The following is a 55,026-nucleotide window of genomic DNA, read 5'->3' as shown; positions in this document are numbered from 1 at the left end:
GAATCGGTGTTCGGCCGTCACGGCATTTCGAAGATCGTTGCGCTGGGCGAGACGCTGGACCCGAACCGCCATCAGGCGATGATGGAAATGCCGGTGGCGGACAAGGAGCCCGGCACCGTGGTGCAGGAAATCCAGACGGGCTACATGATCAAGGACCGCCTGCTGCGTCCGGCGCTGGTCGCCGTGGCGAAGAAGCCGGAGTAACGTACCTCCCCTCCCTGCTCGCAGGGAGGGGAGCACAGCTACCGGCAGATGCCATCCGCGTCTCTTTGCTGCTTGTCGCCTCGGCGATACGTCGCCGGGTGACCTTTCCCCAAAATCTTCCTATCTGGGGACCATGTCGTCCCGCTTTGACTCCGTTCCCAACCGGCGAGCCCTGATCGACCGCCGGGCCGTTGCCGAGCGGCTTGCCGCACTCGATGCACCCGATGCGGCGCGGCTGCGCGCCGCGGCGACGGCCGAACTGAAGGCGGCGCTGGATGCCGGGCAGGCGGAAATCGCACGGCGGCTGGCCGCAAATCCGTCGCGGGGGTTGGAAGCGGCGGCAGCGGGCGCGTTCCTGATCGATCAGACGCTGCGGTTGCTCTGGGACTTCACGGTCGAGCGATTGCATCCCAACCCCAATCCCACGGCCGCCGAGCGGATGACGCTGATTGCGGTCGGCGGCTATGGGCGCGGCGAAATGGCGCCGCAGTCGGACATCGACATCGGCTTTCTCACGCCGTGGAAGGTCACCGGCTGGAGCGAGCAGGTGATCGAATCGATGCTCTATTCGCTGTGGGACATGCGGCTGAAGGTAGGGCATTCGTCGCGCTCGCTCGACGAGATGGTGCGCCAGGCGAAATCGGACGGGACGATCTGCACGGCGCTGCTCGAGGCGCGCTATGTCTGGGGCGATACCGACTTGTATGAAGAGGCAGCCCGCCGCTTCAAGGCCGAGGTACAGCAGGATTCGGCGCGCGGTTTCATCTCCGCCAAGCTCGACGAACGCAACGCGCGGCACAAGAAGATGGGCGACAGCCGCTATGTCGTCGAACCCAATGTGAAGGAAGGCAAGGGCGGCCTGCGCGACCTGCACACGCTCTTCTGGATCGGCAAGTTCGCCTATAATGTCGGCGAGCCGGCCGAGCTGGTCGGGGCAGGGTTGCTGACGCCGGCCGAATATCGCCAGTTCCGCCGCGCCGAGAATTTCCTGTGGGCGGTGCGTTGCCACCTGCACCTGATCGCGAAACGGCCCGAGGACCGGCTGACCTTCGACGTCCAGCGCGAAATTGCCGAGCGGATGCGCTTCGCCGACCGGCCGGGCATGTCGAAGGTCGAGCGCTTCATGCGCTATTATTTCCTGCAGGCGAAGGTGGTGGGTGACCTGACCGGCGTCTTCCTCGCCCATCTCGACGAGAAGTTCGCGGCGCGGGGGCGGCGGTTCGGGTTTCCGGCGCTTTGGCGCGGCCGGCGCAAGCTGAAGGGTTTCGTGCTCGATCGCGGCCGCCTGGCGCTGCCGCGCGACGATTTCTTTCAGGACGATCCTGTACGCCTGATCGAGCTGTTCCAGCTCGCCGACCAGCATGAGCTGGAAATCCACCCGCTGGCGATGCGTGCCGCCGCACGCGACGCCAAGCTGGTGGACGAGGTGCGCAGCGATCCGCGCGCCAATGCGCTGTTTCTCGACGTGCTGACCTCGCGCCGCGACCCGGAAACGGTGCTGCGCTGGATGAACGAGGCGGGGGTGTTCGGCCGCTTCGTGCCGGACTTTGGCCGCGTCGTCGCGCAGATGCAGTTCGACATGTACCACCATTATACGGTGGACGAACATTCGATCCGCGCGATCGGGCTGCTGAGCCAGATCGAGAAGGGCGAGCTGAAGGACGATCATCCGCTGGCGAGCGGCATATTGGAACAGGTCGCATCGCGCCGGGCGCTCTATGTCGCGGTGCTGCTGCACGACATCGCCAAGGGCCGGGGCGGCGACCATTCGGTGCTGGGCGCCGAGGTGGCCGAGCGGCTCTGCCCACGTCTGGGCCTGACGCCGGGCGAGACGGAGATGGTCGCCTGGCTGGTGCGCTGGCACCTGCTGATGTCGGCGACCGCCTTCAAGCGCGACCTGGCCGATTTCAAGACGATCCTCGACTTTACCGATCAGGTGCAGAGCGCCGAGCGGCTGCGGATGCTGCTGGTGCTGACCATCGTAGACATTCGCGCGGTCGGACCGGGCGTGTGGAACGGCTGGAAACGCCAGCTGCTCGCCAATCTCTATGAGGCGGCCGAGGAAGTGCTGCGGCTTGGCCACAAGCAGAAGGGGCGGGCGGAACGGATCGCGGTCAAGCAGGAGGAACTGGCCAATATCCTTGGCTGGGGTGCGCCGCGCATGGCCTCGCTCAAGCGGCGGCTGACCGAAAGCTACTGGATCGCCGAGCCGATCGACGTGCTGGAGCGCAACGCCCGGATGATCGATGCCGCGCGTGACGCCAGGCTGCATGTCGAGGCGCAGGTCTATCCCGATCGCGGGGCGACGCTGGTGACGGTCTATGCCGCCGACCATCCCGGCCTGTTCTATCGCATCGCCGGGGCGATCCACGTTGCCGGGGGCAACATCATCGACGCACGGATTCACACCACGCGCGATGGCATGGCGCTCGACAACTTCCTGGTCCAGGATCCGTTCGGCCAGCCGTTCGACGAGGAAGCGCGGCTGAACCGGCTGAAGACGGGGATTGCCGATGCACTGGCGAACCGCGCGCGGCTCTCGGAACGGCTGAAGACCAAGGCACCGGTGCGACCGCGGGCCGATGCCTTCTCGGTCGAGGCCAATGTGTTCATCGACAACAAGGCGTCGAACCGCTTCACGGTCATCGAGGTGAACGCGCGCGATCGCCCTGCACTACTCTACAGTCTGGCGCACGCGCTGTTCCAGTCGAAGGTGACGATCCATTCCGCGCATGTCGCGACCTATGGCGAGCGCGCCGTCGATACCTTCTATCTTACGGATTTGATTGGCGATAAGATAAACTCTGCGTCGCGGTTGAAGACGATCGAGCGGCGGCTGCTGGAAGCCGCGACGGGGGAAGACATCGCACAGGCCGCCTGACCAAGGGGGATTGCCATGCCGGTTGTCGGATTGGGTGGGTATTTCTTTCGCGCGAAGGATCCCGAGGCTCTGACGGCCTGGTACCGCGAGGTGCTGGGCGTGGGCGGTGGCTGCGGGGTCGATGCGTCAGGCGAATCCAGCCCCTGGTTCTGGCACCCTCAGCCGGGCGGCATCGTCTTCCAGCCGTTCAAGGCGGACACCGACTATTTCGCGCGCGACAAGGCGGTGATGCTGAACCTGCGGGTCAGCGACCTCGACGGGTTGCTGGACCAGCTTCGTGCTGCCGGCATCGCGATCGAGACGCGCGCGGAGTGGGACTCGCCGGAAACCGGGCGTTTCGCTCGCATCCACGATCCCGAAGGCAATCCCATCGAATTGTGGGAGCCGGCACCCTGAGCGGCTGCTGAGGCCACCCCTCCTCGCTGTGGATGTGCCCTATTGCGGATGTTTCGAGCGGCGCGGGTTTTTGCGTGCGACTCGCCGCTGCCCTCTTGTCAGTCCTGCCATGAATGCTATGATGCATAGCAATAACGTACAGGACAGGAGAGGGTCATGTCCGCAAGTGAAGTGCCGCTGATCATCGGCGGCGTAGCGCAACCGGCCGCGCGGACCTTTGAGCGCCGCAACCCGGTGACAGGAGAGGTCGCGACCCGCGCCGCGGCCGCCAGTGTCGAAGATGCGCAGGCGGCCGTCGCCGCCGCGCAGGCCGCCTTCCCCGGCTGGGCCGCCCAAGGCCCCAATGCCCGCCGCGCGCTGCTGACCAAGGCGGCCGCTGCGATGGAAGCGCGCGCCGGCGATTTCGTCGAAGCGATGATGGCGGAGATCGGCGCGACCGAGGGCTGGGCGCGCTTCAACCTGATGCTCGCCGCGTCGATGATCCGCGAGGCTGCCGGTCTCACCACCCAGATCAGCGGCGAAGTGATCCCGTCCGACAAGCCGGGTTGCATCGCGATGGCGGTGCGCGAGCCGGCGGGCGTGGTGCTCTCCATGGCGCCGTGGAATGCGCCGATCATCCTCGCGACCCGCGCCATTGCGGTACCGCTCGCCTGCGGCAACACCGTCGTGCTCAAGGCCAGCGAGCAATGCCCGCGCACCCACGCACTGATCGTCGAGGCGTTCGTCGAGGCCGGCTTCGGTGGCGGCATCGTCAACCTGATCACCAATGCGCCGGAAGATGCCGGCGAAGTCGTCGGCGCGATGATCGACGCGCCAGCGGTGCGCCGGGTGAACTTCACCGGTTCGACCGGGGTGGGCCGGATCATCGCGGTGCGGTGCGCCCAGAACCTGAAGCCGGTGGTGCTGGAGCTCGGCGGCAAGGCGCCGCTGATCGTGCTCGAGGATGCCGATCTGGACGAGGCGGTGAAGGCCGCCGCATTCGGCGCCTTCATGAATCAGGGCCAGATCTGCATGTCGACCGAGCGGATCATCGTCGTCGATGCGGTGGCCGATGCGTTTGTCGAGAAGTTCCGCGCGAAGGTGGCGACCATGGCGGTCGGCGATCCCCGCGAGGGCAAGACCCCGCTTGGCGCGGTGGTCGACACCAAGACCGTGGCGCATGTGCAAAGCCTGATCGACGATGCCGTCGCGCAAGGCGCGGTGCTGGTGAATGGCGGCGCGGCGAACGGCGTGCTGATGCCCGCCCATGTCGTCGACAAGGTTACGCCGGCGATGAAGCTGTTCCGCGACGAAAGCTTCGGCCCGGTGGTCGGCGTGATCCGCGCGCGCGACGAAGCGCACGCGATCGAACTTGCCAACGACACCGAATATGGCCTGTCCGCCTCGGTCTTCACCCGCGATGCTGCGCGCGGTCTGCGCGTGGCGCGGCAGATCCAGTCGGGCATCTGCCACGTCAACGGCCCGACGGTGCATGACGAAGCGCAGATGCCGTTCGGTGGCGTCAAGGCGTCGGGCTATGGCAAGTTCGGCGGCAAGGCGGGTATCGAGAGCTTCACCGAACTGCGCTGGATCACGCTGGAAACCCAGCCCGGCCACTATCCCATCTGATCTGAACACCCGGGCCGCGCCGGGGGTGCGGCTCCCCAAGGAGTTATTGCAATGATCGATCCGATCCAAGAAGCTACCGTTGCCTATGACGTCATCGACGGCATCGCCTGGGTGCGCTTCAACCGCCCCGACAAGCGCAACTGCATGTCGCCGCGGCTCAACCGCCGGATGGTGGAAGTGCTCGACGCGCTCGAATATCGCGACGATGTCGGCGTGCTGGTGCTGAGCGGCGAGGGCACCGCCTGGTCGGCCGGCATGGACCTGCAGGAATATTTCCGCGAGAACGAGGCCAAGGGCCTGGGCGCCACCCGCAAGGCGCAGCGCGAGGCCTATACCTGGTGGCGTCGCCTGCGCTGGTATCACAAGCCGACCATCGCGATGGTCAATGGCTGGTGCTTCGGCGGCGGCTATGGCCCGTTGTTCGCCTGCGACCTCGCCTTTGCCGCGGAAGAGGCGCAGTTCGGCCTTTCCGAGATCAACTGGGGCATCCTGCCCGGCGGCGGCGCCTCCAAGGTGATCGCCGAGCTGACCGGCTTCCGCAACGCGATGTACCACGCGATGATGGGCGAGAATGTCAGCGGCAAGAAGGCCGCCGAATGGGGCCTGGTCAACGAGGCGGTGCCGCTCGACGACCTGAAGGCGCGCGTCGAGGAAGTGGCCAAGGTGCTGCTCAAGAAGAACCCGGTGGCGCTCAAGGCGACCAAGGATGCGATCCGCCGCGTGCGCGAAATGACCTATGACAATGCCGAGGATTATCTGATCCGCGCGCAGGAAGCGGCCAACAGCTACGACAATGAAGGCCGCAAGGAAGGCATCAAGCAGTTCATCGACGACAAGACGTACAAGCCGGGCCTCGGCGCGTACGACAAGTCCAAGCAGAACGCCTGAGCCAGAGGGAGCGGCACCGATGACCGTCGATACGCTCGCCCCGCCGGCGACCGGCCTTGCGCTCGATCGGCTGCTGCGGCCGAAATCGGTCGTGATCGTCGGTGCCTCGGACAAGCCCGGGGCGCTCGGCGCCTCGGTGCTCGCCAATCTGGAGCGCAACGGCTTTGCCGGCGACATCCACCTGATCAACCCGAAGCGCGAAACGATCGGCGGCCGGCCCTGTCTGCCGTCGGTAGAGGCGCTGCCGGAGGGCGTGGATGCCGCAGTACTCGCCATTCCGCGCGCCGGGGTGGTGGACACGATCCGCGCACTCGCCGCGCGCAAGGTGGGCGCGGCGATCGTCTTTTCGGCGGGTTTCGCGGAAGGCGGCGAGCAGGGCCTGGCGGACCAGCGCGAGATCGCCCGCATCGCCGCCGAGGCGGGGATGGTGATCGAAGGCCCGAACTGCCTGGGCCTCGTCAATTATGTCGAACGGGTGCCGCTCACTTTCGTCGAGACGACGGTGCCGGAGCGTGGGGCGGGCGCGGGTGTAGGCATCGTCTCGCAGAGCGGGGCGATGGCAGCCGTGCTGGCGACGATGCTGCTCAGCCGTGCGTTGCCGGTGACGCTGTCGGTTTCAACCGGCAACGAGGCAGCGAGCGGCGTCGAGGATTATGTCGATTATTGCGTGGACGATCCGAACACGCAGGTGATCGCGATGATCGTCGAGCAGTTCCGCAAGCCCCAGCGCTTCCTGGACGCGGCGCGCAAGGCGCGGGCGGCGGGCAAGCTGGTCGTGCTGCTCCACCCCGGCAAGAGCAGCGCCGCGCGCGAATCGGCTGCGACACACACCGGCGCGATGGCCGGCGATTATCAGTTGATGCGGGTGATGGTGGAGCGTGCCGGCGTGGTGTTCGCCGAAACGCTGGAGGAACTGGGCGACATCACCGAAATCGCCGCCCGCTGCCCGGCGCTGCCCGGCGGCGGCACCGCGGTGCTGGGCGAATCGGGCGCGTTCAAGGCGCTGACGCTCGATCTGTGCGAGGAACTGGGCGTCGCGCTGCCGGCGCTCGACGACGCCAACGCAACCGCCTTGCGCGCGGCGATGCCGGACTTTGTCGGCGTCAGTAATCCGCTCGACATCACCGCGCAGGGGCTGGTCGAGCCCGACATGTATTACCGGCTGCTCAAGGCGCTGGGTGCGGACGATCGCTTCGGCTGCGTCGTTGCCGGCATCATCCTCACCGATCCGGCCACCGTCGCGATCAAGCTGCCGCCGATCCTGCGTGCGGTGGAGGACGCGCCGATCACCAAGTCGCTGATCTTCACCGGGCTGGACGAAGGCGCGCCGCTGGGGGCCGAAAACATCGCCCGGCTGCGCGCGGCGGGTGTGCCGTGCTTCGCCTCCACCGAGCGCGTGTTCCGCGCCATTGCACGGCTATCGCGCCATGCCGCGCGGGACTTCACCAGTGCTGACGCTGCGCCGCTCGCCTGTGCGGGCTTGCCGCTCGGCGGGGTTGTGCCCGAATATCGCGCCAAGGCAGTGCTCGGTCCGCTTGGCCTGCCGTTTCCCAAGGGCGGCTTTGCCCGCACGGTGGACGAGGCGGTGCAGGTTGCCGCGACGATCGGCTATCCGGTGGTGCTCAAGGCGCAGTCGGCCGAACTCAGCCACAAGAGCGATGCCGGCGGCGTGGTGCTGAACCTGGCCGATGAAGCGGCGGTGCGCGCGGGTTGGGACAAGATGCACGCTGACGTCGCCGCCTATCGCCCCGGCCTGACGCTCGACGGCGTGCTGGTGGAGGCCATGGGCAAGCGCGGCGTCGAGCTGATCGTCGGTGCCAAGCGCGATCCGGAATGGGGGCCGGTGATTCTCGCCGGATTTGGCGGTGTCACGGCCGAAATCCTGCAGGATGTGCGGCTGCTGCCGTGCGACCTTACCATCGACGCAATCGAGCGCGAGCTGCACCTGCTGAAGAGCGCGGCGATCCTGCGCGGCTGGCGCGGCGCGCCCGCGCTGGACGTGCCGGCCGTGGCGGAACTCATCGCCAGGCTGGCGCGGGTGCTGCTTGCCGAACCGTCGATCCGTGAGGTGGACCTGAACCCGGTGGTCGTCCATCCTCGTGGCGAGGGCGTGGTGGCGCTGGATGCATTGATGCTGACGGCGCCTGCGGGCGCCTGACACGAGGCGCACGAAGCGCCCGAGGGAGAGGTTGGATGAATGAATCGGCGGCCGTGCTGAAACGGCTGGACGCGGCGCCGCTCAGCCGCGTCCAGATACTGGCGATCCTGTTGTGCGTGCTGCTCAACGCGCTCGACGGGTTCGACGTGCTGGCGATCAGCTTCGCTTCGCCCGGCATCGCCGCCGAATGGCATATCGACCGCGCGGCGCTGGGGCTGGTGCTGTCGATGGAGCTGATCGGCATGGCGCTGGGCTCGGTTGCGCTGGGGGCGCTCGCCGATCGGATCGGCCGGCGCCCGGCGATCCTGCTGTGCCTCGTCATCATGGCGACGGGGATGTTGGCAGCGGTGACGGCACACGACGTGGTGATGCTGTCTGCCTTTCGCCTGTTCACCGGCCTCGGCATCGGCGGGATGCTCGCCTGCACCAACGCGATGGTGGCCGAACTCGCCAATGCCCGCACGCGCAGCCTGGCGGTGGGCGTGATGGCGTCGGGCTATCCGGTGGGCGCGATTCTCGGCGGGTCGATCGCGTCGGCGCTGCTGGTGTCGGGCGACTGGCGCCATGTGTTTCTGTTCGGCGCGATAGCGACCGGGGTGTGCCTGCCGCTCACCTGGACCTTGCTGCCCGAATCGATCCGCTATCTGGTGCAGCGCCAGCCACGGGACGCACTGGCCCGCGCCAACCGCATTCTCGCCCGCATGGGGCAGGCGCCTGTGCCTGCCCTGCCCGATCGGGCGGAGGGTGTGCCGTCGCTGCCGCTTGCAGCGCTGTTCGCGCCGGGGCTGATGCGCACCACGCTGCTGCTGACGCTCGCCTATTTCTGCCACATCATGACCTTCTACTTCATCCTGAAATGGATTCCGAAGCTGGTGGTCGACATGGGCTATCCCGCTTCGCAGGCGGGTGGCGTGCTGGTCTGGGCCAATGTCGGCGGGCTGTGCGGGGCGTTGCTGCTGAGCGCGCTGAGCTGGCGGGTGCCGTTGCGGCCGCTGCTGGTGGCGGCACTGTCGGCGGCGACGGTCGCGGTAACGCTGTTCGGGCAGGGCCAGCATGGTCTGGCTAGCCTGGCGCTGGTCGCCGCCATCGCCGGATCGTGCACCAATGCCGGCGTAGTCGGCATGTATTCGCTGATCGCGCAGAGCTTCCCAACCGCCACGCGCGGCGCCGGCACCGGCTTTGTGATCGGAGTCGGGCGCGGCGGCGCTGCGCTGGGGCCGATCGTCGCCGGCCTGTTGTTCCAGATGAACCTGGGGCTGCCGGTGGTGGCATTCGTGATGGCGCTGGGCTCGGCGGTGGCGGCGGTGGCGCTGCTCGGATTGCGGATGCCGGCGCGCCCGCGCTAATCGGCGGCATGATCAGGATCGAGCCCGCGTCGGCGGAAGATTGTGCTGCGGTGGTCGCGCTATGGCAGGCAGCGGGGCTGACCCGGCCGTGGAACGACCCCGAGGCAGATTTCCTCCGCGCGGTTGCAGGCGAGCAGTCGGTGGTGCTGTTGTGCCGCGATGGCGACACCCTGCTGGGCAGCGCGATGGTGGGCGATGACGGCCATCGCGGCTGGGTCTATTATCTGGCGGTGGCGGATGCGGCGCGCGGGCAGGGCCATGGTCGCGCGCTGATGGCGGCCGCCGAGACCTGGCTGCGCGCACGGGGCTGTCCCAAGCTGCAACTGATGGTCCGCGAAGGCAATGATGCGGCGACCGGTTTCTATCGCGCGCTGGGGCTGGAGCCGCAGCCGGTTGTGACGCTCGGCCATTTCCTGCACTAGGGCAGGCATGACGACAGCACTCTACGGCATCAAGAATTGCGACACGATGAAGAAGGCGCGCGCCTGGCTGGATGCCAATGCGATCGCCTATGTCTTCCACGACTATAAGGTCGAAGGTGTCGACCCCGCGCGGCTGGCGCAATGGATCGAGGCCGAGGGTTGGGAAGTGTTGCTCAATCGTGCGGGCACCACATTTCGCAAGCTTCCCGATGCCGAAAAAGCAGGACTGGATTCGGCAAAAGCCACAGCGTTGATGATTGCCCAGCCGTCGATGATCAAGCGGCCCGTGCTCGAATATCCGGGCGGCATTCTCGTCGGATTCGCGCCGGAACGCTATGCGCGCGCGTTACTCTGATTGCCGATAAACGCCGGATTTGTGGCCAGACCTACGTTTTTATCCTAAATTAACGTCATTGAACCCAGAAATTATTGGGGTTGCATGGCGTCTTATATTCGACAGAGGCCTGCCGGCTGGTTCCGGAGCGTGGCGAGCTTGCTTCTGCTGTGGAGCCTGATCGGCTGCGTCGCATTCTACCAGCACGTCACGTTCGATCCGCACACGGCGATGTCGGCATCGGCATGGGAGCGGCAGTTTCATCAGGAGCTGCCGGTCTGGTTCAGCTATGACTTCGCCATTGCGGTGGGGGCGGCGCTCTGGGGATCGGTGGCGATGCTGCGGCGGTCGCGGATGGCCAATATCCTCTACATAGTTTCCCTTGCGGCAGTGGTCGTCCAGTTCGGCTATATGCTCGGCTTCACCGGCGTGATCGGCGAGAAGGGGCTGCTGAAGGCTGCGGCGATCCCCGTTTCCACCCTGGCGATCGGCGCCTTCCAGATCTGGCTGGCAGGATTTGCGACGCGGCGGGGCTGGATCCTCTGACCTGACTCTGCTGGCGAGCGGCCCGCGAACGCGCTAGAGCGCTGCCATGTCGCATTTTACGCTCGATACCGCCACCAGCCGCGCCAATCCCACGCCGGCGCCGATGAAGCGCGTGACGGTGCCGGCCATCCGCAAGCGCAAGGGCGGCGAGCCGATCGTGATGCTCACGGCCTATACGGTGCGCATGGCGCAGCTGATGGACGCGCATTGCGACATGCTGCTGGTCGGCGACAGCCTGGGCCAGGTGATCTACGGGCTGCCCTCCACGGTGCCGGTGACGCTGGAGATGATGGCGGCGCACGGCGCTGCCGTGGTGCGCGGCAGCTATCATGCCATGGTGGTGATCGACATGCCGTTCGGCAGCTATGAGGCTTCCCCCGAACAGGCCTTTGCCAGCGCAGCGCGGCTGCTCAAGGAGACGGGCGCGGCGGCGGTGAAGCTGGAGGGCGGGGCCGCGATGGCGCCGACCGTCCGCTTCCTCAATGAGCGCGGCATTCCGGTCGTCGCCCATATCGGCCTGACGCCGCAGGCGATCAACGTGCTGGGCAGCTATGCCGCACGCGGCCGCAGCGATGCCGAGCGCGAAAAGCTGGTCGGCGATGCGGTGGCAATGGACGAGGCGGGCGCCTTCGCGATCGTCGTCGAAGGCGTGGTCGAACCCATCGCCGTCGAGATCACGCAGAAGGTCGCTTGCCCCACCATCGGCATCGGCGCGTCGGCACAGTGCGACGGGCAGGTGCTGGTGGCGGAAGACATGCTGGGCCTGTTCGAACGCACCGCCCGGTTCGTGAAGCGTTATGATGATATGGCCGGCCGCATTTCCGCCGCGGTTGAAACCTATGCCGCCGAGGTACGCTCCCGGGCCTTTCCGGGGGCGGAACAGGTCTATGCGGCGCGCGATTGACGGGGTAACCCGGCTTTCCCTTCCTCCACTGCGTGGCTAAGGTCCGCGCCCGCACGAGACCCATGGAGTAGATTTTGGCGCTTCCTCCTTCCGGCACCACCGACGAGGCTTTTCTTCGCGAAGTCGACGAAGAATATCGCCGCGACCAGATGCTGTCGCTTTGGCAGCGTTATGGGCGGCTGATCGTTCTCGGCGTGGTCCTGTTCCTCGCTGCCATTGCAGGCTTCCTCTTCTGGCAGCATCAGAACGCTGCGACCCAGGAGAAGCGCGGCGAAGCGTTCGACGCCGCGCTGCAGTTTGTCGCCAACAACCAGCCCACCCAGGCGGAACCGGCCCTCGAGAAGGTCGCTCAGGGCGGGGATGACGGCTATACGGCCATGGCGCGGATCACGCTGGGCAATCTGCTGCTGGCGCGGAACGACAAGACCGGCGCCGCGGCAAAGTTCGCGCAGGTCGCCAACGATACGCATCTCGATCAGGCGATGCGCGATCTGGCACTGGTGCGTCAGACCCAGGCAGAGTTCGACACGCTGGCGCCCGACACGGTCGTCCAGCGCCTCAACATCTATGCCAATCCCGAATCGCCTTGGTTCGGTACGGCGGGCGAGATGGTCGCGGCGGCCTATCTGAAGGCGGGCAAGCGCGACCAGGCCATCCGCCTTTACACCCAGATCGGCCAGGCAGGCGATCGCGTGCCCGAATCGATCCGCCAGCGCGCCGCCGATCTGGCGAAGGTGCTTTCGGCCGCCCCCGCGGCGACCCAGACGCAGGAAAAGAAAACCAAATGAAGTATAAGGTAACGGCGGCCATGACGGCGCTGGCGCTGGTAAGCGGCTGTGGCGTCTTCAAGGGCGGCACCGGCGGCCACAAGACCCCCGTGCTCGGCGAGCGTGTGCCGATTCTCGTGACCGAGAACGACGTCCAGGCGGACAAGACGCTGGCGCAGGTGGAAGTGCTCCTGCCGGCGCCGGAGGCCAATGACAGCTGGACCCAGCCGGGTGGCAATGCCGCCAAGTCGATGGGGCATCTGGCACTGGGCGACTCGCTCTCGCGCGTGTGGTCGAAGCAGATTGCCAAGACTTCGCCGAAGGAACGGCTGGCGGCATCGCCGGTGGTGGCGGGCAACCGGCTCTATGTGATCGACACCGACGGTCGGGTGCATGCGCTTGCCGCCGATACCGGCTCGGAAATCTGGGTGGTGGCTACCTCCAATCAGAAGCGCAATCGCTCGGCGCTGTTCGGCGGCGGCGTCAGCGTCGAAGGCGAGAAGGTGTTCGCCTCGAACGGGCTGGGCGAAGTGGTCGCGCTCAACGCCAGCAACGGCAGCGAGCTGTGGCGCGCGCATCCGGGTGGTCCGCTGCGCGGCGCACCGACGCTCGCCAACGGCAATGTCTATGTGGTGACGCAGGACAACCAGCTGTTCGCGCTCACCCAGGAAAAGGGCGAGGTGTCGTGGACCTCGACCGCAAGTCTCGAATCGCAGGGCGTGTTCGGCGTCGCGGCACCGGCTTCGGCGCAGGGCACGGTGATCGCCGGCTTCTCGTCGGGCGAGCTCAACGCCTATCGCTATGAGAACGGCCTGTCGCTGTGGGGCGACGTGCTCACGCGCTCGAGCATGTCGACCTCGGTGTCGTCGCTTACCGATATCGATGCCGAGCCGGTGATCGATCAGGGCCGTGTCTATGCGCTGGGCGAGGGTGGCCGCATGGTCGCAATCGACATCACCAGCGGCTCGACGTTGTGGGAACAGACGATCGGCGGCATTTCCCCGCCCTGGGCGGTCGGCGAATGGCTGTTCGTCGTCACCGATGATGCCCGTTTGCTTTGCCTCTCGCGCAGCAGCGGTAAGGCGCGTTGGATCGTCCAGCTTCAGCGCTACAAGAAGCCCAAAAAGGTCAGCAGTCCGATTTCCTGGACCGGCCCGGTGGCGGCTGGCGGGCGGTTGCTGCTCGTCAATTCGCGCGGGCAGATCGTCTCGGTATCGCCCAAGGACGGCAGTATCCTGTCGACCAAGGAGACCAAGGATCCGATCAGCCTTCAGCCGGTTGTGGTGAACAACATGCTGTACGTGCTGGACAACAAGGGGCGGCTGACCGCCTATAAATGATCGATCGCCGCCTGCCTCGAACAGGGCGGGCGGCAGTCTGGCGACGGTGCCGGGGCGGCCGATCGGGCCTGCCCCGGCCCGTTGCGTTTTGGGCCGGGCTTTTCTGGAGCCCCTACCGTGATAAGAGTTTCCTTATGCCGCTTCCCACCGTCGCCATCATCGGACGCCCCAATGTCGGCAAGTCGACGCTGTTCAACCGGCTGGTCGGCAAGCGCCTCGCGCTGGTCGACGATCAGCCGGGCGTGACGCGCGACCGCCGCGAAGGCGAGGCGACGCTGCTCGGGCTGGAGTTCCGGGTGATCGACACCGCCGGCTATGAGGACGAGGACGCCGCAACGCTGCCTGGCCGGATGCGCGCGCAGACCGAAGCGGCGGTGCGCGAGGCCGATGTATCGCTGTTCCTGATCGACGCACGCGCCGGCGTGACCCCGCTCGACGAGGAAATCGCCCGCTGGCTGCGCTCCACCGACCGGCCCGTTGTGCTCGTCGCCAACAAGGCGGAAGGCCGCGCCGGCGAGGCCGGGGTGCTGGAGGCGATGGCGCTTGGCATGGGCGAGCCTGTGCAGCTGTCCGCCGAACATGGCGAGGGCATTGCCGATCTGTTCGAGGCGCTGCTGCCGCATGTCGAGCGCGACGAGGAAGAGGATGAGGAAGACCCCGAAAACCCCGACGCCCCGCTAAAGCTGGCGATTGTCGGCCGCCCGAATGCCGGCAAGTCGACTCTGGTCAACCGGCTGCTCGGCGAAGACCGCATGATCACCGGGCCGGAGGCCGGCATTACGCGCGACTCGATCGCGATCGACTGGGAGTGGGAAGGCCGCGCGGTTCGGCTGATCGATACGGCCGGGCTGCGCAAGCGCGCCCGCGTCGAAGAGAAGCTGGAAAAGCTGTCGGTCGCCGATACGCTGCGCTCGATCGACTTTGCCGAAGTGGTGGTGCTGCTGCTCGATGCGACGCGCGGGCTGGAGGTGCAGGACCTGAAGATCGCCGATCGCGTGCTGCAGGAAGGCCGCGCACTGATCATCGCGCTCAACAAATGGGACGTGGCGGAGAATGCCTCCAGCCTGTTCAACGGGGTGAAGGCCGCGCTGGACGAAGGGCTGGCGCAGGTGAAGGGCGTTCCGCTGCTCACCGTGTCGGCGGCGACCGGCAAGGGGCTGGACGTGCTGATCCGCGTGGCGTTCGAAACGCGCGAAGCCTGGTCGCGCCGCGTATCCACGGGCCAGCTCAACCGCTGGTTCGAACGCGCGCTCGAGGCCAATCCGCCGCCAGCGCCCGGCGGCAAGCGGATCAAGCCACGCTATGTCACGCAGAACAAGACGCGGCCGCCCAGTTTCGTGCTGTTCGGCACGCGCGTCGACCTGCTGCCGACCAGCTATCAGCGCTATCTGATCAACGGTCTGCGCCGCGAATTCGATTTCGGAGCGGTGCCGGTGCGGCTGACCTTGCGCGCCCCGAAAAATCCGTTCGACCGGAACAAGGAATAATCCGGAGGCTGTCAAAGCCGGACGTATCAACAGCCTGTTTACTGCTGCCCGCTAAGGATGCCGGCCAAAACCGCGTGGATACGGGTGAGACGGGCATGGACTTGACGAACGGTGAGCCGCTGGTGGACTGGGCTGCGTTCGCGCAGGCGCGTGCGCAACTTGGGGCCAATTTCGTTCGCATCCTCGGCTATTTCCGCGAGGATGGCGTAAAATCGCTGATGCGGATCGAAGAAGCGATGCGCGGCAATAATGCCGCGTCGATGGTGATTCCGGCGCATACGCTTAAGGGGGAGGCCCGGCAGTTCGGTGCGCATGTGCTCGGCGATCTGGCCGAAACGATCGAAATGACGGCGCGCGCCTGTGTCGAACGGCACGAAACTCCCAGCGATGCGCTGGAATATGTCGTTCAACTGCGCCCGATGTTCGAAACGACGCTGACCATGCTGGAACGCGAGGCCAATCCGCTTGCGGTACGCCGTCCGGCAGGATTCGGCAAACGGACGGCGGCAAACTGACATTCGTTGCGTAAGCGGATCATGCCAGGCTGCGTGGATGGCGCCCCATCCCGCTGCGTCATGCCAGCGCAAGCTGGCATCTCCCGCAGTAGCGCTGTTCCGTTTTCGCCCGGTCGCCGTCACCCCAGCTTCCGCTGGGGTGACGGCTGGCGAATAGGACTCCAACGCGCGGATTAGGCGACGCGGCTTGGTATCAGTCCGCCTCGGCCGCCTTGCTGTTGAGCTGGATGTAATTTTCCAGCCCCATCCGGCTGATCATGTCGAATTGACGCTCCAGCGTGTCGACATGCTCTTCCTCGCTCTCCAGAATCTCGACGAACAGTTCGCGGCTGACAAAGTCGCGGACGGTTTCGCAATGCTGGACGGCGTCGCGCAGCACGGCGATCGCTTCCATTTCCAGCGCAAGATCGGAGCGCAGGATTTCCTCGACCGTCTCGCCGATGCGCAGCCGGCCGAGCAGCTGGAAATTGGGCAGCCCTTCCAGGAACAGGATGCGCTCCGCCAGCTTGTCGGCATGCTTCATCTCGTCGATCGATTCGTGCCGCTCAAACTCGGCGAGCTTGTGGACGCCCCAATTGTCGAGCATCCGATAATGCAGCCAATATTGGTTGATCGCGGTCAGCTCGTTCTTGAGAACTTCGTTCAGATACTCGAGAACCTTGGTATCGCCCTTCATGGTCGGCAACTCCCTTCGCGGAAGGGCCTAGCGCGAACCGAAAGATAAAAAAACCGCAGAAATGCAGGCGTCTTTACTTGCGACTGTCACGCAGCCGCACGTTCCTCGGCGATGATGGCGCGGGCGAAGGGGACGCATTGGCCGCATTTGGCCTGGCACCCCAGTGCACGATAGGCCTGGCAGGCACTTTGCGCGCCGCCGCGTGCGGCTTCGCGCACATCCCGTTCCCGAAGAGCATTGCAGACGCAGACGACCATCACATCCCTCGCAACTCGCGAATCGGAATGTAGGGCTAATGCGACTGATTCGCAAGCTGACGGCGCATCGGTTGAAAACGGCCCCTCGCAAGGCTGCGCCACAGCCATTCCATCGGCCCGTAGCGGAAATGGCGCAGCCACGGTGCCGACCACAGCAGGATCAGCGCCCAGATGGCAAGGACGACGGGATAGAGCTGCCAGCGCGACAACCGCCCGAACCAGGCCAGCCCATAGCCGTCGAACAGTATAACGCAGAGCAGGCTGGTGGCGAGATAGTTGGAAAAGGCCATGCGCCCCACTGCCGCCAGCCGGTTGCTCAGCCAGCCGCCGGGCTGCGCGAGCAGCAGGATCAGGCAGGCCCAGCCTAGAATCATCGCCGGCCGCACCAGACCCGGCAATGTCACGGCGTCCAGCACCACTGCCGGCAGGCTGAATTCCGCGCGCACCAGGTCCAGCGCCAGCACGGCATAGACTGGAACCGCCACGGCCCAACTCCGTATCCACCAGCGGCGATAGCGTTCGCGCGTCCATTTGCCGGCCAGCAAGCCGCTTTTCAGCGCCGCCATGCCAAACAGCATATAGGCGAGGGTTTCCCAGCCGAAGAGCATCAGCATCGAGAGCGGGCTGAACCGGTACTCGGTGAAACGCTGTGCCACCAACGTGGCATAGTTGCTCCGATGGACGGCGATTTCTGTGGCAATCCGGTCCGGCGGCGGGGCTCCGAAGGCCTGGACCAGTTCGGCGAGCTGGCGGGCGCTGCCCGGCATGGGGTGGGTGGAAAGCTGCCATGCCGAATGGGCGATGGTGCCGAACAGCAATACGCTCACCACCACCAGCGAGCCGCCCAATGCCACCAGCCGAGCCACCGGCAGGCGACGCAACGGATAGGCGATCATGCCCACCAGCGCATAATGGGCGAGAATGTCGCCGTGCCAGACCAGCCACAGGTGCGCGAGCCCGAACAGCAGCAGCCAGGCCATGCGCGAATAATGCGCCACCGCCGGATTGCGGCCGCCGGCCTGAGCCCTCTCGGTCACGATCAGCATCGACGCGCCGAACAGGAACGAGAAAAGACCGCGCATCCTGCTGTCGAAGAACAGGAAATTAGTCAGATAGGCGACGAGATCGGCGCCGTGCCAGCCGCCATAGGCCCGCGGGTTGAAATAGGCGGCCTCCGGCATGGCGAAGCCGACGATATTGAGCAGCAGGATGCCGAGAACCGCCGTGCCGCGCACGATGTCCAGCGAAGGGAGGCGGTTGGCAGGGGCAAACGTCACCGGATGGCGCTTACAGCCAGCTTGCAACCTCTTCCATCGGCTTTTTGTGCAGTACTGCGGAAGGCAGCGTGGCGTCCGCTGCCGGATGCCCGACCACCACCAGCATCAGGGGCTTTTCCACCGGCGGGCGGCGGCACACCCGGTTGAGGAAGCCGGCCGGGTCCGGCGTATGGACCAGCGTTGCCAGGCCTGCGTGATGCAGCGTCGCAAGCAGCAGCCCGCAAGCGATGCCGACGCTTTCGGTGACAAGCGGGTAGGGCGTCAGATCGCCGGTGTCGGCGCGGGTCTGGCCGAACAGGACGATCAGCCAGGGTGCCACCTCCAGAAACGCCTTGTCCGAGCCCCCGCCGAACGCGCGGAGCGTGCCCAGCCATTCTGCGCTGCGCTGGCTGCCATAGAAACGGCGCTCTTCTTCCTCCACTGCCACGCGGATGGCGGTTTTGGCGCCGGGCGAGGAAATGGCGCAGAAATGCCAGGGCTGACGGTTGGCGCCGCTCGGCGCGCTGGCGGCGGCGGCAATGGCAGCTTCGATCACGTCGCGCGGGACCGGTGTGTCGGAAAAGGCGCGGCAACTGTGCCGTGTAGCCATGGTATCGCGAAATGCCGCAGCGCGCGCAATGCGTTCGGCTTCCGAAAGGGGCGGATAGGGTGGCCAGGGAACGGGGTGCGATGGGACCATCATGTTTTCCGAACGGGGGTGTCGCGACCGCCGCTTAGCCCGTCGAGTCTGGACTTTCCCCTAGCATGGCCAGGTTGGTACCGTCGATTTGGTATTATTCCCGGAGTTCCTTGCGGATAACCAGTTTGAGCGCGGACCAGATCGGGTCCACCGCGCAAACCTTTGTATCCACTAGCCCGATCGGCAAAGCGACCGCGCGGACCACATCTTCGGTCACGTCAGTTGGTTGTTTTGCAGCCTTTTTTGGCCACGATACCCATATGAAACCATTGGTCGCGAGCAGCGTGCGCAGGGCCTTCAGTTCGCGTTCCAGATGGTCTCGTTCGGTGACGAACAGGTGCGCCCCCTGCAATCCGTCGGAGGCGCAGGGCTGTTCCTCCAGCACCATCCGTTCCGGATCTATCTCCGCGCGGACGCTCTCCGGCATATTGTGAAACCAGACGCGCATGCCCGGCTTCAGGCCCAGCTTGTCGGCCAGTGGCGTGGCCGAATAACCCGTGGTCATCATGGCGGCCTCCCTGGTGCGCGAGTCTAATGCATCGCACGGCTGCAGGCCAATATCCTTGATGTACGTCAGTCTGCCGGGCGACGGTGCTCCGCCCAGGGTGGCGTCGCGATCGCGGCGATGGTGATGCCGCTCAGGCGCAGGGCCGTGCCGGGGTTTGCCGGCGCGATCTGCATGTTGGCGCCCAACTGTCCGGCCAGGCTGCGCGCAATCCGCAGGCCCAGGCTGTCGACACGCGCGGAATCGAAGTCGGGCGGCAGGCCCGCACCGTCGTCTTCGATGCTGAGCGCCAGCCCCCGATGATCGCGGTCCAGCCGCACCAGAATGGTGCCCTGCTCGCGCTGGGCAAAGCCATGTTCGATGGCGTTCGCCAGGCCCTCGGCGACGATCAGCGCGAGCGGAATGGCGCTGTCAGGCGGCAGCGACAGACCGGTATCGGCGGTAACGATATGGCGAATGCCGGGCTTGCCGCTCGCTTCGGCCAGGTCACGGACCAGCTCGGTTACAAAGGCGTCCAGCGGCACCTGCTCGCCATGCGTGCCATAGAGCTGGCGCTGGATTCGCCCGATCAGCTGCAGCTTGGCAGCGGCGTCGCTCAACGCCCGCCGGCCATCGCCTTCCGGCAGGCTGCGCTTCTGCAGCGTGAGCATGGCGCCCACCATCTGCAGATTGTTCGAAACGCGGTGCTGGAGTTCGTGGAACAGTAATTCGGTCCGGCGGGCCAGCGCCGCGCTGCGTTCCCGTTCGGCGGCCAGCCGGCCGTTGGCCAGCTGCATCCAGTGCACCAGCAGGATGTCGACGGTGACCACGCCCGCGTAGAAAAGCAGCGCCACTGCGGTGTTGCGACTGAGCACGAAGGTGCGTCCCGGTGGAATGAAGAAATACCAGGCGAGCACGCCGCACAGCACCGCCGCCACGGCGCCGGGCCAGCGGCCGAACAGGAAAGACGACAGGATGACCGCGGGAAAGAAGGTAAGGTATGGAAAGCCCGGCGGAAAGAACGGGTCAAGCACCAGCCGCAGCCACCACGCCAGCGCGCACAGCAGAACCGTTATCGCATAGGCAAGCAGCCGCCGTTCCGTCAGTAGCGGCAGACGCTCCAGGGTTTGGTCCAGCGGCTTCATTCGCGTGCACGTCTCGTCCGGGCCCCGGAAAGCGGCATGCCTCCCGCCTTAAGGAAGCCACCGGGCCTTGCTTCTCATCCTTTAGAAACAATCCAGACGCAAGCGCGCCCTGAGGCCCGGTAGAGGAAGCGCGGTCAGTTCGTCGCAGACGTGCCCATCAGCGCGGGGAAGAAGCCCTCATGCGCCTTGCGGAGATCGTCCAGGCTCACGCAGAAATCGCCTTCCTCCATCTCGAAGATGATGCGGTTGGCGATGGTGCGGCCGATCGGATCGGCGGCGAGGCCGGCCTTGTCGGCGGCGACCAGGAAGTCGGCCAGCGCCTCGTCCTTCACGGTCACGACATACAGGCCCTGGTCCTCGCCGAACCAGCTTCCTGCCACGCCAAAAGGCTGCGGCTGGTCGAGGATCGCGCCGATGTTCGAGGCCAGCGCCATCTCGGCCACCGCGACCGCCAGTCCGCCGTCGGACACGTCATGGCAGGCACTGACTGCGCCGCCGGCAATCGCCGCGCGGATGAACGCGCCGGTGCGGCGCTCCATCATCAGGTCGACCGGCGGGGGTGGGCCTTCCTCGCGGCCGCAAATCTCGCGCAGCCAGATCGACTGGCCCAAATGGCCGCCGCGCTCGCCGACGGCGATGATCACGTCGCCCGTGCCCTTGAAGGCGATGGTGCAGTTCTTCTGCCAGTCCTTGAGCAGACCGATCGCGCCGATCGCGGGGGTCGGCAGGATCGCCGAGCCGCCGCCGGTCGCCTTGCTCTCGTTGTAGAGGCTGACATTGCCCGAGACGATCGGGAAGTCGAGCGCGCGGCAGGCGTCGCTCATGCCTTCGAGGCAGCCGACGATCTGGCCCATGATTTCCGGGCGCTGCGGGTTGGCGAAGTTGAGGCAGTTGGTCACCGCCAGCGGAGTAGCGCCCACTGCGGAAAGGTTGCGCCATGCCTCGGCAATCGCTTGGCGGCCGCCCTCGACCGGGTCGGCGAAGCAATAGCGCGGGGTGCAGTCGGTGGTGATCGCCAGCGCCTTCTCGGTGCCGTGGACGCGCACCACTGCGGCGTCGCCGCCCGGGCGCTGGACGGTGTCGGCGCCGACCATGTGGTCATATTGCTCCCAGATCCAGCGGCGGCTGGCGATGTCCGGCGAGCCCATCAGCTTGAGCAGATCGGCTGCGGGATCGGTGCATTCCGGCACATTCTGCAGTTCGGGCTGCTTCGGCGTCGGCACATGCGGGCGATCGTAGAGCGGCGCCTCGTCGGCCAGCGGGGCGAGCGGTATGTCGCACACCACGTCGCCCTTCCACTTCAGCACCATGCGGCCGGTGTCGGTGACATGGCCGATGACGGCGAAGTCGAGCTCCCACTTGCGGAAGATCGCCTCGGCAAAGGCTTCGCGGCCGGGCTTGAGCACCATCAGCATGCGCTCCTGCGATTCGGAGAGCATCATCTCGTACGGCGTCATGCCGGTTTCGCGCTGCGGCACGTCGTCCATGATCAGCTCGATGCCGACGCCGCCCTTGGACGCCATCTCGACCGAGGAGGAGGTGAGGCCGGCCGCGCCCATGTCCTGGATCGCGACGATCGCGTCCGACGCCATCAGTTCGAGACAGGCTTCGATCAGCAGCTTTTCGGTGAACGGATCGCCGACCTGGACGGTGGGGCGCTTCTCTTCCGAATCCTCGCCGAAATCCGCGCTCGCCATCGTCGCGCCGTGGATGCCGTCGCGGCCGGTCTTCGAGCCGACATAGACGATCGGATTGCCGACGCCGGATGCTGCCGAATAGAAGATCTTGTCGGTATCGGCGATGCCGACGGTCATCGCGTTGACCAGGATGTTGCCGTCATAGGCGGGGTGGAAATTCACCTCGCCGCCCACGGTCGGCACGCCGACGCAATTGCCATAGCCGCCGATGCCATGGACCACGCCGGCGATCAGATGCTTCATCTTGGGATGATCGGGCCGGCCGAAGCGCAGCGCGTTCATGTTGGCAATCGGGCGCGCGCCCATGGTGAACACGTCGCGCAGGATACCGCCCACGCCGGTCGCCGCACCCTGATAGGGCTCGATGTAGCTTGGGTGGTTGTGGCTCTCCATCTTGAAGATGGCGGCCTGCCCGTCGCCGATATCGACCACGCCGGCATTCTCGCCGGGGCCGCAGATCACCTGCGGGCCGGTCGTGGGCAGCTTCTTCAGATGGATGCGGCTGGATTTGTAGCTGCAATGCTCGGACCACATCACCGAAAAGATGCCGAGCTCGGTCAGGTTCGGCTCGCGGCCGAGCGCCTTCAGGACGCGCTCATATTCTTCGGGCGACAGGCCGTGCTCGGCCACGATCTCGGGCGTGATCTGGGTCATGGCCGGACCCCTTAGCGGGGTGTGGGCCGCGCGTCACCCCACCTGTGCGCCAAGGGACATACAGCCCGTTAACTCCGCCGGTGCTAACGCTTTTCGGCATGGACATCTTGCCCTTTGCCGGTTCCGGATTGCACGCGGACGATCCGCTGATGCCGTTGCCTGCGTCCTGGGAGTGCGATCTGGTAACGGAAGAGATTCGCTGGTCGCCCGGCGTCTATGACCTTTTCGGCCTCCCGCGCGGGGCTCCGGTCACGCGCGATCAGGCGGTGGCGATGTACAGTGCGGAATCGCGCGCGCAGCTCGCTGCATTGCGTGACCAGGCCATTGCGACGGCCGGCAGCTTCACGTTCGACGCGCAGATCCGGCGCGCAGATGGCAGCGTGCGCTGGATGCGCCTGACGGCCGATGTCGAATGCCGGGACGGACGGCCGGTGCGCCTTTACGGCACCAAGCAGGACATCACCGAAGAAATGGCGCACCTGCCACCGGGCGCTGATCGCTAGAGCAGTAGCGCCCAGATCGTCAGCAGCAGCGCGGTCATCGCGGCGTTGAGCGCCATGCCGATGCCGGCAAAGGTGCCGCCTATCTCCGATACCTGAAACGCCCGGGCCGTGCCGAAACCATGCGCGGCGACGCCGACGGCAAAGCCCCGCACGCGATAGTCGGTCATGCCCATTCGGTTGAGTACCGGGCTGGCCACCATCGCGCCGAACACGCCCGAGACGAGTACGATCACTGCCGCCAGCGCGGGAATGCCCCCCAGTTGCTGCGCCAGCGCCATCGCGACTGGCGTAGTGACCGATCGCGGCGCGATCGTCGCGAGCAGTTGCGGTGTGCCACCAAATGCCCAGACAATGCCGACGGCGCTGACGATCGCCGTGGCCGACCCGGCCAGCAGCGCCAGTGCCAGCGGTCCTGCAACGCGCCGCACCAGCGCGCGATTGCGCCACAACGGCACTGCCAGTCCCACCGTGGCCGGGCCGAGCAAAAAGCCGAGGATCCAGGTCGCGGCGGCGTAGCGCGGATAGGGGGTGTGCGAGGCGAGCAGAATCGCGATCAGCACGGGCGTCGCGAGCAGCACGGGATGGCAGAGCGGATGGCGGTTGCTCCGCCGCGAAAGCTGGTCCGCGCCCTCGAACACGACCAGCGTGACCGCCAGCCACAACAAAGGAGAGGCAGCGAAGCTCTGCCATTCGGCCGTCATGCGCGCCGCTCCTGCCGCGCCAGCGCCCAGCGGAAGACGAGGGCCGTGACAAGAATGGTGAGCAATGTCGAAACGATCGTCGCCCCCAGCAACACCGCGCCGCTGCGCGCCAGTACCGGGCCTTCTTCCATCAGCCCCACCGCCGCGGGCACGAACATCACAGAAAGATGTGCCGTCAGCCATGCTGAAACCTGCACCAGGGCGGGCCGCTCCCCCGGCCGCAGCAACAGCCAGCCGAGCAACAGGAACATGCCGATCACGGCGCCGGGCAGGGGAACTCCGCTGAGCAGTTGCAGACAGGTGCCGAGCAACTGGCACAGAAGCAGCGTGGCAATGGCGGCAATCATGCCCTGCGCCATGACATGGCCGCCGGCCGCCCGGCAATGCGGGTTTTTCGCAGGTCTGGTTTCACGCAACGCAACTGTCGGGCAGGGCAGTCGCTGCCGGCATCGCATCGCCCAGCAGGGCGGGCAGGCTTTGTCCGATCCAGTCGACCAGCCCCTCGACGCGCGCTGCCGCCTCGCGACCCAGCGGCGTCAGGCTATATTCGACATGCGGCGGCACGACGGGGAAGCTGCGCCGCTCGACGAGGTTGATCGCCTCCAGCTGTTGCAGCGTCTGTGCCAGCATGCGCTCGCTCACGCCGTTCACCCGCCGCCGCAGGCTGCTGAAGCGCAGCGTTTCGGCTTGCAGCGCGACCAGCACCAGCAGACCCCAGCTACTGGTGATCCGCTTGAGCACGGTTCGCGAGGGGCAGGCAGGGGCGAACACTTGGCCGCTTGCCAACAGCTGCGCGAGGGTGGCGGTTGCGGGGGGCGGATTATTTTCCACACTTACCTTCCTGTGCGTACTTACGATTCGTAAGTTACGCCTCTAGCTGATGCGCAGCAATCTGCCTTTGGAAGGAAAAAGCGCATGTACGCCGTAACCGGAGCTTCGGGTCAGCTTGGCCGCCTTGTCGTCGAATCGCTGTTGGGCAAGGTCGCGCCCGACCAGATCGTGGCGCTGGTGCGCAACCCCGATAGCGTCGCCGATTTTGCCAGCCGCGGCGTGGTGGTGCGTGCGTTCGACTATGATGCGCCGGAAACGTTGGCACCGGCGTTGGCCGGCGTCGCGCGGCTGCTGCTGATTTCGGGAAATGCGGTGGGCAGCCGCGTCCCGCAGCACCGCGCCGTGATCGACGCCGCCAAGGCCGCCGGTGTCGGGTACCTCGCTTATACGAGCGTTCTGCACGGCCAGAACTCGCCGCTGTCGCTTGCCGCCGAGCATAAGGCGACCGAGCATCTGCTGGCGGCGAGCGGCGTACCCCACGCGCTGCTGCACAATGGCTGGTACACCGAGAATTATCTGATGAGCGCCGGTCCCGCCATCGAGCACGGTGTGTTGCTGGGCAGCGCGGGAGAGGGGCGGATTTCGGCTGCAGCCCGCGCCGACTATGCCGAAGCGGCGGCGGTCGTGCTGGCCGGGACGGGGGCAGACACGGTTGCGTACGAACTGGCCGGCGATACGTCCTTCACGCTCACCGATCTGGCGGTCGCGCTGTCCGAACTGGCGGGCAGGCCCATCGCCTATCAGAATTTGCCTGAGGCAGACTATGCCAAGGCGCTGGAAGGCGCCGGCGTTCCCGCGCCATTCGCCGCAACGCTGGCCGACTGCGACGCGCGGACTGCCGAAGGCGCGTTGTTTGATGACAGCCGTACCCTGTCGAAACTGATCGGCCGCCCGACTACGCCGTGGCGCGATACGCTGGCGGCCGCGTTGAAGGGGTAAAGGAGGCGGGGCCTGTGTTTTGTTCCCCTCCCGCTCGCGGGAGGGGCTAGGGGAGGGGCTGCGTTGTCGCTCGCGATGCCGCCGCGGCAGGAATGCCGATGTCATCTCCTCCCCCGCCCCCTCCCGCAAGCGGGAGGGTAGCCCGAAAAGGGGGCGCTTACAAAATCTCCCGCACCTTCTCGGGCGGCCGACCCAGCCTTATGCCGCGCTCAGTAACTACCAGCGGGCGTTCGATCAGGATGGGATTCGCCACCATTGCGTCGAGGATGGCGTCGTCATCGGCGCCCTTCAGCGGCTTGGCAGCATCTTCGGCGATGCGCAGGCCTTCGCGCGCGGTCATGCCGGCGCGACGGTACAAGTCCGCCAGCGTCTCGCGGCTCGGCGGGGTCTTCAGATATTCGATCACCTCCACCTCGGCGCCGGCGTCCGTCAGGATCGCCAGCGCTTCGCGCGACTTGGAGCAGCGCGGGTTGTGGTAGATCGTGGCCTTCACGCCGACGCAGCCTCGTCCTGCTTCGCCAGCCACTCTTCGAGCCACTTGATCGTGTATTCGCCCTTCTGGAACTCGGGATCGTCGAGCAATGCCTGGTGGAGCGGGATCGTCGTCTTGATGCCGTCGACCACGAACTCTTCCAGGGCACGCTTCAGTCGCAGGATGCAGCCCTCGCGGGTGCGGCCATAGACGATCAGCTTGGCGATCATCGAGTCGTAGTAAGGCGGGATCCGGTAGCCCGAATAGATGCCGCTATCGACGCGGACGTGCATGCCGCCCGGTGCGTGGAAGTGGGTGATCGTGCCGGGCGAGGGCGCGAAGGTCCGCGGATCCTCGGCGTTGATGCGGCATTCGATCGCGTGGCCGCGGAACTCCAGATCCTCCTGGCGCACTGACAGGCCATGCCCTTCGGCAACGCGGATCTGTTCGCGGACCAGGTCCATGCCGGTGATCATCTCGGTCACCGGATGCTCGACCTGGAGGCGGGTGTTCATCTCGATGAAGTAGAATTCGCCATTTTCCCACAGGAACTCGATCGTGCCGGCACCGCGATAGCCCATGTCGGACATCGCCTTGGCGACGATCGCGCCCATGCGTGCGCGTTCCTCGGGGGTGATGACCGGCGACAGTGCCTCTTCGAGCACCTTCTGGTGGCGGCGCTGGAGCGAGCAGTCACGCTCGCCCAGGTGGATCGCGTTACCGTTGCCGTCGCCGAACACCTGGAATTCGATGTGGCGCGGGTTGCCGAGATATTTTTCCAGATAGACGGTGGCGTCGCCGAACGCGGCCTTCGCTTCCGAGCCTGCCTGCTGCATCAGCGTTTCGAGCTGGTCCTCGCTGGTGCACACCTTCATGCCGCGACCACCGCCGCCCGAAGCGGCCTTGATGATCACCGGATAGCCGGCCTTGGCGGCGATCGCCTTGGCTTCGGCGAGGTCGCTGATCGGGCCGTCCGAGCCCGGCACCAGCGGCAGCCCCAGCGCACCGGCGGTGCGCTTCGCCTCGATCTTGTCGCCCATGGTGCGGATATGTTCGGGCTTGGGGCCGACGAAGATCAGCCCGTGCGCCTCGACGATCTCGGCGAACTGCGCGTTTTCGGACAGGAATCCATAGCCTGGATGGATCGCATCCGCGCCCGAAATCTCCGCAGCCGAGATGATGTTCGGAACGTTGAGATAGCTCTCCGCAGCCGCCGGCGGCCCAATGCAAATCGCCTCGTCTGCCAGCCGCACATGCATCGCATCGGCGTCGGCGGTGGAATGCACCGCCACCGTCTTGATGCCCATTTCGTGGCAGGCGCGGTGGATGCGCAACGCGATCTCGCCGCGATTGGCGATCAGCAGCTTCTTGATCTCGGGCATGAGCGTTCCGTTACTCGACCACGACCAGCGGCTGGTCGAACTCGACCGGCTGGCCGTTGTCGACCAGGATCGCCTTGACCGTGCCGGCGCTGGGGGCGTGAATCGGGTTCATCACCTTCATCGCCTCGATGATCAGCAGCGTGTCGCCCGCGGCGACCTGCTGGCCCACCGCGACGAAGGGCTTCGCCTCCGGGTTCGGCTTCAGGTACGCGGTGCCGACCATCGGCGACTTGACGGCGTTGGCAGCGCTGGGCGCTGCAACTGCTTCGGCAGCGGCGGCAGGTGCCGCGGCGACCGGCACGGGGGCGGCGAACTGCGGCGCGGCAACCTGCACAGCGGCCGGCGCCGAAGTAACGGTGCGGGCAACGCGGACGCGGCGTTCGCCGTCCTCGACTTCGATTTCGGTCAACTGGGTGTCATCGAGCACGGCGGCGAGCTGGCGGACCAGCTCGATATCGACCTGCATTGCACCCGTCTTGGTATCTTCGGCCATACGACCCTTCTTTGAAATTCCGTAAATGAAACGGCGCCCTCTGTCAGAGACGCGCGGCGGCTTCAAGCGCGAGAATGTAGGAAAGCGAACCGAACCCGGCCACCGTGCCCTTCGCCGCACGCCCTACATAGCTGATGTGGCGGAAGGATTCGCGTGCATGCGGGTTCGACAAATGAACCTCGATCACCGGCGTGCGGATGCTTTTGATGGCATCATGCAACGCGACCGAGGTGTGCGTGTAACCGCCCGGATTGAGGATCACGGCGCGCGCGCCGGTCGCCTGGGCCTCGTGCAGCCAGTCGATCAGATGGCCTTCATGGTTGGACTGACGCATCTTGATCTCCAGGTCGAGTTCGCGTGCGCGATCCTCGAGCATCCCGGCGATGTCGTCGAGCGTATCTGATCCATAGATTTCCGGCTCGCGCAGCCCCAGCAGATTGAGGTTGGGACCATTCAAGACGAAGATCGTATCGGCCAATGCTGGCGCCTTTCGGTTGCGGGCTGGTTGTGGCCCTCCCTATATGACCCAGCGTCTCCAATCAAATCCAAGGCACCTCATGCACAGCGACGGCACCGTCTCCATCCGGGTCAACGGCGAACACAAGCGGATCACCGCCGGGCTCACCCTCGCGCAGCTCGCCGAGGAACTGGGGCTGGTGCCCGAGAAGGTGGCGGTGGAACGTAACCTCGAAGTGGTGCCACGTTCGACACTGGGACAGGTGCTGGTCGAGGACGGCGACGAGCTGGAAATCGTCCATTTCGTGGGCGGCGGCGATCATGGTGCGCCGCTCGCCGACGATAGCTGGGCGGTGGCGGGCAAGACCTTTCGCTCGCGGCTGATTGTCGGTACCGGCAAGTACAAGGATTTCGAGCAGAATGCGGCTGCCGTCACGGCGTCGGGCGCCGAGATCGTCACGGTTGCGGTACGCCGGGTGAACGTCAGCGATCCGAAGGCGCCGATGCTCACCGACTATATCGATCCGAAGAAGATTACCTATCTGCCCAACACCGCCGGCTGCTTCGATGCCGATTCGGCAATCCGCACGCTGCGGCTGGCACGCGAGGCGGGCGGCTGGGAACTGGTGAAGCTGGAAGTGCTGGGCGAGGCGCGGACGCTCTATCCCGACATGGTGGAAACGCTGCGCGCCACCGAAATCCTCGCCAAGGAAGGCTTCAAGCCGATGGTTTATTGCGTCGATGATCCCATCGCTGCCAAGCGACTGGAAGATGCGGGGGCCGTAGCGATCATGCCGCTGGGCGCGCCGATCGGGTCGGGGCTGGGCATCCAGAACCAGGTGACGATCCGCCTGATCGTCGAGGGCGCCAAGGTACCAGTGCTGGTCGATGCCGGCGTCGGCTCTGCCTCCGACGCAGCGGTGGCGATGGAACTTGGCTGCGACGGCGTGCTGATGAACACCGCCATTGCAGAAGCCAAGGATCCGGTGCTGATGGCGGCAGCGATGAAGGCTGCGGTCGAGGCGGGGCGGATGTCGTATCGCGCGGGCCGCATGGCAAAGCGCCGCTACGCCGATCCGTCGAGCCCGCTGGCGGGGTTGATCTGATGTTGCGGGCCGTCGTCATGGCAGTGGCGCTGCTGGGCGTGGTGGCTTGCCATCCCCGGCCACAGTCGGATCCGGTCCGCAGCGCCGGCCCGATTTCGGCGGAGTCGGTAATGCTGACGGCTTCCGACGGCGTGAAGATCGCCGGCGTCTATACACGCGCGACCAACCCGCGGGCGTTGATCTTGCTTTTTCATCAGGCAGGTTCGGGTAAGGACGAATATTCGCTGATCGCGCCGCAACTTGCCCAGGCAGGCTATTCCTCGCTGCGCATCGACCAGCGTGCCGGCGGCGACCTTTTCGGCCTCAACGAGACGGTGAAGGCACTCGGCCATTCGGCCAGCTATGTCGAGGCGAGTCAGGATTTGGAGGCAGCCTTCCAGTGGGGTGTGGGCCAGAAACTGCCGCTGATCTTGTGGGGCAGCAGCTATTCGGCGGCTTTGGTCTTCCCGCTGGCGGCCGAACATGCTCCGCAAGTGAAGGCCGTGCTGGCCTTTTCGCCGGACGAATATTTCGATGACAAGCAGAGCGTGCACCGCGCCGCGGCAACGCTGCATATGCCGATTTTCGTCACCTCCGCTCAGGACGGCAAGGAGATCGACGCCGCGCGATCCATCCTTGCGGCCGTGCCGGGCAAGGACAAGGTCCAGTTCGTGCCAAAGCTGGGTGGCGTGCACGGATCGTCGACACTCCTTCGCATAAAAAACCCGCAAGGCGCGCTTTATGCCTGGCGTGCGGTGATCGCGTTTCTCGACAGCGTGACGGCGGCTGGCTGACGGATCAACGCTTGCGGGCGAGCCATACGGCGCGGCCGGTAGTGCGGTCGTTTCGGGCGAAGGCGATTTCAACAAGGCCGTTTGCCGCAAAGGTGGTGCGATAGTCGGCTGGGCCCAGACTGGCGTGAAACAGGGGCTCTCCGAATTGTTCGCCAATGGCCTGTCCCGCCTCCGGTCCGGTATTGAACAGCATCAAACCGCCCGGCGCCAACCAGCCCGCCATGCGGGCAAGCATAGCCGGCTGGTCTCCGGCGGGCAGGTGAAAGAAGCTGTCCCAGGCGAGTGCCGCATGGAACGGACCGTCCAGCGTCACCTTGCGCATGTCGTCATGGATCCAGCGGTGGCGGGGAAAGCGGGTGCGCGCCAGCGCGATGAGCGATGCGGATGCATCGACGCCCGTCACCTTTGTCCCGTGATCGACCAGATAGCGGGCGATCGGCTCGCCACCGCCACAACCCAGATCGAGGACAGAGCCGCCACGGGGTACCGCAAGCAGCAGCCGGTCCAGCCACCCTTTCTCCACGAAAGCGCGGCTGCGCGCCGCGTCAAAGGTGCGGGCGTGGCGTTCGTAATGGTCGGCGATGCGATCGGGCATGGCGGGAACCCTATTTCGCTAACAATCGTTATCCCATCGAAGCTGAAGGGACGCAAACCGCGCCGCCGCAGCTCTGTTAGGAGTTTGAAATCATGGGCGAACTCGTCGACAAGATCAAAGGCAATATCAACGAGGCGGTTGGCAAGGCCAAGCAGCAGAGCCGCGATCCTGAAACCCGCGATGAAGGCGCCGCCCAGGATCTGAAAGGCAAGGCGCAGCAGCTTGGCGGGAAGGTAAAGGGCGCATTCGGGGACGACATCTGATCGCTTCCCAAGCTACTGAAATGCTGGGGCCGCGTTCCGCAAGGGGCGCGGCCCTTTCAGTCTTCGACGTAGAAGGCCCACATATCCGGCCCTACCCGCGCGGCTGCGAAGCGGCTCGGATTGGTTCGATTGCCGATTTCGCAAATCATGAACGAATAGATGTCGACCCCGTTGATCGGGTCGGGCAGGCGCACGGTCTTCTTGTCGATCCAGCGCCATTCGCGTTGCCAAACCGGCTGCCCGTCGACTTTGAACCGATCGCCCTGCTTGCCGATATGCGCCGAACGCCAACGCTGTCCCACGTGCCTCTCCTTTCCCTGATTATAGCGGGCAGAGCGGCACAGGGACGGGTAGGACGCGCCAAAATCAGCGGTTGCGGATTGCCGTCACAGTAGTCGCGGGCGTGATGAATTCGATGTCCGTCTTCAGGTGCAGCAGCTTGACGCCGGGTTCTGCCAAGGCCGCGTTCAGCGCGGGGGCGAAAGTCTCGGTCGTCTCAACGGTTGCCGCCCAGCAGCCATAGGCGCGGGCCAGCGCCGCGAAGTCGGGATTCCGGAGCGTGGTGCCCGAAAGCCGCGCCGGATATTCGCGCTCCTGGTGCATCCGGATGGTGCCATAAGTGCTGTTGTCGACGACGATCACCAGCATGTCGGCGTCGTGCTGCACGGCCGTGGCGAGTTCCTGTCCATTCATCAGGAAGTCGCCATCACCCGCCACGGCTACGACCTTTCGTTCCGGAAAGCGCAGTGCGGCTGCAACCGCGGCGGGCACGCCATAGCCCATTGCGCCCGCGGTGGGGGCAAGCTGCGACGGATGCGCGGCGTAGGGCCAGTAGCGGTGCCACCAGCCCGAGAAATTACCCGCGCCATTGCAGATGATCGTGTCCGTCGGCATCGCCTCGCGCATCGCCGCGACGCACTGGCCGAGATCGAGCGGCACGCCTTCGCGGGGGCGGGGCGTTGACCATTCCAGCCATTCCGCATGTGCCTCAGCCGCGGCGAAGCGGGGCAATTCCACTTCGGCGGCTGCCGCGGCGATCGCGACGGCGAATTCGAACGGTCGTGCACAGATCGGCAGGTCTGCACGATAGGTGCGGTTGAGTTCCTCGGGATCGGGATGGACGTGGATCAGCGTCTGGCCGGGGTGGTCCGGCGTGACGAGCGTGTAGCCGTCTGTAGTTGCCTCTCCCATCCGCGCGCCGACGACCAACAACAGGTCCGCTTCCTTTATCCGCGCGACCAGCTTGGGGCTCGGGCCGTAGCCCAGATTGCCCGCCCAGACGGGGGAGTTATTGGGAATCGAATCCTGACGGCGAAAGGCGCCGGCGACCGGAAGCGCGATCGACTCGGCAAAACGCAGGAAGTCTTCGCCTGTCTCTGCGTCCCACCCGGCGCCGCCGACGATCGCCACTGGCCGTTCGGCGCGAGCGAGCTGCTCGAAAACCAGATCGAGATCATAGCCGTCGGGCGCTTGAATCGGTGGTACAATGGCAGGGCGGTCCACCGCTTCTACCTCGTCGCAGAGCATGTCTTCCGGCAGCGCGATCACCACCGGGCCGGGGCGTCCCGAGGTAGCGACGCTCCAGGCGCGGGCGACATATTCGGGGATGCGGCGGGCATCCTCGATCCGCGTCGCCCATTTGGCGAGCGGTGCGAACATCGCCGGGAAGTCGACTTCCTGAAAGCCTTCGCGATCGCGCATCGCCCGGTCGACATCGCCGATGAAGAGCAGCATCGGCTGCGAGTCCTGCATGGCGACATGCACGCCGATGCTGGCATTGGTGGCGCCCGGTCCGCGCGTGACGAAGGCGACGCCTGGCCGACCGGTCATGGCGCCGTCGGCACACGCCATGAAGCCGACACCGCCTTCTTGCCGGCACGTCACCACATCGATTTCGGGTGTGTCGTGCAGCGCGTCGAGCACGGCGAGGAAGCTCTCGCCCGGGACATGGAAAATCCGGTCGCAGCCCTGTGCCACCAGATTGTCGACGAGGATCCGGCCCCCGGTGCGTTTCGCAGTCATGGCCCGGGACATAGCCGCCCCAGCGCCGTCAAGTCGAGCGCCGAACTAGCAGGCCCATTGTGCTGCCAGCTGCTCCATCGTTCCGGCGAACTGGTTGCGATCGATATGCCCTGTGCTATCGCCCGGAATGCCCGGCACCTGTGCCGCACCGTCCGAATATTGCCAAAGCCACCAGGTCGCCCAGCTCGCCTGCACGGTGGCGGTGCTGCCATATTGCGCAAGCCATAGCCGGTGCTGGCCCAGGAACGGGTCGACCTGATTTCCCAGCTGCTCCTTGATGAGCGCACCCGAATATAGCACCGGTCGCCGCCCCAGTTTCTGGCCTAGCAGGCGCAGGAATTCCCGCGCGCCGTCCAGCGTCATCTGGTTACCAGGATCAGTTTCATAATCCAGCGCAACCAGCGTCTGCTCATCCGGCTTTGCGACCGCCAGGAAATTGTCCACTTGATCGGCGACCGGCCGGGAAGTTCCCCAGTGATAGGCGCCCCATAGCAACCCCGCCGCTGTCGCTGCGGCGCGCCGTTCGGAATATAGCGAATCGCTGCCTGTAGCCCCGGTGGTTGCCTTGTGAATCACGCCGTACACCCCGGCCGCTCGCGCATCGGCGAAGCTGACGACCTGATCGCCATGGTACAGGTCAACGACGGGCGGCACAGCCGGCAGCGAAACGGATGACGCCGACCCAAGGGTCTGCGCCGTCGTCTCGACGAACGTGGGAGGGCTTCCCGTTGTCGGGACGGAGGTGCCGGCCGTCATTGCGTGCGCCTCCCCGCTGTCGGGCCCGTGCGTTCCGTAAAGAATTGTGAAGCCGGGCTACACAGAAGCAACCCTGCCCGCCGGATAAAGCAATAGTTCTGGTTCATCGCCGACTCCAGTATCGGAACGAAACAAGATGAATCGCTGCCAAAGGGAAGCATTCTGCCACAATTGAAACATTGCAATGCGACCCGCCCGAAACGGACCGGATAGTGCATCGATATGCGGCTGGCCCGCAGCGTTGCTTCGCAAGCCATATGCCAAGTCGCTTGGATTCGGAGGTGTATTCGCCCTGTATCCTTCCACCCGAGGTTGTCCCAGTCCTGTGGGCGATGCGAGGGATTGGGCTCCATCCATCGAGCCCGGTATGGGAAGGGCGGGAGGCGTTCGCAGAGATAGTTGAAAGTCGGTTCAGGTTCGCTTGACCCACACTCCTGCCCGGTATTATCCGCGCCGCAGGAATGAGGAGGAATCGTCGATGGACAAGCTCTACACCAACGCCCATGCAGCGCTGGAAGGGCTGCTGTTCGACGGCATGACGCTGTGCGCCGGCGGCTTTGGCCTGTGCGGTATCCCGGAACGGCTGATCGACGCGATCCAGGCTGCGGGGGTCAAGGACCTCACCATCGCGTCGAACAACGCCGGCATCGACAATGAGGGGCTCGGCAAGCTGCTGCGCAGTCGCCAGGTCAAGAAGATGATCTCCTCCTATGTCGGCGAGAACAAGGAATTCGAACGGCAGTATCTCTCTGGCGAACTGGAAGTCGAATTCTGCCCGCAGGGTACGCTTGCCGAGCGCTGCAGGGCTGGTGGCGCGGGCATCCCCGGCTTCTACACCAAGACCGGCGTTGGCACGAAAGTCGCCGAGGGCAAGGAAGTGAAGCTGTTCGACGGTGAGGAATATATCCTCGAGCGCGGCATCCGCGCCGACCTGTCGATCATCAAGGGTTGGAAAGCGGACGAGGCCGGCAACCTCATTTTCCGCAAGACCGCGCGCAACTTCAACCAGCCGATGGCTACCGCGGGCCGCATCTGTGTCGCTGAGGTGGAGGAAGTGGTGCCGGTCGGCAGCCTCGATCCCGACCAGATCCATCTGCCCGGCATCTATGTGAAGCGGATGATTGTCGGCGCACCCTACGACAAGAAGATCGAGTTCCGCACCACCCGTCCGCGTGAGGCGGACCCGCAGGAGAAGCGATAATGGCCTGGACCCGCGACGACATGGCGGCGCGCGCCGCAAAGGAGCTGCACGACGGCTTCTACGTCAATCTGGGCATTGGCATCCCCACGCTGGTGGCGAACCATATTCCGGCGGGCGTGGAAGTAACGCTCCAGTCGGAAAACGGCATGCTCGGCATCGGGCCGTTCCCGTATGAGGGCGAGGAAGACCCCGACCTGATCAACGCCGGCAAGCAGACGATCAGCGAGCTGCCCAGCTCGGTCTATTTCAGCTCGGCCGACAGCTTCGCGATGATCCGCGGCGGGCATATCGACCTGACCGTGCTCGGCGCGATGGAAGTCAGCGAAGGCGGCGACATCGCCAACTGGATGATCCCCGGCAAGATGATCAAGGGCATGGGCGGGGCGATGGACCTGGTCGCCGGCGTCAAGAAGATCATCGTCGTCATGGAGCACACCGCCAAGGACGGCAGCCCGAAGTTCATTCCTGAATGCACGCTGCCGCTGACGGGGAAGAACGTCGTCGACATGATCATCACCGACCTGGCGGTGTTCAGCCGTGCCGATCATGCCTCGCCGTTCCGGCTGATCGAGCTGGCGCCGGGCGTGACGGTGGAGGAAGTCGCGGCGAAGACCACGGCGCACTATACGGTCGCGCTGGCCACGGCGTGAAGGCGACGCCCCCTCCGAAATCGGGAGGGGGCAGCCCCATTGCCTCGCGCCTTGCCGGCGCCTAGCGTCCCGGCCATGTTCGCCTGGTACCGCCGCCGCTATCTCGACCTGCTGGGCTCGATCTACATCTATAACGAGCATCGCGGCTATACGAGCATCGACCGGGTGCTGCAGGCGGTGCGGGTGCGGGCGCCGGACGATCACGCGCTGATCGCCGCGATCGAAAAGCACCGCGCCGACGAGCGCAAACATTACCAGATGTTCAAGCGCTGGTTCCAGCTTCAGGGGCGGATGCCGCTCGCGGTCGACCGTACCTGTGGTCATATCGACCGCTTCGTCGAGATCATGTTCCGCCGCACCATCGACGCGCTCGATACCCAGGCGGTGATCGACGACGATGCGCAGTTCGAAAAGCTGTGCCGCGTCATCTCGCTCACCGAGCAGCGCGGCTATCAGCAGGTGCACATCCTGCTGCGCCACAAGGCAGTGCTGGCCGACAAGGCGCTCACCCGCATCTTCGAAGTGATCGAGAAGGACGAGCCGAGCCACTGGGCACCTTATGACGGCTGGCTGCGCGCCCAGGGCAAGCGGGCGCCGCGCTGGTGGGAACATGCGATCGACAGCTTCATCCATTCCGAGCTGCTGTTCGTGAAGCTGCCGATCCTGTTCCTGAACCCCTTCATGCGGCGCCGCACCGACTGGGCCGATGCCGGCGAGCGGCACGATCCGGTGGCGCCCATCGCCGCCTGAGCGCCCGCCAGATACTTGCGCGATCGGGCAGGGGCGCGCATGGGCTCCCCCGCATTGCCCTTGTTCGAGTATCGCCATGGAAGCCCTTCGTCGCTGGATCGACCCCTATCTGCTGATGCTGCTCGGTACCGTCGGCCTGGCCGCGCTGTTCCCGGCGCGCGGCGGCTGGGCGGATGTGGCGGATGAGGCGGTCACCGTCGCCGTCGCGCTGCTGTTCTTCCTCTATGGCGCCCGGCTGGCGCCTTCGGCGATCTGGGCAGGCCTCACCAACTGGCGGTTGCAATCGCTGGTGTTCCTCAGCACCTTCCTGTTCTTCCCGCTGGTCGGGCTCGGCGCCTTTGCGGTGGCGGGGCATGTGCTGCCCGGCGGCATTGCCACCGGCCTGCTGTTCCTGTCGCTGCTGCCCTCGACCGTCCAGTCGTCGATCGCCTTTACCTCGATCGCCCGGGGCAATGTGCCCGCCGCGCTGTGCAGCGCCTCGCTCTCGAACCTGGTCGGCGTGCTGGTGACGCCGTTGCTGGTCGCGCTGGTGCTGCCGCGCACCAGCGGTGCGGGCTTCTCGCTGCACGCACTCGAGACGATCGCCGCGCAGATCCTGCTGCCGTTCGCGGCGGGGCAGGCGGTGCGGCCCTGGGTCGGCCGGTTCATCCTCAAGCACCGCGTGCTGACGATGACGGTCGATCGCGGATCGATCCTGCTCGTCGTCTACGCCGCGTTCAGCGCGGGCATGGTCGCCGGCGTGTGGACCAAGGTGTCGCTGGCCGATCTGGCGCTGGTGCTCGGCTTCAACGCCGCGATCCTCGCCATCGTCCTGGTGGCGACCACGCTGGTCAGTCGCCGGCTGGGCTTTTCGACCGAGGACGAGATCGCCATCGTATTCTGCGGCTCGAAGAAGAGCATGGCGAGCGGCATCCCGATGGCGACGATCCTGTTCCCCGGCGCCGGCGTCAGCCTGATCGTGCTGCCGTTGATGATCTTTCACCAGCTCCAGTTGTTCGCCTGCGCGGTGCTCGCGCGGCACTATGCCCGGCGGGCGAACTAGGCGCGCGTTCAGTCCAGGTCGATCGGCGCGAACTGGGCGAACATGTCCTGCGCTTCGGGAAGCTGGTGCAGCGGCACATAGTCGCACACCGCGGCATAGCGTTCCCACATGGCGAGTACCACCGGGTTGCTGTGCGCCGTCTCGATCGCGCCGTCGCGCCATTCGAAGACTTCGACGATCACGCCTTCCTTCGATCGCATCGCCAGTGCCGGCCGGTCGGTCGCCAGCCCGAGTTCGCGCAATTCCGGCACATGCGTCTTCGTCAGTGCCAGCAGGGCTTCGTCCTGGCCGGGCTTCGGCCGATACGCCACGATAACCATGTCGCCCATGTCTCCGCTCCCGATTGTCAATCCCCAGCGGTAAGTGGCTTATATCCCTTGCACTGCCGACTGGCAAAAGCTTCCGGCGCGGGGCGTGGAGAAGGCGCTGTGCGCCCGGCGAAGTTTAGGAAGTTTAGGCTCACGCGCGCATGTGCGGGGGGCGTGAAGTTTAGGAAGTTTAGGCTCACGCGCGCATGTGCGGGGGGTGTGAAGTTCAGGAAGTTTAGGGCATCGCGCGCACGCGCAAAGCCCGGCCTGTGGTTTCTACAGGTGCAAAGAGCGGCGCCCGCACCGGGCAGCGATTTGAACATATGGGGAACAATCGCGCTGCGACAAGGGGGGCGATCGCATATGGGCGGGAGGGGTAAGCGTCTGCTCTGACCCGTATTGCGTGGCAACTTCTGCTGCGCGACCCGAGGCGCACTCAGGAGTGTCCTTTGGCACGCCTTAAGGAGAGTGCGGATGGCGCGAATGGAGGTTATCACCCGCGCGGAGCGCCGGCGACGCTATTCAGACGCGGAGCGCGCCGCGGTGCTGGCACAATGCGATGTACCGGGGGATACCATCGTTGGGGTTGCTCGTAAGCGTCCGGTGGCGGCCGTCGGCCGAAAAATTGAGCGTCGGCTCCCGCCCACCCTCCGCCGTTCATTCGATAGGTCGCGCCGAGGGCCGCCACTCCAGTGGATTTGAGGAAGCCTCCTCCAGCGAATGACCGAAGGTGGTGGGAAGCGGACATAAGCGCTTTTGGGAGGGCGCAGGCGATAGCTGCCGTCCCGAAAACGATCGTTGATCGGGAATGGAAGTGCGTCGCTAGCGAACGCCTTCCTCGCTCCATACTACATGAATGTAGTGATATTTACCCATCGGGAAGCGTTGCCAAATCTGAAAGGCCCCACCCGGAGAGTCAGGGGCACCAAGGTAGAATATTCCTAGTACGGGAGCTTTTGATACCAGTATTGGCATTGGATGATCTGCTTGGCCGGGATGGTAGCGGGCAATTAAGGCCGACCCATCTGATCGCAACCAAAGCCCTGCTCGCTGATCCCCAATCGCAAGGCCCGTTGAGCTTAGAAAGGTTGCGTTTGGGACTGTGGGATGCGGTGGCTCCGCCTCTGGCGCAGAGATAGCATCGTTACGGGTAATCAGATGCTGCTCGCTTGGTATCACAAGGATGCCAGTATCCGTGATTCCCCACCCACCATACACCCTTGCTTGCAGCGTGGTGGGGCAGCTAGTCCATGAAACCTCGTCGGCATCTGTAATCCGGAGGCCAGTTGCCAGAAGTTCCAATCCTAACGTAGAGCTATCGGGGCTTAGCTCTGACACCTTACCCGAGGCGACGATTTGCTGTGGCGTACACGATGTGGGCTGCGGATAGGCGTTGGCTGCTGCCGCTGACAAGATTGCAAGCAGAGCATTGACTACCATGCATTTCCCCAAATTCTGTTCGATATTGCAGCCACGATAGCGGGCTAGCTGCTTTCCTACAAACGAACCTTTTTGAGACTGGCACCCCGGCGTTCGGCTCTTACGTCGTTGCCTCCACTAGCTTTCCCAAAATATGTTCCCCATTGCCCGTTCCCGAAATTGCGCCTCGAGCATGAGAAATCGGGACTGACCCGCTCAGCAATCGGCAGCTTTTGGGATCGCAAGTCTAGGATCTGAACGGCCAAGGTTGAGCGGGAGCCACCAAGGCGGCAATTGGGTGGAAAGCGTACCGGCGGCTTTAGGCAGCGGACCAGAAAATGCTGCGTTCAATCGAGGCGCGCCAAAGCGGCCAACGTCTCCGCCCGTGTAGGCCGCCAATCATCTTCGCCCGTCGCGTGCCGCCCAGTATCGTCCTCGATGAAGAAGATCGCGTCCCTCACAGCTTCATCTGCAAATTCAAAGTCGTCGTTCATGACGATGCAGTCCGCGAGGTAATTCGCTGCGTCAAACGGCAACCGCTCGTCGGCCACCGCCTCAAGCAAGCGCCGGGCGCCTTCCCTCGTGACCAGAAAGAGTGGTCCGTCAGTAACCTGAATACGACCCTCCGCACTTGCCCTCAAGGCTGCTCTAAAGCGCGCGACCTCCGGTCCGATCTCTTCGGCAAGGCTCTCCGGAGAAAGTGCGCCCGATAAGAATGCAACGATCGAACCATACTGCATACCGCAAGGCTGCACTGTCCGGCCAACGTCCGCAATCAGGAACTGAAGCGAGGGCCGCGCCCGTCCGCTTGTGGGCGGGAGCCGACGCTCAATTTTTCGGCCGACGGCCGCCACCGGACGCTTACCGGGAGGGAAAGCGGCGCCGCAAACCAACGTCATTCCCGCGAAGGCGGGAATCCATCATCCTCGGCACTGGAAGAAAGAACCGTCATTTCAGCGCCAATCGATCCCCGCCTTCGCGCGGAGGACAAAGGGAGGCGCATGCCATTGCCCCTCGGCCGGCGGGCGGCAAGGGAGGGCAGAAAATTACTCCAAACCTTGCATCGGCGCACGATTCGACTAAAGCACCGCCATGTCTGGTGAACCCCGCACCCTGTATGAAAAGATCTGGGCCGACCATGTCGTCGAGCGCCGGGACGATGGCACCTGCCTGATCTATATCGACCGGCACCTCGTCCATGAAGTGACCAGCCCGCAGGCCTTTGCCGGCCTGCGCGCGGCCGGGCGGCCGGTGCGGCGCCCCGACCTGACGCTGGCGGTGCCCGATCACAACCTGCCGACCACGGCGCGCGTCGACGCGCAGGGCCACATGCTGCCGATCGCCGATCCGGCCAGCGCGGGGCAGCTTTCGGCGCTGCGTAGCAACGTCGCCGAGTTCGGCGTGCCCTATATCGACGCGCTCGATGCGCGGCAGGGGATCGTCCATGTCGTCGGGCCGGAGCAGGGCTTTACGCTGCCGGGTTCGACACTGGTGTGCGGCGACAGCCATACCTCTGCGCATGGCGCGCTGGGGGCGCTGGCGTTCGGCATCGGCACCAGCGAGGTCGAGCATGTGCTCGCCACGCAGACGCTGTTGCTCAAACAGTCGAAGACGATGGAAGTCCGCGTCGACGGCACGCTGGGCCACGGCGTCAGCGCCAAGGATGTGGTGCTGGCGATCATCGGCAAGATCGGTGCGGCAGGCGGCACCGGCTATGTCATCGAATTCACCGGCGAGGTGATCCGCGACCTGTCGATCGAGGGGCGGCTGACCGTTTCCAACATGTCGATCGAGGGGGGCGCCCGATCGGGCCTGATCGCGCCGGACCAGAAGACGTTCGACTATCTGAAGGGCCGCCCGCTCGCGCCCACCGGCGAGGCGTGGGACCGTGCGGTCGCCTATTGGCAAACGCTGCCGACCGACAAGGGCGCTGTTTACGACAAGGTGGTGAAGCTGGATGCCAGTGACATCGCGCCCTCGCTCACCTGGGGCACCAGCCCCGAGGATGTCGTGCCGATCACCGGCGTGGTGCCCGATCCGGAAAGCTTCGCCGATCCGTCGAAGCGCGCGGCGGCGCAGCGCTCGCTCGACTATATGGGCCTGACGCCGGGCATGGCGATGCAGGACATTGCGATCGAGCATGTCTTTATCGGCTCGTGCACCAACAGCCGGATCGAGGATCTGCGCGCCGCAGCCGCCGTGGTGCAGGGGCGCAAGGTTGCCGACCGCATCCGCCAGGCGCTGATCGTGCCGGGCTCGGGGCTGGTGAAGCGGCAGGCCGAGGCGGAAGGGCTGGACCGCATCTTCACCGAGGCGGGCTTCGAGTGGCGCGAGCCGGGCTGTTCGATGTGTCTGGCGATGAATCCGGACAAGGTTCCGGCCGGAGAACGTTGTGCTTCCACTTCGAATCGCAATTTCGTAGGACGTCAGGGCCCGGGTGCGCGCACGCACCTCGTCTCGCCCGCGATGGCGGCGGCTGCGGCAGTGACCGGGCACCTGACCGATGTTCGCGAGTTGATGGCGAACTATGCGTGACCAAAGGGGATAACGCCATGAAAAGGGCGCTTGTCGCGTTGATTGCCGGAACGGTGCTGAGCGGCCTCGCCGCCGCCTATGCGGGGGCCTATCCCCGGGCGGAAGCATCGCTGAAGCCGCCGGCGCCGGCGGAACGGGTTGTCGCCGCACCGCGCTGAGCCGCGGCGGCCAGAAAGAGTTGAGGGATGGCGCCGCCATCCGTTGGGAAAGCTGTGTCCATGCACCTGATTGCCGTGTCGGCGGAGCGCCGCTGATGGAACCGATCCAGCAGGTTTCGGGCCGCGCCTATCCCTGGGGCGCCAAGAATATCGACACCGACATCATCATCCCCGCGCACTGGCTGAAGACCATGACGCGCGAAGGACTGGGCAAGGGCGCGTTCGAAAGCGTGCGCGCGGAGCCGGGCAACCTGTTCGACGACCCGCGCTATGCCGGCAGCCCGATCCTGGTGGCGGGCGAGAATTTCGGCTGCGGCTCGAGCCGCGAGCACGCTGCCTGGGCGCTGGCCGATCTGGGCATTAAGGCGGTGATTGCGCCGAGCTTTTCGGACATCTTCTCCGGCAATGCCTTCAAGAACGGCATCGTCACCGTGGTGCTGCCGCAGGAAGCGATCGACCGGCTGGTCGAAGTGGCGCGCGCCAACACGATCACCGTCGACCTGGAGACGATGACCGTCACCACCGACTTCCAGGACCGCTTCGCCTTCGAGCTCGACCCGTTTCGCCGCGACTGCCTGATGCAGGGGCTGGACGAGATCGGGATGACGCTGGCACAAGATACCGCGATTTCGAAATACGAATCCGCGGTTGCGCACGAACGTCCGTGGATCGCTGTAGGAGGCGGGCATGAAGGCGTTGCTGTCGAAGGCGTCGGGCGGACCTGATACTCTAAGCCTTGAGGAAGTGCCCGATCCCGCAGTGGGAAAGGGTCAGGTGCTGGTTGGCGTGCGGGCCTGCGCGATCAACTATCCCGATGTGCTGATCATCGAGGACAAATACCAGTTCAAGCCGCCCCGGCCGTTTGCGCCGGGCGGCGAGATCGCCGGCGTGATCGAAGCGGTGGGCGAGGGCGTCACCGACTGGGCGCCGGGCGACCGGGTGATCGCCGTGCCGGGCCATGGCGGGCTGGTCGAGAAGCTGGTGCTGAGCCCGGCGCAGCTCTATCGCCTGCCGGAGGGGCGCAGCTTCGAGGAAGGCGCGGCGCTGCTGCTCACCTATGCGACGACGATCCATGCGCTGCTCGACCGGGGCAGGTTGCAGGCGGGGCAGACGCTGCTGGTGCTGGGCGCGGCGGGCGGCGTCGGGCTCGCGGCGATCGAGCTGGGCAAGGCCTATGGCGCGACGGTGGTGGCGGCGGTCTCCTCCGAGGAAAAGGCCGAGGCCGCGCGGGCGGCAGGCGCGGACGCTACCCTGGTCTATCCGCGCGGGCCTCTGGACAAGGAGGCGTCGAAGGCGCTGGCCGAGGCATTCAAGGCGGCGGTCGGCCCGAAGGGGGCGGACGTGATCTACGATCCCGTTGGCGGCGACTATGCCGAGCCGGCGCTGCGCGCGATCGGCTGGGAGGGGCGCTATCTGGTGGTGGGCTTCCCGGCGGGCATCCCAAAGCTGCCGCTCAACCTCACCCTGCTCAAGAGCTGCGACGTGTGCGGCGTGTTCTGGGGCGCCTTCGCCGCGCGCGACCCCCAGGCGAACCGCGCGCATGTCGACACGCTGTTCCGGCTGTGGAGCGAGGGCAGGATCGCGCCGCGGGTGACCGAGGTGTTTCCGTTTGCGGAAGGCGGCGCGGCGATCGCCAAGATGGCGGCGCGGGCGGTGATCGGGAAGGTCGTGGTGCGGGTGGCGGGGTAGCGTTGGTCCGCCGGTTTTCTCACGCGAAGGCGCGAAGGGGCTAAGCCGCAAAGAAAAGTTTGGTTCACGCGGAGGCGCGGAGACGCGGAGGTTTTTTGCGCGCAGAGGCGTAGAGGGGTGCCGATGCCGCCTCTCACAGCCGTCATGCCAGCGAAGGCGGGCATCTCATGTGGCGCAGGACGAGACGGGAGGGGCAAATTGCGGGAGGCCCCAGCTTTCGCTGGGGCGACGGAATAAAAAGCCCGGCGCGAAGCGCTTCTCTCTCTCTCTCTCTCTCTCCCTCTTCTCCGCGTCTCTGCGCCTCCGCGCGAACCAATTTTCTTCTTCGTGCCTTCGCGCCTTCGCGTGAAATAAAACTGTGTCCATCCTCCCCCGCCAGGGGGAGGTGGCGCGCGCAGCGCGTCGGAGGGGGCGGATTCCAGACCTTCTCGCACCTGCGGGCTTCCTCCCCCTCCGTCAGGCTGTGCCTGACACCTCCCCCTGGCGGGGGAGGATGGACGATAGCCCCCATCCGCAACCACCCCCGTTGCCAGCGCGGCCCCTGCCTCCTATCTCGGGCGTGAGTTTAGCAAGGGGCCTATGATGACCACATTCGACGATCGCGAACGGGCGTTCGAGGCGAAGTTCGCGCGCGACGAGGATATGAGCTTCCGCATCACCGCGCGGCGCAACAAGCTGCTCGGCCAATGGGCGGCGGCGAAGATGGGGCTGACCCCGGAAGAGACCGACGCCTATGCCAAGGCCGTCGTCCAGGCCGATTTCGAGGAAGCCGGCGACGAGGACGTGATCCGCAAGCTGCTGGGCGACATGCTCGCCGCGAATGTCGAGATCGACGAGGCCACCGTGCGTCGTGCGATCGAGGAGCAGACCGTCGAGGCGCGCCGCCAGCTGATGGAATCCAAATAACATGCCGATGGCTGCCGACGAGATCGAGGCGCTGATCCGCGCCGGCATTCCCGATGCGCAGATCGAGATTACCGACCTGGCCGGCGATGGCGACCACTATGCAGCGCGCGTCGTCGCCCCCATGTTCCGGGGCATGCCGCGCGTGCGGCAGCATCAGGCCGTTTATGCGGCGCTGGGCGGACGGATGGGCGGCGTGCTCCACGCGCTCCAGCTGACCACCGAAGCGACGCCCGAGGAGTAAGCAATGACCGACGATACCCAGGCCCGCATCCAGCAGCTTGTCGATGGCAGCGACGTGCTGCTGTTCATGAAGGGCAGCCCGCTGTTCCCGCAATGCGGCTTTTCCAGCCGCGCGGTGGCGATCCTCAACCATCTCGGCGTCGAGTTCGACAGCGTCGATGTGCTGCAGGACCAGGCCGTCCGCCAGGGCATCAAGGCCTTTTCCGACTGGCCGACCATCCCCCAGCTTTATGTGAAGGGCGAGTTTGTCGGCGGCTCGGACATCATGATGGAAATGTATGAGAGCGGCGAGCTGACGCAGCTGATGGCCGACAAGGGCGTCGCCGCTTCGGCCTGATTTCCCTCCGTTCCTAGTTTTCCTTCCCCTCCCGCTTGCGGGAGGGGCCAGGGGAGGGGATCACGGATTCGCGTGGGACTGCGTTTCGGCAAGAGTTCCCACACCAGTCCCTCCCCCGACCCCTCCCGCACGCGGGAGGGGCGCGCCTGTTGCGGGCGTGCAGCATTCCTTGCGGAGCGCATTTCTTTCGAGAATTTGCCGTCTGGAAAACCCGGTGCGGGCGGGTCGACGCGAGACCGGTTGGAGCATCGACCCGCCCTGAAGCGTGGAACGCTTGGGGTGCTCTATCCTAAGCAGATGCCGTGCCAGTTCGTGCGATTGTCGCTTTTGTGCGGGCTTCGCTGGTTAACGGCCCTCCCCCAATCCTGCCGGTTGTAAACCCCGCCGACACAATCGGCCATTCACGCGCCATTCACCCTATTGACTACAGACGTAATCGGAGCGATTACAGGCGTAGTCGAAGGGGAAGTCGATGACCGAGCGTATCAGTGAAGCCGAACATGCCGTGATGGAGGTGCTCTGGGAGGAGTCGCCGCTCACCGCGCAGGAAGTCGCCGAGCGCGTGCCCGCCGAGCGCGAGTGGAGCGCCAACACCGTCAAGACGCTGCTGGGGCGGCTGCTTGCCAAGAACGTCATTGCGCATGAGGAGGAAGGGCGCCGCTACCGCTATCGCCCGCTCGTCGCGCGCGGCGATTATGTGGTGGGCGAGTCGCGGCGGCTGATCGACCGGCTGTTCGGCGGCAAGCTGACGCCGCTGGTCGCGCACCTCGCCGAACGCGATGCGATCACCGACCAGGACATCGCCGAGATCGAGGCTCTGCTGAAGGAGCTGAAGCAATGATCGGCTGGATCATCGAAACCCTGCTCGCCAGCACCATCCTGATGCTGCTGGTGCTCATCCTTCGCGCGCCGGTGCGCCGCGCCTTCGGGCCGCAGCTTGCCTATATGCTGTGGCTGCTGCCGGCGCTGCGGCTGGCGATGCCGCCGCTGCCGGGGGACTGGCAGCTGAGCCGGCTGCTCGCGCCGCTCACCCGCTCTGCCGCCGAGGCGCCGGGCGTAGTGATGGGGGTGATGAACCCCGCCGTACTGCCGAAGACGGTGGACAAGGCGGCGGTGGTGGAGATCGACCTGGTTGCGGCCGGGCACCATGTCCCCGCCGCGCTGGTGGCGCCGACCACCGCCCCGGGCGGCCCCAGCATCGTCGTGCTGCTGATCGGCCTGTGGGTGATGGGCGCGCTGGCGTTCCTCGCCTATCACTGGATCGCCCATCGCCGCTTCTGCCGGCACCTGCTGTCGCGCGCCCGGATCGACGATTGCGTGGCAGAGGGGCGGGTGCGGGTGATCGAGACCGACGCCGCGCACGGGCCGCTCGCCTTCGGCATCTTCCGCAAATATGTCGCCTTCCCGCGCGACTTTTCCGAGCGCTACGACGAACTGGAACGCGACCTCGCGCTGGCGCACGAGCTGGGCCACCATGTCCGCGGCGATCTGATCGCCAACTGGGCGGCACTGATCGTGCTGGCGGTCCACTGGTTCAATCCGGTCGCCTGGCGCGCCTTCCGCGCCTTTCGCGCCGATCAGGAAATGGCCTGCGACGCACTGGTGCTCGCCGGCCGCGCCCGCACCCTGCGCCACGCCTATGGCCGCGCGATCGTCAAATCGGCCCATGGCGGCGCCGTGTCGGCCGCCTGCCACCTGCACACGATCAACGAAGTCAAAGGGAGGTTACGGATGCTCATGAACCATCGGAAATTGTCGGCGCGCCGTTTTGCCGCCGGGCTGGGCGGGGTAGGTGGCCTGTCGCTGGTCGCGCTGGTGCTGACCGCTTCGGGCAACGAAGCTGCGGCGCAGATCCGCAAGCAGGTGGATGTGGTGATCCACAAGCAGGAAGTGCCCGCGCCGCCGGCGCCTGCGGCCACGCCCGCTCCCCCCGCCGCACCGGCGGTGGCCGCATCCGCCGCGCCGGTTGCGCCGCCGGCCCCCACCGCGCGCGACGAGGCCCCGGCCGGCAAGCACCATGTCGAGGTGTTTCAACAGCGCGCCGACGGCAAGGCGATCAAGAAAATGATCCTCGTTCGCGCCGACGGTACGCGCAGCGAAGTCGAGATGCCCGACATGGCAAGCATTCAGGCGAACATTCCGGACGTGCGCGAAGGCAAGTGCGGCGCCGGGACCGCCACGGTCGAGAACCGGACCGAGAAGGGCCAGCACGTGATGGTCATCTGTTCCGACCGGATACAGGCGATCACCGTCAATGCGACGCGGATGGCGGCCATGCAGAAAGAAATGGGAATGCGCTCGGCGCTGATGAGCCTGCAGATGGCCCGCCGCTCGATCGAGGCGCAGCCCAACCTGACGGCGGAGCAGCGCAAGGAAGCGCTGGCCGGCATCGACGAAGCCATGGTCGAGCTGAAGCAGGACGCCAAGGACAAGGACGAGGACTGATCTGAACCCGGGGCCATCCTTCCCCTTTTGGGTGGTCCCGGCGGGCGGGGTCGGCCGGCTCCTTCGCGGCCGGCCCCGCTCTCCCCTGATACCGGGGCGTGCATTTGGTACTTTCACGCCCCTCCCTGCCTGCAGGGAGGGGCCGGGGGTGGGTCCGCCGCCATCAGGCGGCGGGACTCGCCGTCAGTTTGGGGATAGAGTTTTTTTGGAGCGCGCAGACGCGGGCACCCACCCCCAAACCCCTCCCTTGCAGGGAGGGGCGTGAAAGAGCCAAATGCGTGGCTCCCCCCAGCTACCTGCCGCTTGCGCTGCGCTGCGGAATCCCCAAATGCAGCGGTGATGACCGATGACGCGCCTACCGGCCTTGCGATCGCGCTCGAACCGCTGGTGACGCGGGTTCTGGCGGGCAACCCCTCGCCCTACACCGCCAGCGGCACCCAGACCTATCTGGTCGGCGACAGCGATCTGGCGGTGATCGATCCCGGTCCCGACGATGCCGACCATATCCACGCGCTGCTCGCGGCCATTCAGGATCGCCCGGTTCGCGCCATCCTGTGCACCCACACGCACCGCGACCACAGCCCGGCGGCGCCGGCGCTGAAGGCTGCGACCGGCGCGCCGATCATCGGCTGCGCGCCGCTGGTGCTCGACGACAGCGGCCCCCGCGCCGATGCGTCGTTCGACACCGGCTACGCCCCAGACCGGGTGCTGGCCGATGGCGAGCGGGTGGCGGGGCAAGGCTGGACGCTGACCGCCGTGGCGACGCCGGGGCACACGTCCAACCATCTCTGCTTCGCGCTCGAGGAAAGCGGCGCGCTGTTCACCGGCGATCATGTGATGGGCTGGTCGACCACGGTGGTGGCGCCGCCGGACGGCAATATGGCCGCCTATATGGCCAGCCTCGACAAGCTGATGGGACGCGAACAGGACCGCATCTATTATCCCGCGCACGGCGATCCGGTGGAAAATCCACGGCGCTTCGTGCGGGGGCTGGCGGGGCACCGCAAGCAGCGCGAGGGGCAGATAGTGCGGCTGCTGGGACAGGGTATTGGCGAAATCCCGGCGATGGTGGAGCGCATGTATGTCGGGCTCGACCCGCGGCTGCAGGGTGCGGCCGGGCGGTCGGTGCTCGCGCATCTGCTCGATCTGGAGGATCGCGGCCGGGTTGCGCCGCTGAACAACGGGTGGCGATTGCTGTCCGACTGAACAACTCTATGAAATAGCTGTAATAAAGATCTGCCCTTCTTGGTCCGGGACCGCCGCCATGCTATAGTCTCACCGGCAAATACGGCGGGGTATCGCGGGGAATATATTCAGTAGCGCGTTCGCGTCGCCGGTTCATGGGGGTGGATATGGCAACGATAGCTGGGCCGGTGCGCCGCGCGGCGCACGACGACCGCCGGTTTTTCCTGATCATGGCGTGGATCATGTCGGCGGTGATCGTCGCCGGCTTTTCGCTAAGCCTGGCGCTCGGGCGGTCCAGCTTTGCCGTACCGCTGATCTTTCACCTCCACGCCTTTGCCTTTTTTGGCTGGGTGGCGCTGTATCTGGTGCAGAACAGCCTGATCGACATGGGCTCGGTGGCGCTGCACCGGCGGCTCGGCTGGCTGGCGCTGCTCTGGGTGCCGGTGATGGTCGTGCTGGGAACGGCGATGACGCTGGTGTCGGTGCGGCGCGGGGCGCCCTTCTTCTTCGACGTCAACGAGTTCCTGTTCTCCAACCCGCTGCATCTGCTGGTCTTTGCCGGGCTGGTGCTGGCGGCGATCGCGCTGCGTCGCGACACCGGCTGGCACCGCCGGCTGATGTATTGCGCAATGGCCCTGCTCACCGGTCCGGCGTTCGGCCGGCTCCTGCCGATGCCGTTCATGATTCCCTTCGCCTGGTGGGGCGCGGTCGGGGCGACGGTGATCTTCCCGGTGATCGGCATGATCGCCGACAAAAGGCGCACCGGTCGCGCGCACCCTGCCTGGTTCTGGGGGATCGGCCTGCTGGTCGCGGCGCAGGCACTGGCCGATCTGGTGGCCTATAGCCCCGCCGGCATTGCCGCGACGCGGGCGGTAGTGGTGGGCACCCCCGGTGCCGATCGCCCGATTCGCGCGCATTTTCCTTGAGCGCCTGATACCAGGCGGCGTTGATCTGGACTCATCGGCGCATCGCAATCCTCCCCACCAGCCGTCACCCCAGCGAAAGCTGGGGTCTTTGCAGGGCTGGGCGAAAACGGAACAGCTTTACTGCGGGAGATGCCAGCTTGCGCTGGCATGACGAGGGGGGATGCGTTTCCCTCCACGCCCGCGGGCCTGAAAGGTTCATCTCTGTGCAAGTGTGTACCTGATAGCCGTTGGCCCCGCAATTTCCGTGGGGAATGTTGTGGCGACCCAGGTGCAATCCTTTGCTGCCCCGCGCAGCGACGACGGTTTCTTCCAGACGACGGCAGTGGCGATGGCCGCGATCAGCATCGTCGGCTTTTCGCTGGACCTCATCCTGCGACGGGCGAGCTTTGCGGTGCCGCTGGTTCTGCATGTCCATGCGCTGGTGTTTTTCGGCTGGGTGGCGCTGTATCTGGCGCAGACGCTGTTGGTGGATCGCGGATCGGTGGCGCTGCACCGCCGGCTGGGGTGGATCGCGCTGCTGTGGATGCCGCTGATGCTGGTGCTGGGCGCGGTGGTGACGATCCGCTCGGTACGGAACGGCGCGCCCTGGTTTTTCGATGAGCGCGAGTTCCTGTTCAGCAACATGCTGCAACTGCTGCTGTTTCTGGGCGTAGCGAGTGCGGCGCTGGCGATGCGGCGGCGGTCCGGCTGGCACCGGCGGCTGATGTATTGCGGCATGGCAAATCTGACCGGCCCGGCCTTTACCCGGCTGCTGCCGATGGGGATGCTACTGCCTTATGGCTGGTGGGCTGCGGACGGCGCGGTCGTGCTGCTGATGGCAATCGGCCCCATCGCCGATGTGCGGCGGGGCAGGCGCGTCCATCCCGCCTGGCTGTGGGGCATCGCCAGTTTTCTGGGCATGCAACTGGCGGCCGATGCGCTGGCCTATAGCCCTGCCGGGCTGGCGATAACCCATGCTGTGACCGCAGGAAGCGCGGGCAGCCGGCGCCCGATCGAGGCCTATTTGCCCTGATCCGGCGGCGCGCGGTCGGGCCGCCCTTGATCCTGCGGGCCGGGCGGGCCATGTGGCGGCCGAACCATGGGGAGCTTCGGCAATGGACGCGCGCAACGGCATCGGCGGCAGCCTGACGGGACTGGACCTTCGCGCCGAAATCGAACGGCTGCGCAAGGAGCGTAACGCCGTCATCCTGGCCCATTATTATCAGAAGCCCGAATTGCAGGATTTGGCCGATTTCGTCGGCGACAGCCTCGACCTCAGCCGCAAGGCGGCGGATACCGATGCGGACGTGATCGCGTTCTGCGGCGTGCGCTTCATGGCGGAGACGGCGAAGATCCTGTCGCCCGACAAGATCGTCGTGCTGCCCGACATGGATGCCGGCTGCAGCCTGGAAGACAGTTGCCCGCCCGAGCAGTTCGCGGCGTTCCGCGCGCAGCATCCGGACCATATCGCGCTGACCTATATCAACTGCTCGACCGAGGTGAAGGCGCTGTCCGACATCATCGTCACCAGTTCTTCGGCGGAAAAGATTCTCGCGCAGATCCCGGCGGACCAGAAGATCATCTTCGGTCCTGACCGCAATCTGGGCGGCTATCTGCAGCGCAAGAGCGGGCGCGAGATGCTGCTGTGGCCGGGCGTGTGTATTGTGCACGAGGCGTTCAGCGAAACCGAGCTGCTGAAGCTGAAGGCCGAACATCCCGGCGCGCCGATTGCCGCGCATCCCGAATGCCCTGCCTATATCCTGGATCACGCCGATTATGTCGGCTCGACCAAGGGCATTCTCGATTTCTCCAAGACGATCCCCGGCGACACGCTGATCGTCGCGACCGAGCCGCACATCATTCACCAGATGCAGAAGGCGATGCCGGAAAAGACCTTCATCGGCGCGCCCGGTGCGGACGGCAACTGCAACTGCAACATCTGCCCGTACATGGCGCTCAATACGATGGAGAAGCTTTACCTCGCGCTGCGCGATCTGAGCCCGCGGATCGAGGTAGAGGAAGGGTTGCGCGTGCGAGCGAAGAAGAGCCTCGACCGGATGCTCGACATGGCGGCGGGTTCTGTGGGCAAGGGGGATCTGGGGCCGCTGCCGGCCTGAGTGCGCGTCAGTGCCGGATGCCCGGCACCATCGAGAGCACCATCGTCGCGGTTGCGGCGATGCCGAGATCGGGAATTCGGCCGCGCGGGCGGCGCGGCGGCTGCGCCACGGTTGCCGTGCGCCGGGCTGTCCACCCCGCCTTCACCGCCTGGACGACGCGAGTCTCGTCGGCTGCCACTGCCCGGGCCAGTGCGCGGGCAAAGCCGATCGCATAGATTTTTCCGCCGCACCGGTCGAACCGGCCTGCCTCGATCGCGGCAAGGTGATGGCGGGAGATGCAGGTGCTGGCGGCCAGGGCGTCGATGGTGAGATTCGAGGACAGGCGTGCCTGCCGCAAATCGGCGGCCGCCGCGTTCCATCCCTCTGGCAACTCAATCTGTGCCATTTTCCACCGCGCCCCCCGGTGCGTTACGGCGCGTTCTTCATTACACTCACGGCGATTCGCAAATACCGGAATACCCGTAATGGTGGGGCCACGGGTATTCGGCTGTTTTAGGCACGTCCACTGGGGGCATTTTGGCGGCGATGCAGGATTTCAATCGCGAACCATCTGCGGCCGAGCGCATTGCGACTCCCGCCGCCCGGGGGCGGCTGGTGGTTCGTCTTATCTGCGAAATGCAGACGAGTTCGATTGCCGCGGGCGTCCGCCTGTTCGAGGGGGATGTCGACCGGGCGATCATCTTTATGGTGGTTGCACGCGCGACCGAAACCCAGTCGGCGACCGCCGCCGAACATGCGCGCCGCACCGGCCGTGTCACCAAGGCGATCAGCATCAACGCACTGGCTGCATCGCTGTCGCGTCCGTTCGAGACGATGCGGCGGCACATCCATGCGCTGTGCGATCAGGGGTTGTGCCAGCGGACCTCGGCGGGGGTGGTCGTGCCGCAGGAAGTCTATGGGCGGCCGGAGATCGCCGCGCTGTTCAGCCAGCAGCACGACGCGATGGTGCGACTGGTCGAGGACATGCTGTGGTTCGGCCTGCCGCTGCCGGAGAGTCGGAGCGAGGGGGACTATAACTGGTATAGCGGCCTTGCCGCCGCGCACGACGTGATGCTGACCGGCATCGAGTTCAACGCGCGCCATTTCCAGTCCTGGACCGACATGGTGCTCACCAACACCATCATGTGCGCCAATGCCCGGCCCTTCACCTATGACCGCGACGTGGCGCTCAGCTATGCCGATTTCGCGCATCTGCCGCCCGACACGCTGCGCCAGCCGGTGTCGACCGGCGCCGTGGCGCGCGCGCTCGGGATACCGGCCTCCACGGCCCACCGCCGCGTGGCGGCCTTGGTCGAGGGTGGCACGCTGATCCGGCGCTCGCGCGGGGTGATGCTGGCGGATACGACGCTGGCCGATCCGGTGCGGGTCGAGGACAGCCGCACCGGCACGCTGCACCTGCGGCAGATCCTGATCCGGATGGGCGGCGGCGGCTTTCGCTTCGACGAGCCGGGCCGCTGTTATCGCGACGAGCGGCCGCCGCTGCTCGCGTTCCGATAGACGGCGGCGCCGCAGCCTCCTAGAGCGCTGGCCATGACCTTCCAGCTCGACGCTTTCGACCAGCCCCGTTTCGTCCAGGCGACGCTGGCGGAGGATCTGGGGACCGGCGGGGATATTACCTGCGCGGCGGTGATTCCGGCCGATGCCCGGTTCGACGGGGTGATGGACAGCCGCGATCCGATTGTGGTCGCGGGCTTGCCGATTGCCGAAGCGTTTTTCCGCGCGCTCGACCCGGAAGTCGCGATCGAGCGGCTGGTGGCGGAAGGCGATGCGGTGGCGGCCGGCACCGAATTGCTGCGGCTGCGCGGCGCAGCGCGGGCGATGCTGACGGCGGAGCGCTCGGCGCTCAACACCGTCCAGCATCTGAGCGGCATCGCCACGCTGACCCGGCGCTATGTCGATGCGATCGCGGGGACCGGCGCGACGCTGCTCGACACGCGCAAGACGCTGCCGGGCCTGCGGGTGCTGGAAAAATATGCCACCCGCATGGGCGGCGCGACCAATCACCGCATGGGCCTGTGGGATGCGGCGATGATCAAGGACAATCACGTCGCGGTCGCCGGATCGGTGGCGGCGGCGGTCGCGCGGGCAGTGGCGGCGGGCATCGGCCGCATCATCGTCGAGGTGGACCGGGTCGACCAGATCGAACCAGCGATCGGCGCGGGGGCGACGCATCTGCTGCTCGACAACATGCCTCCGCCGATATTGCGCGAGGCGGTGGCGCTGGTCGCCGGCCGCGTACCGACCGAGGCTTCGGGCGGGGTCAACCTCGATACCATCCGCGCCATTGCCGAAACCGGCGTCACTTATGTCAGCGCCGGCCGGATCACCCAGTCGGCACCGGCGGCAGACATCGGCCTCGATTTCGCGGCGCTGTGAACGAAGGAATACGAGCATGCTGAGCAGGATTGTGACGGCGATGACGGTGGCACTGATGCCCGGCGCGGCCTTCGCCCAGGCGCAGATGTGCGTGCCGCCCGACAAGGTTGACCGCCCGCTGCCCGAACTGCCGACTGCGAAGGAACCGCAGCGCATCCTGCCGATCGGCAGCTACACGCTCGCGCTCACCTGGGCGCCGGGTTATTGCCGCGCCCATGGCGACGACCCGCGCGAGGCATTCCGCTGCGGCGGCGCCGGCCATTTCGGTTTCACGCTGCACGGGCTGTGGCCGGACGGGGAGGGGAAGCTGTGGCCGCAATATTGCGCCTCGACCGAAATCCTGCCGCCCGCGCTGATCCGCAAGACGATGTGCGCAACGCCGTCGGCGCAGCTGATCCAGCATGAATGGGCCAAGCACGGCACCTGCATGAAGACCACGCCGGAGCGCTATTTCGCGCAGTCGACCCGGCTCTACGCGGCGATCCGCTATCCGGATATGGATGCGCTGTCGCGCGCGCCGCTGACGGTGGGAGAGTTCAAGCGCGCCTTCGCCCGCGCCAACCGCGCGATTCCGGCCGAGGCGATCCGCGTTACCACCACGCGCGAAGGCTGGCTCGACGAGCTGTGGCTGTGCCTCGACACCCGCTTCCGCTACCGCCGCTGCGAAGCAGGCACCGGCGGCACGGCGGATGAGGCGGCGCTGAAGGTGTGGCGGGGGCGGTAAGGCCTGATGCTCCCCTCCCTGCAAGCAGGGAGGGGCCGGGGGTGGGTCCGCCGCCGTAAGGCGGCGGCACTCGTTCGCGATG

General features: G+C 65.9%; 61 protein-coding genes (1 of these 61 only partly in view). 40 read left to right on the top strand and 21 right to left on the bottom strand.

Annotation, left to right across the window (positions count from 1 at the left end; all coding sequences use genetic code 11):
* The 15 genes from grpE to ACT53K_RS14990 form a co-directional block, all read left to right on the top strand.
* Positions 1-204, top strand: partial view of a nucleotide exchange factor GrpE gene (grpE, locus tag ACT53K_RS15060; RefSeq protein WP_476229530.1) — the 3' end only. It extends 354 nt beyond the left edge of the window; 204 of the gene's 558 nt are visible here — the last part of the coding sequence; its start codon lies off the left edge, out of view; the stop codon is at positions 202-204.
* Between the two features lie 133 nt (positions 205-337).
* Complete coding sequence (locus ACT53K_RS15055) at positions 338-3,085, top strand: [protein-PII] uridylyltransferase (RefSeq protein ID WP_476229529.1); 2,748 nt, start codon at positions 338-340, stop codon at positions 3,083-3,085.
* 15 nt (positions 3,086-3,100) lie between these two features.
* Positions 3,101-3,481 (top strand): VOC family protein, encoded by a 381-nt coding sequence (locus ACT53K_RS15050; RefSeq protein WP_476229528.1) that lies wholly within the window; start codon positions 3,101-3,103, stop codon positions 3,479-3,481.
* Between the two features lie 156 nt (positions 3,482-3,637).
* Positions 3,638-5,089 (top strand): aldehyde dehydrogenase, encoded by a 1,452-nt coding sequence (locus tag ACT53K_RS15045; RefSeq protein WP_476229527.1) that lies wholly within the window; start codon positions 3,638-3,640, stop codon positions 5,087-5,089.
* Between the two features lie 51 nt (positions 5,090-5,140).
* A complete protein-coding gene (locus tag ACT53K_RS15040) occupies positions 5,141-5,977 on the top strand; it encodes a p-hydroxycinnamoyl CoA hydratase/lyase (protein WP_476229526.1) in 837 nt (278 codons plus the stop codon).
* Between the two features lie 19 nt (positions 5,978-5,996).
* On the top strand, positions 5,997-8,135 hold the full coding sequence (locus ACT53K_RS15035) for an acetate--CoA ligase family protein (RefSeq protein ID WP_476229525.1): 2,139 nt from the start codon (positions 5,997-5,999) through the stop codon (positions 8,133-8,135).
* Positions 8,136-8,170: 35 nt separating this feature from the next.
* Positions 8,171-9,481, top strand: a complete 1,311-nt coding sequence (locus tag ACT53K_RS15030; RefSeq protein WP_476229524.1) for an MFS transporter — start codon at positions 8,171-8,173, stop codon at positions 9,479-9,481.
* An 8-nt stretch (positions 9,482-9,489) separates the two neighbouring features.
* On the top strand, positions 9,490-9,903 hold the full coding sequence (locus ACT53K_RS15025; RefSeq protein WP_476229523.1) for a GNAT family acetyltransferase: 414 nt from the start codon (positions 9,490-9,492) through the stop codon (positions 9,901-9,903).
* A gap of 7 nt (positions 9,904-9,910) precedes the next feature.
* Positions 9,911-10,258: an ArsC family reductase gene (locus tag ACT53K_RS15020; RefSeq protein WP_476229522.1), complete on the top strand. Its 348-nt coding sequence runs from the start codon at positions 9,911-9,913 to the stop codon at positions 10,256-10,258.
* A gap of 129 nt (positions 10,259-10,387) precedes the next feature.
* A complete protein-coding gene (locus tag ACT53K_RS15015; protein ID WP_476229521.1) occupies positions 10,388-10,783 on the top strand; it encodes a hypothetical protein in 396 nt (131 codons plus the stop codon).
* Positions 10,784-10,829: 46 nt separating this feature from the next.
* Complete coding sequence (gene panB / locus ACT53K_RS15010) at positions 10,830-11,687, top strand: 3-methyl-2-oxobutanoate hydroxymethyltransferase (protein ID WP_476229520.1); 858 nt, start codon at positions 10,830-10,832, stop codon at positions 11,685-11,687.
* 74 nt (positions 11,688-11,761) lie between these two features.
* Positions 11,762-12,475 (top strand): tetratricopeptide repeat protein, encoded by a 714-nt coding sequence (locus tag ACT53K_RS15005; protein ID WP_476229519.1) that lies wholly within the window; start codon positions 11,762-11,764, stop codon positions 12,473-12,475.
* A complete protein-coding gene (locus tag ACT53K_RS15000) occupies positions 12,472-13,794 on the top strand; it encodes an outer membrane protein assembly factor BamB family protein (protein WP_476229518.1) in 1,323 nt (440 codons plus the stop codon). Before ACT53K_RS15005 ends, ACT53K_RS15000 begins: the two co-directional genes overlap by 4 nt.
* 134 nt (positions 13,795-13,928) lie before the next feature.
* Complete coding sequence (der, locus tag ACT53K_RS14995; protein ID WP_476229517.1) at positions 13,929-15,281, top strand: ribosome biogenesis GTPase Der; 1,353 nt, start codon at positions 13,929-13,931, stop codon at positions 15,279-15,281.
* Positions 15,282-15,376: 95 nt separating this feature from the next.
* The gene (locus tag ACT53K_RS14990) at positions 15,377-15,796 is read left to right on the top strand and encodes an Hpt domain-containing protein (protein ID WP_476229516.1); all 420 of its coding nucleotides are present in this window, start codon (positions 15,377-15,379) and stop codon (positions 15,794-15,796) included.
* A 193-nt stretch (positions 15,797-15,989) separates the two neighbouring features.
* On the opposite strand, the gene bfr is transcribed toward ACT53K_RS14990, so the two are convergent.
* From bfr to purL, 7 genes are all read right to left on the bottom strand, one after another.
* Entirely contained in the window at positions 15,990-16,472 is a 483-nt protein-coding gene (gene bfr, locus ACT53K_RS14985) for a bacterioferritin (protein WP_476229515.1), read from the bottom strand.
* A gap of 86 nt (positions 16,473-16,558) precedes the next feature.
* Positions 16,559-16,729 (bottom strand): (2Fe-2S)-binding protein, encoded by a 171-nt coding sequence (locus ACT53K_RS14980; protein ID WP_476229514.1) that lies wholly within the window; start codon positions 16,727-16,729, stop codon positions 16,559-16,561.
* A 35-nt stretch (positions 16,730-16,764) separates the two neighbouring features.
* A complete protein-coding gene (locus ACT53K_RS14975) occupies positions 16,765-18,006 on the bottom strand; it encodes a DUF418 domain-containing protein (RefSeq protein ID WP_476229513.1) in 1,242 nt (413 codons plus the stop codon).
* Positions 18,007-18,016: 10 nt separating this feature from the next.
* Positions 18,017-18,595 carry a nitroreductase family protein gene (locus tag ACT53K_RS14970; protein ID WP_476229512.1) on the bottom strand — a complete coding sequence of 193 codons (579 nt, stop codon included), beginning with the start codon at positions 18,593-18,595 and terminating at the stop codon, positions 18,017-18,019.
* A 184-nt stretch (positions 18,596-18,779) separates the two neighbouring features.
* Positions 18,780-19,193 (bottom strand): hypothetical protein, encoded by a 414-nt coding sequence (locus ACT53K_RS14965; RefSeq protein ID WP_476229511.1) that lies wholly within the window; start codon positions 19,191-19,193, stop codon positions 18,780-18,782.
* A gap of 65 nt (positions 19,194-19,258) precedes the next feature.
* Complete coding sequence (locus ACT53K_RS14960; protein ID WP_476229510.1) at positions 19,259-20,314, bottom strand: sensor histidine kinase; 1,056 nt, start codon at positions 20,312-20,314, stop codon at positions 19,259-19,261.
* Positions 20,315-20,448: 134 nt separating this feature from the next.
* On the bottom strand, positions 20,449-22,665 hold the full coding sequence (purL, locus tag ACT53K_RS14955) for a phosphoribosylformylglycinamidine synthase subunit PurL (protein ID WP_476229509.1): 2,217 nt from the start codon (positions 22,663-22,665) through the stop codon (positions 20,449-20,451).
* 98 nt (positions 22,666-22,763) lie between these two features.
* Between purL and ACT53K_RS14950 the strand changes: the two genes are divergently transcribed.
* Positions 22,764-23,168: a PAS domain-containing protein gene (locus ACT53K_RS14950; protein ID WP_476229508.1), complete on the top strand. Its 405-nt coding sequence runs from the start codon at positions 22,764-22,766 to the stop codon at positions 23,166-23,168.
* Here the strand turns inward: ACT53K_RS14950 and ACT53K_RS14945 are convergent.
* From ACT53K_RS14945 to ACT53K_RS14935, 3 genes are all read right to left on the bottom strand, one after another.
* Complete coding sequence (locus ACT53K_RS14945; protein WP_476229507.1) at positions 23,165-23,869, bottom strand: LrgB family protein; 705 nt, start codon at positions 23,867-23,869, stop codon at positions 23,165-23,167. The two genes, ACT53K_RS14950 and ACT53K_RS14945, sit on opposite strands and share 4 nt — an antisense overlap.
* Positions 23,866-24,216, bottom strand: coding sequence for a CidA/LrgA family protein (locus tag ACT53K_RS14940; RefSeq protein ID WP_476229506.1), 351 nt, complete (start codon positions 24,214-24,216; stop codon positions 23,866-23,868). The genes ACT53K_RS14945 and ACT53K_RS14940 overlap by 4 nt, the downstream gene beginning before the upstream one ends.
* A gap of 61 nt (positions 24,217-24,277) precedes the next feature.
* A complete protein-coding gene (locus ACT53K_RS14935; RefSeq protein WP_476229505.1) occupies positions 24,278-24,640 on the bottom strand; it encodes a winged helix-turn-helix transcriptional regulator in 363 nt (120 codons plus the stop codon).
* A 144-nt stretch (positions 24,641-24,784) separates the two neighbouring features.
* Here ACT53K_RS14935 and ACT53K_RS14930 point away from each other — a divergent pair, with 144 nt between their 5' ends.
* Entirely contained in the window at positions 24,785-25,639 is an 855-nt protein-coding gene (locus ACT53K_RS14930; protein WP_476229504.1) for an SDR family oxidoreductase, read from the top strand.
* Positions 25,640-25,796: 157 nt separating this feature from the next.
* Here the strand turns inward: ACT53K_RS14930 and arsC are convergent, their stop codons facing one another.
* Genes arsC through aroQ form a run of 4 tightly spaced genes read right to left on the bottom strand, consistent with a single transcriptional unit; the run spans position 25,797 to position 28,464 of the window.
* Positions 25,797-26,132 (bottom strand): arsenate reductase (glutaredoxin), encoded by a 336-nt coding sequence (arsC, locus tag ACT53K_RS14925; RefSeq protein ID WP_476229503.1) that lies wholly within the window; start codon positions 26,130-26,132, stop codon positions 25,797-25,799.
* On the bottom strand, positions 26,129-27,493 hold the full coding sequence (accC, locus tag ACT53K_RS14920) for an acetyl-CoA carboxylase biotin carboxylase subunit (protein ID WP_476229502.1): 1,365 nt from the start codon (positions 27,491-27,493) through the stop codon (positions 26,129-26,131). The genes arsC and accC overlap by 4 nt, the downstream gene beginning before the upstream one ends.
* 10 nt (positions 27,494-27,503) lie before the next feature.
* Positions 27,504-27,986: an acetyl-CoA carboxylase biotin carboxyl carrier protein gene (gene accB / locus ACT53K_RS14915; RefSeq protein ID WP_476229501.1), complete on the bottom strand. Its 483-nt coding sequence runs from the start codon at positions 27,984-27,986 to the stop codon at positions 27,504-27,506.
* Between the two features lie 43 nt (positions 27,987-28,029).
* Positions 28,030-28,464 carry a type II 3-dehydroquinate dehydratase gene (gene aroQ / locus ACT53K_RS14910; protein WP_476229500.1) on the bottom strand — a complete coding sequence of 145 codons (435 nt, stop codon included), beginning with the start codon at positions 28,462-28,464 and terminating at the stop codon, positions 28,030-28,032.
* A 79-nt stretch (positions 28,465-28,543) separates the two neighbouring features.
* Between aroQ and thiS the strand changes: the two genes are divergently transcribed.
* The gene (gene thiS / locus ACT53K_RS14905) at positions 28,544-29,548 is read left to right on the top strand and encodes a sulfur carrier protein ThiS (protein WP_476229499.1); all 1,005 of its coding nucleotides are present in this window, start codon (positions 28,544-28,546) and stop codon (positions 29,546-29,548) included.
* The gene (locus tag ACT53K_RS14900; protein ID WP_476229498.1) at positions 29,548-30,321 is read left to right on the top strand and encodes an alpha/beta hydrolase; all 774 of its coding nucleotides are present in this window, start codon (positions 29,548-29,550) and stop codon (positions 30,319-30,321) included. Before thiS ends, ACT53K_RS14900 begins: the two co-directional genes overlap by 1 nt.
* Positions 30,322-30,325: 4 nt before the next feature.
* Here ACT53K_RS14900 and ACT53K_RS14895 read toward each other — a convergent pair whose 3' ends face one another.
* Positions 30,326-30,916, bottom strand: a complete 591-nt coding sequence (locus ACT53K_RS14895; protein WP_476229497.1) for a class I SAM-dependent methyltransferase — start codon at positions 30,914-30,916, stop codon at positions 30,326-30,328.
* Positions 30,917-31,008: 92 nt separating this feature from the next.
* On the opposite strand from ACT53K_RS14895, the gene ACT53K_RS14890 reads away from it, so the two are divergent.
* Complete coding sequence (locus tag ACT53K_RS14890) at positions 31,009-31,179, top strand: CsbD family protein (protein ID WP_476229496.1); 171 nt, start codon at positions 31,009-31,011, stop codon at positions 31,177-31,179.
* A gap of 56 nt (positions 31,180-31,235) precedes the next feature.
* On the opposite strand, the gene ACT53K_RS14885 is transcribed toward ACT53K_RS14890, so the two are convergent.
* From ACT53K_RS14885 to ACT53K_RS14875, 3 genes are all read right to left on the bottom strand, one after another.
* Entirely contained in the window at positions 31,236-31,481 is a 246-nt protein-coding gene (locus tag ACT53K_RS14885; protein ID WP_476229495.1) for a hypothetical protein, read from the bottom strand.
* Positions 31,482-31,545: 64 nt separating this feature from the next.
* Positions 31,546-33,201, bottom strand: a complete 1,656-nt coding sequence (locus tag ACT53K_RS14880) for a thiamine pyrophosphate-binding protein (RefSeq protein ID WP_476229494.1) — start codon at positions 33,199-33,201, stop codon at positions 31,546-31,548.
* Between the two features lie 45 nt (positions 33,202-33,246).
* Positions 33,247-33,957 carry a glycoside hydrolase family 25 protein gene (locus tag ACT53K_RS14875; RefSeq protein WP_476229493.1) on the bottom strand — a complete coding sequence of 237 codons (711 nt, stop codon included), beginning with the start codon at positions 33,955-33,957 and terminating at the stop codon, positions 33,247-33,249.
* 478 nt (positions 33,958-34,435) lie between these two features.
* On the opposite strand from ACT53K_RS14875, the gene ACT53K_RS14870 reads away from it, so the two are divergent.
* The 4 genes from ACT53K_RS14870 (at position 34,436) to ACT53K_RS14855 (ending at position 37,600) form a co-directional block, all read left to right on the top strand.
* The gene (locus ACT53K_RS14870; RefSeq protein ID WP_476229492.1) at positions 34,436-35,158 is read left to right on the top strand and encodes a CoA transferase subunit A; all 723 of its coding nucleotides are present in this window, start codon (positions 34,436-34,438) and stop codon (positions 35,156-35,158) included.
* Positions 35,158-35,808, top strand: a complete 651-nt coding sequence (locus ACT53K_RS14865) for a CoA transferase subunit B (RefSeq protein ID WP_476229491.1) — start codon at positions 35,158-35,160, stop codon at positions 35,806-35,808. The genes ACT53K_RS14870 and ACT53K_RS14865 overlap by 1 nt, the downstream gene beginning before the upstream one ends.
* A 75-nt stretch (positions 35,809-35,883) precedes the next feature.
* The gene (locus tag ACT53K_RS14860; RefSeq protein WP_476229490.1) at positions 35,884-36,558 is read left to right on the top strand and encodes a ferritin-like domain-containing protein; all 675 of its coding nucleotides are present in this window, start codon (positions 35,884-35,886) and stop codon (positions 36,556-36,558) included.
* A gap of 76 nt (positions 36,559-36,634) precedes the next feature.
* Entirely contained in the window at positions 36,635-37,600 is a 966-nt protein-coding gene (locus tag ACT53K_RS14855; RefSeq protein ID WP_476229489.1) for a bile acid:sodium symporter family protein, read from the top strand.
* A gap of 8 nt (positions 37,601-37,608) precedes the next feature.
* Here ACT53K_RS14855 and ACT53K_RS14850 read toward each other — a convergent pair whose 3' ends face one another.
* Both ACT53K_RS14850 and ACT53K_RS14845 read right to left on the bottom strand, forming a co-directional pair.
* Positions 37,609-37,929: a hypothetical protein gene (locus tag ACT53K_RS14850; RefSeq protein ID WP_476229488.1), complete on the bottom strand. Its 321-nt coding sequence runs from the start codon at positions 37,927-37,929 to the stop codon at positions 37,609-37,611.
* Positions 37,930-39,674: 1,745 nt separating this feature from the next.
* A complete protein-coding gene (locus tag ACT53K_RS14845; protein WP_476229487.1) occupies positions 39,675-40,067 on the bottom strand; it encodes a hypothetical protein in 393 nt (130 codons plus the stop codon).
* Positions 40,068-40,419: 352 nt separating this feature from the next.
* Here ACT53K_RS14845 and leuC point away from each other — a divergent pair, with 352 nt between their 5' ends.
* From leuC to nadA, 13 genes are all read left to right on the top strand, one after another.
* Positions 40,420-41,862 (top strand): 3-isopropylmalate dehydratase large subunit, encoded by a 1,443-nt coding sequence (gene leuC, locus ACT53K_RS14840; protein ID WP_476229486.1) that lies wholly within the window; start codon positions 40,420-40,422, stop codon positions 41,860-41,862.
* 17 nt (positions 41,863-41,879) lie between these two features.
* Entirely contained in the window at positions 41,880-42,020 is a 141-nt protein-coding gene (locus tag ACT53K_RS14835) for a hypothetical protein (RefSeq protein ID WP_476229485.1), read from the top strand.
* Positions 42,021-42,115: 95 nt separating this feature from the next.
* Positions 42,116-42,745 (top strand): 3-isopropylmalate dehydratase small subunit, encoded by a 630-nt coding sequence (gene leuD / locus ACT53K_RS14830; protein ID WP_476229484.1) that lies wholly within the window; start codon positions 42,116-42,118, stop codon positions 42,743-42,745.
* Positions 42,708-43,709 carry an NADPH:quinone oxidoreductase family protein gene (locus ACT53K_RS14825; protein WP_476229483.1) on the top strand — a complete coding sequence of 334 codons (1,002 nt, stop codon included), beginning with the start codon at positions 42,708-42,710 and terminating at the stop codon, positions 43,707-43,709. Before leuD ends, ACT53K_RS14825 begins: the two co-directional genes overlap by 38 nt.
* A gap of 582 nt (positions 43,710-44,291) precedes the next feature.
* The gene (locus ACT53K_RS14820; RefSeq protein ID WP_476229482.1) at positions 44,292-44,615 is read left to right on the top strand and encodes a DUF1476 domain-containing protein; all 324 of its coding nucleotides are present in this window, start codon (positions 44,292-44,294) and stop codon (positions 44,613-44,615) included.
* Between the two features lies 1 nt (position 44,616).
* The gene (locus tag ACT53K_RS14815; protein WP_476229481.1) at positions 44,617-44,856 is read left to right on the top strand and encodes a BolA family protein; all 240 of its coding nucleotides are present in this window, start codon (positions 44,617-44,619) and stop codon (positions 44,854-44,856) included.
* 3 nt (positions 44,857-44,859) lie between these two features.
* Entirely contained in the window at positions 44,860-45,192 is a 333-nt protein-coding gene (grxD, locus tag ACT53K_RS14810) for a Grx4 family monothiol glutaredoxin (protein ID WP_116469107.1), read from the top strand.
* 472 nt (positions 45,193-45,664) lie between these two features.
* Positions 45,665-46,033 (top strand): BlaI/MecI/CopY family transcriptional regulator, encoded by a 369-nt coding sequence (locus tag ACT53K_RS14805; protein ID WP_476229480.1) that lies wholly within the window; start codon positions 45,665-45,667, stop codon positions 46,031-46,033.
* Positions 46,030-47,637, top strand: coding sequence for a M56 family metallopeptidase (locus ACT53K_RS14800; protein WP_476229479.1), 1,608 nt, complete (start codon positions 46,030-46,032; stop codon positions 47,635-47,637). The genes ACT53K_RS14805 and ACT53K_RS14800 overlap by 4 nt, the downstream gene beginning before the upstream one ends.
* A gap of 339 nt (positions 47,638-47,976) precedes the next feature.
* The gene (locus ACT53K_RS14795) at positions 47,977-48,843 is read left to right on the top strand and encodes an MBL fold metallo-hydrolase (protein ID WP_476229478.1); all 867 of its coding nucleotides are present in this window, start codon (positions 47,977-47,979) and stop codon (positions 48,841-48,843) included.
* Between the two features lie 146 nt (positions 48,844-48,989).
* Complete coding sequence (locus ACT53K_RS14790; protein WP_476229477.1) at positions 48,990-49,748, top strand: hypothetical protein; 759 nt, start codon at positions 48,990-48,992, stop codon at positions 49,746-49,748.
* 256 nt (positions 49,749-50,004) lie between these two features.
* Positions 50,005-50,760, top strand: coding sequence for a hypothetical protein (locus tag ACT53K_RS14785; RefSeq protein WP_476229476.1), 756 nt, complete (start codon positions 50,005-50,007; stop codon positions 50,758-50,760).
* 82 nt (positions 50,761-50,842) lie between these two features.
* Positions 50,843-51,844: a quinolinate synthase NadA gene (gene nadA / locus ACT53K_RS14780; protein WP_476229475.1), complete on the top strand. Its 1,002-nt coding sequence runs from the start codon at positions 50,843-50,845 to the stop codon at positions 51,842-51,844.
* A gap of 7 nt (positions 51,845-51,851) precedes the next feature.
* Here the strand turns inward: nadA and ACT53K_RS14775 are convergent, their stop codons facing one another.
* A complete protein-coding gene (locus tag ACT53K_RS14775; protein ID WP_476229474.1) occupies positions 51,852-52,229 on the bottom strand; it encodes a helix-turn-helix domain-containing protein in 378 nt (125 codons plus the stop codon).
* Between the two features lie 209 nt (positions 52,230-52,438).
* Here ACT53K_RS14775 and ACT53K_RS14770 point away from each other — a divergent pair, with 209 nt between their 5' ends.
* From ACT53K_RS14770 to ACT53K_RS14760, 3 genes are read left to right on the top strand one after another with little or no spacing between them, the layout of a single operon-like run.
* Positions 52,439-53,341, top strand: a complete 903-nt coding sequence (locus tag ACT53K_RS14770) for a helix-turn-helix domain-containing protein (RefSeq protein ID WP_476229473.1) — start codon at positions 52,439-52,441, stop codon at positions 53,339-53,341.
* Between the two features lie 33 nt (positions 53,342-53,374).
* Positions 53,375-54,220: a carboxylating nicotinate-nucleotide diphosphorylase gene (gene nadC / locus ACT53K_RS14765; protein WP_476229472.1), complete on the top strand. Its 846-nt coding sequence runs from the start codon at positions 53,375-53,377 to the stop codon at positions 54,218-54,220.
* Positions 54,221-54,236: 16 nt separating this feature from the next.
* Complete coding sequence (locus ACT53K_RS14760) at positions 54,237-54,944, top strand: ribonuclease T2 family protein (RefSeq protein WP_476229471.1); 708 nt, start codon at positions 54,237-54,239, stop codon at positions 54,942-54,944.
* Positions 54,945-55,026: the final 82 nt, after the last annotated feature.

Source organism: Sphingomonas sp. DMC8 (genome assembly GCF_056314185.1).
Note: the sequence above shows the minus strand (reverse complement) of the source record. Positions and strands in the feature narration are given on the sequence as shown.

Coding starts and splice junctions, on each gene's coding strand:
- ACT53K_RS15055 (WP_476229529.1), top strand. CDS start 338: ATGTCGTCCCGCTTTGACTCCGTTCCCAACCGGCGAGCCCTGATCGAC.
- ACT53K_RS15050 (WP_476229528.1), top strand. CDS start 3,101: ATGCCGGTTGTCGGATTGGGTGGGTATTTCTTTCGCGCGAAGGATCCC.
- ACT53K_RS15045 (WP_476229527.1), top strand. CDS start 3,638: ATGTCCGCAAGTGAAGTGCCGCTGATCATCGGCGGCGTAGCGCAACCG.
- ACT53K_RS15040 (WP_476229526.1), top strand. CDS start 5,141: ATGATCGATCCGATCCAAGAAGCTACCGTTGCCTATGACGTCATCGAC.
- ACT53K_RS15035 (WP_476229525.1), top strand. CDS start 5,997: ATGACCGTCGATACGCTCGCCCCGCCGGCGACCGGCCTTGCGCTCGAT.
- ACT53K_RS15030 (WP_476229524.1), top strand. CDS start 8,171: ATGAATGAATCGGCGGCCGTGCTGAAACGGCTGGACGCGGCGCCGCTC.
- ACT53K_RS15025 (WP_476229523.1), top strand. CDS start 9,490: ATGATCAGGATCGAGCCCGCGTCGGCGGAAGATTGTGCTGCGGTGGTC.
- ACT53K_RS15020 (WP_476229522.1), top strand. CDS start 9,911: ATGACGACAGCACTCTACGGCATCAAGAATTGCGACACGATGAAGAAG.
- panB (WP_476229520.1), top strand. CDS start 10,830: ATGTCGCATTTTACGCTCGATACCGCCACCAGCCGCGCCAATCCCACG.
- ACT53K_RS15000 (WP_476229518.1), top strand. CDS start 12,472: ATGAAGTATAAGGTAACGGCGGCCATGACGGCGCTGGCGCTGGTAAGC.
- der (WP_476229517.1), top strand. CDS start 13,929: ATGCCGCTTCCCACCGTCGCCATCATCGGACGCCCCAATGTCGGCAAG.
- ACT53K_RS14990 (WP_476229516.1), top strand. CDS start 15,377: ATGGACTTGACGAACGGTGAGCCGCTGGTGGACTGGGCTGCGTTCGCG.
- bfr (WP_476229515.1), bottom strand. CDS start 16,472: ATGAAGGGCGATACCAAGGTTCTCGAGTATCTGAACGAAGTTCTCAAG.
- ACT53K_RS14980 (WP_476229514.1), bottom strand. CDS start 16,729: ATGGTCGTCTGCGTCTGCAATGCTCTTCGGGAACGGGATGTGCGCGAA.
- ACT53K_RS14970 (WP_476229512.1), bottom strand. CDS start 18,595: ATGGCTACACGGCACAGTTGCCGCGCCTTTTCCGACACACCGGTCCCG.
- ACT53K_RS14965 (WP_476229511.1), bottom strand. CDS start 19,193: ATGATGACCACGGGTTATTCGGCCACGCCACTGGCCGACAAGCTGGGC.
- ACT53K_RS14960 (WP_476229510.1), bottom strand. CDS start 20,314: ATGAAGCCGCTGGACCAAACCCTGGAGCGTCTGCCGCTACTGACGGAA.
- purL (WP_476229509.1), bottom strand. CDS start 22,665: ATGACCCAGATCACGCCCGAGATCGTGGCCGAGCACGGCCTGTCGCCC.
- ACT53K_RS14950 (WP_476229508.1), top strand. CDS start 22,764: ATGGACATCTTGCCCTTTGCCGGTTCCGGATTGCACGCGGACGATCCG.
- ACT53K_RS14945 (WP_476229507.1), bottom strand. CDS start 23,869: ATGACGGCCGAATGGCAGAGCTTCGCTGCCTCTCCTTTGTTGTGGCTG.
- ACT53K_RS14940 (WP_476229506.1), bottom strand. CDS start 24,216: ATGATTGCCGCCATTGCCACGCTGCTTCTGTGCCAGTTGCTCGGCACC.
- ACT53K_RS14930 (WP_476229504.1), top strand. CDS start 24,785: ATGTACGCCGTAACCGGAGCTTCGGGTCAGCTTGGCCGCCTTGTCGTC.
- accC (WP_476229502.1), bottom strand. CDS start 27,493: ATGCCCGAGATCAAGAAGCTGCTGATCGCCAATCGCGGCGAGATCGCG.
- accB (WP_476229501.1), bottom strand. CDS start 27,986: ATGGCCGAAGATACCAAGACGGGTGCAATGCAGGTCGATATCGAGCTG.
- thiS (WP_476229499.1), top strand. CDS start 28,544: ATGCACAGCGACGGCACCGTCTCCATCCGGGTCAACGGCGAACACAAG.
- ACT53K_RS14900 (WP_476229498.1), top strand. CDS start 29,548: ATGTTGCGGGCCGTCGTCATGGCAGTGGCGCTGCTGGGCGTGGTGGCT.
- ACT53K_RS14895 (WP_476229497.1), bottom strand. CDS start 30,916: ATGCCCGATCGCATCGCCGACCATTACGAACGCCACGCCCGCACCTTT.
- ACT53K_RS14890 (WP_476229496.1), top strand. CDS start 31,009: ATGGGCGAACTCGTCGACAAGATCAAAGGCAATATCAACGAGGCGGTT.
- ACT53K_RS14880 (WP_476229494.1), bottom strand. CDS start 33,201: ATGACTGCGAAACGCACCGGGGGCCGGATCCTCGTCGACAATCTGGTG.
- ACT53K_RS14875 (WP_476229493.1), bottom strand. CDS start 33,957: ATGACGGCCGGCACCTCCGTCCCGACAACGGGAAGCCCTCCCACGTTC.
- ACT53K_RS14870 (WP_476229492.1), top strand. CDS start 34,436: ATGGACAAGCTCTACACCAACGCCCATGCAGCGCTGGAAGGGCTGCTG.
- ACT53K_RS14865 (WP_476229491.1), top strand. CDS start 35,158: ATGGCCTGGACCCGCGACGACATGGCGGCGCGCGCCGCAAAGGAGCTG.
- ACT53K_RS14860 (WP_476229490.1), top strand. CDS start 35,884: ATGTTCGCCTGGTACCGCCGCCGCTATCTCGACCTGCTGGGCTCGATC.
- ACT53K_RS14855 (WP_476229489.1), top strand. CDS start 36,635: ATGGAAGCCCTTCGTCGCTGGATCGACCCCTATCTGCTGATGCTGCTC.
- ACT53K_RS14850 (WP_476229488.1), bottom strand. CDS start 37,929: ATGGGCGACATGGTTATCGTGGCGTATCGGCCGAAGCCCGGCCAGGAC.
- ACT53K_RS14845 (WP_476229487.1), bottom strand. CDS start 40,067: ATGCAGTATGGTTCGATCGTTGCATTCTTATCGGGCGCACTTTCTCCG.
- leuC (WP_476229486.1), top strand. CDS start 40,420: ATGTCTGGTGAACCCCGCACCCTGTATGAAAAGATCTGGGCCGACCAT.
- ACT53K_RS14835 (WP_476229485.1), top strand. CDS start 41,880: ATGAAAAGGGCGCTTGTCGCGTTGATTGCCGGAACGGTGCTGAGCGGC.
- leuD (WP_476229484.1), top strand. CDS start 42,116: ATGGAACCGATCCAGCAGGTTTCGGGCCGCGCCTATCCCTGGGGCGCC.
- ACT53K_RS14825 (WP_476229483.1), top strand. CDS start 42,708: ATGAAGGCGTTGCTGTCGAAGGCGTCGGGCGGACCTGATACTCTAAGC.
- ACT53K_RS14820 (WP_476229482.1), top strand. CDS start 44,292: ATGACCACATTCGACGATCGCGAACGGGCGTTCGAGGCGAAGTTCGCG.
- ACT53K_RS14815 (WP_476229481.1), top strand. CDS start 44,617: ATGCCGATGGCTGCCGACGAGATCGAGGCGCTGATCCGCGCCGGCATT.
- grxD (WP_116469107.1), top strand. CDS start 44,860: ATGACCGACGATACCCAGGCCCGCATCCAGCAGCTTGTCGATGGCAGC.
- ACT53K_RS14805 (WP_476229480.1), top strand. CDS start 45,665: ATGACCGAGCGTATCAGTGAAGCCGAACATGCCGTGATGGAGGTGCTC.
- ACT53K_RS14800 (WP_476229479.1), top strand. CDS start 46,030: ATGATCGGCTGGATCATCGAAACCCTGCTCGCCAGCACCATCCTGATG.
- ACT53K_RS14795 (WP_476229478.1), top strand. CDS start 47,977: ATGACCGATGACGCGCCTACCGGCCTTGCGATCGCGCTCGAACCGCTG.
- ACT53K_RS14790 (WP_476229477.1), top strand. CDS start 48,990: ATGGCAACGATAGCTGGGCCGGTGCGCCGCGCGGCGCACGACGACCGC.
- nadA (WP_476229475.1), top strand. CDS start 50,843: ATGGACGCGCGCAACGGCATCGGCGGCAGCCTGACGGGACTGGACCTT.
- ACT53K_RS14775 (WP_476229474.1), bottom strand. CDS start 52,229: ATGGCACAGATTGAGTTGCCAGAGGGATGGAACGCGGCGGCCGCCGAT.
- nadC (WP_476229472.1), top strand. CDS start 53,375: ATGACCTTCCAGCTCGACGCTTTCGACCAGCCCCGTTTCGTCCAGGCG.
- ACT53K_RS14760 (WP_476229471.1), top strand. CDS start 54,237: ATGCTGAGCAGGATTGTGACGGCGATGACGGTGGCACTGATGCCCGGC.